Source organism: Mesorhizobium sp. M0862, assembly GCF_040319795.1.
In the GTDB taxonomy this organism is placed as follows: Bacteria; Pseudomonadota; Alphaproteobacteria; order Rhizobiales; family Rhizobiaceae; genus Mesorhizobium.
This window is the reverse complement of the sequence record NZ_JAMYOJ010000002.1, coordinates 338,146-395,469: the sequence shown is the minus strand read 5'-3', so window position 1 is coordinate 395,469 and position 57,324 is coordinate 338,146. Positions and strand designations below refer to the sequence as shown.

The 57,324-nt window shown below is 62.9% G+C and carries 50 protein-coding genes and 1 pseudogene (2 of these 51 cut by a window edge); 30 read left to right on the top strand and 21 right to left on the bottom strand.

From position 1 onward, the window contains the following. From NKI15_RS04525 to NKI15_RS04460, 14 genes are all read left to right on the top strand, one after another. On the top strand, positions 1-2,030 hold the 3' portion of the coding sequence (locus NKI15_RS04525) for a mechanosensitive ion channel family protein (protein WP_023733776.1). Its footprint begins 460 nt before the window's first position; only the last 2,030 of its 2,490 coding nucleotides appear in the window; its start codon lies off the left edge, out of view; its stop codon occupies positions 2,028-2,030. Positions 2,031-2,172: 142 nt separating this feature from the next. Next, positions 2,173-2,436, top strand: coding sequence for a hypothetical protein (locus NKI15_RS04520; protein ID WP_023670370.1), 264 nt, complete (start codon positions 2,173-2,175; stop codon positions 2,434-2,436). Between the two features lie 207 nt (positions 2,437-2,643). Beyond that, entirely contained in the window at positions 2,644-4,077 is a 1,434-nt protein-coding gene (locus NKI15_RS04515) for a UbiA family prenyltransferase (RefSeq protein ID WP_352514126.1), read from the top strand. Positions 4,078-4,080: 3 nt separating this feature from the next. Then, a complete protein-coding gene (locus NKI15_RS04510) occupies positions 4,081-5,433 on the top strand; it encodes an FAD-binding oxidoreductase (RefSeq protein WP_023706098.1) in 1,353 nt (450 codons plus the stop codon). A gap of 124 nt (positions 5,434-5,557) precedes the next feature. Beyond that, a complete protein-coding gene (locus tag NKI15_RS04505) occupies positions 5,558-6,001 on the top strand; it encodes an EamA family transporter (protein ID WP_023700340.1) in 444 nt (147 codons plus the stop codon). Next, the gene (locus NKI15_RS04500) at positions 5,998-7,005 is read left to right on the top strand and encodes an NAD-dependent epimerase/dehydratase family protein (RefSeq protein ID WP_023700339.1); all 1,008 of its coding nucleotides are present in this window, start codon (positions 5,998-6,000) and stop codon (positions 7,003-7,005) included. The genes NKI15_RS04505 and NKI15_RS04500 overlap by 4 nt, the downstream gene beginning before the upstream one ends. 67 nt (positions 7,006-7,072) lie before the next feature. Continuing rightward, positions 7,073-8,503 (top strand): aspartate aminotransferase family protein, encoded by a 1,431-nt coding sequence (locus NKI15_RS04495; RefSeq protein WP_031196357.1) that lies wholly within the window; start codon positions 7,073-7,075, stop codon positions 8,501-8,503. A 33-nt stretch (positions 8,504-8,536) separates the two neighbouring features. After that, positions 8,537-9,763, top strand: a complete 1,227-nt coding sequence (locus tag NKI15_RS04490; protein WP_023706096.1) for a glycosyltransferase 87 family protein — start codon at positions 8,537-8,539, stop codon at positions 9,761-9,763. After that, entirely contained in the window at positions 9,760-10,515 is a 756-nt protein-coding gene (locus NKI15_RS04485; protein WP_023750171.1) for an FkbM family methyltransferase, read from the top strand. Before NKI15_RS04490 ends, NKI15_RS04485 begins: the two co-directional genes overlap by 4 nt. 154 nt (positions 10,516-10,669) lie before the next feature. Beyond that, positions 10,670-13,231, top strand: a complete 2,562-nt coding sequence (locus NKI15_RS04480) for a GcvT family protein (RefSeq protein WP_023706094.1) — start codon at positions 10,670-10,672, stop codon at positions 13,229-13,231. A 90-nt stretch (positions 13,232-13,321) separates the two neighbouring features. Beyond that, positions 13,322-14,167, top strand: a complete 846-nt coding sequence (locus NKI15_RS04475; RefSeq protein ID WP_023691008.1) for a DUF1194 domain-containing protein — start codon at positions 13,322-13,324, stop codon at positions 14,165-14,167. Positions 14,168-14,266: 99 nt separating this feature from the next. Continuing rightward, on the top strand, positions 14,267-15,217 hold the full coding sequence (locus tag NKI15_RS04470) for an ABC transporter substrate-binding protein (RefSeq protein ID WP_023670382.1): 951 nt from the start codon (positions 14,267-14,269) through the stop codon (positions 15,215-15,217). Between the two features lie 105 nt (positions 15,218-15,322). After that, a complete protein-coding gene (locus tag NKI15_RS04465) occupies positions 15,323-16,096 on the top strand; it encodes an ABC transporter permease (protein ID WP_023670383.1) in 774 nt (257 codons plus the stop codon). Continuing rightward, a complete protein-coding gene (locus NKI15_RS04460) occupies positions 16,093-16,890 on the top strand; it encodes an ABC transporter ATP-binding protein (protein WP_352514125.1) in 798 nt (265 codons plus the stop codon). Before NKI15_RS04465 ends, NKI15_RS04460 begins: the two co-directional genes overlap by 4 nt. Before the next feature lie 13 nt (positions 16,891-16,903). Here the strand turns inward: NKI15_RS04460 and NKI15_RS04455 are convergent, their stop codons facing one another. The 3 genes from NKI15_RS04455 to NKI15_RS04445 form a co-directional block, all read right to left on the bottom strand. Further along, positions 16,904-17,842, bottom strand: a complete 939-nt coding sequence (locus NKI15_RS04455) for a GlxA family transcriptional regulator (protein WP_348524244.1) — start codon at positions 17,840-17,842, stop codon at positions 16,904-16,906. Positions 17,843-18,191: 349 nt separating this feature from the next. Then, on the bottom strand, positions 18,192-18,326 hold the full coding sequence (locus tag NKI15_RS04450) for a hypothetical protein (RefSeq protein WP_023681787.1): 135 nt from the start codon (positions 18,324-18,326) through the stop codon (positions 18,192-18,194). A gap of 362 nt (positions 18,327-18,688) precedes the next feature. After that, complete coding sequence (locus NKI15_RS04445; RefSeq protein ID WP_023700331.1) at positions 18,689-18,874, bottom strand: hypothetical protein; 186 nt, start codon at positions 18,872-18,874, stop codon at positions 18,689-18,691. A 202-nt stretch (positions 18,875-19,076) separates the two neighbouring features. Between NKI15_RS04445 and NKI15_RS04440 the strand changes: the two genes are divergently transcribed. Next, on the top strand, positions 19,077-19,976 hold the full coding sequence (locus tag NKI15_RS04440) for a LysR substrate-binding domain-containing protein (protein WP_023670389.1): 900 nt from the start codon (positions 19,077-19,079) through the stop codon (positions 19,974-19,976). A 124-nt stretch (positions 19,977-20,100) separates the two neighbouring features. Here NKI15_RS04440 and NKI15_RS04435 read toward each other — a convergent pair whose 3' ends face one another. The 10 genes from NKI15_RS04435 to NKI15_RS04390 all read right to left on the bottom strand — a co-directional run bounded on the left by NKI15_RS04435 (position 20,101) and on the right by NKI15_RS04390 (position 29,204). Beyond that, positions 20,101-21,066, bottom strand: coding sequence for an alpha/beta hydrolase (locus tag NKI15_RS04435; protein WP_023707852.1), 966 nt, complete (start codon positions 21,064-21,066; stop codon positions 20,101-20,103). 250 nt (positions 21,067-21,316) lie between these two features. Further along, complete coding sequence (locus tag NKI15_RS04430; protein WP_196813564.1) at positions 21,317-21,484, bottom strand: hypothetical protein; 168 nt, start codon at positions 21,482-21,484, stop codon at positions 21,317-21,319. A 186-nt stretch (positions 21,485-21,670) separates the two neighbouring features. Next, positions 21,671-23,800, bottom strand: coding sequence for an ASKHA domain-containing protein (locus tag NKI15_RS04425; RefSeq protein WP_032891376.1), 2,130 nt, complete (start codon positions 23,798-23,800; stop codon positions 21,671-21,673). Beyond that, positions 23,751-24,725 (bottom strand): methyltetrahydrofolate cobalamin methyltransferase, encoded by a 975-nt coding sequence (locus NKI15_RS04420; RefSeq protein WP_023670394.1) that lies wholly within the window; start codon positions 24,723-24,725, stop codon positions 23,751-23,753. The genes NKI15_RS04425 and NKI15_RS04420 overlap by 50 nt, the downstream gene beginning before the upstream one ends. Positions 24,726-24,805: 80 nt before the next feature. Beyond that, positions 24,806-25,897, bottom strand: a complete 1,092-nt coding sequence (locus tag NKI15_RS04415) for a methylenetetrahydrofolate reductase (protein WP_023706089.1) — start codon at positions 25,895-25,897, stop codon at positions 24,806-24,808. Next, positions 25,894-26,505 carry a methylenetetrahydrofolate reductase C-terminal domain-containing protein gene (locus NKI15_RS04410; RefSeq protein WP_023706088.1) on the bottom strand — a complete coding sequence of 204 codons (612 nt, stop codon included), beginning with the start codon at positions 26,503-26,505 and terminating at the stop codon, positions 25,894-25,896. Before NKI15_RS04410 ends, NKI15_RS04415 begins: the two co-directional genes overlap by 4 nt. Next, on the bottom strand, positions 26,498-26,800 hold the full coding sequence (locus tag NKI15_RS04405; RefSeq protein ID WP_023670397.1) for a virulence factor: 303 nt from the start codon (positions 26,798-26,800) through the stop codon (positions 26,498-26,500). The genes NKI15_RS04410 and NKI15_RS04405 overlap by 8 nt, the downstream gene beginning before the upstream one ends. Positions 26,801-26,988: 188 nt before the next feature. Further along, entirely contained in the window at positions 26,989-27,771 is a 783-nt protein-coding gene (locus NKI15_RS04400; RefSeq protein WP_352885792.1) for a formyl transferase, read from the bottom strand. A 110-nt stretch (positions 27,772-27,881) separates the two neighbouring features. Further along, positions 27,882-28,457, bottom strand: a complete 576-nt coding sequence (locus NKI15_RS04395; RefSeq protein WP_023706086.1) for a DUF4893 domain-containing protein — start codon at positions 28,455-28,457, stop codon at positions 27,882-27,884. Between the two features lie 117 nt (positions 28,458-28,574). Continuing rightward, complete coding sequence (locus NKI15_RS04390; RefSeq protein ID WP_023706085.1) at positions 28,575-29,204, bottom strand: DUF1638 domain-containing protein; 630 nt, start codon at positions 29,202-29,204, stop codon at positions 28,575-28,577. A gap of 65 nt (positions 29,205-29,269) precedes the next feature. Between NKI15_RS04390 and NKI15_RS04385 the strand changes: the two genes are divergently transcribed. Then, positions 29,270-29,410, top strand: coding sequence for an entericidin A/B family lipoprotein (locus NKI15_RS04385; protein WP_023670401.1), 141 nt, complete (start codon positions 29,270-29,272; stop codon positions 29,408-29,410). A gap of 89 nt (positions 29,411-29,499) precedes the next feature. On the opposite strand, the gene NKI15_RS04380 is transcribed toward NKI15_RS04385, so the two are convergent. Beyond that, the gene (locus NKI15_RS04380; RefSeq protein WP_023670402.1) at positions 29,500-30,198 is read right to left on the bottom strand and encodes a cobalamin B12-binding domain-containing protein; all 699 of its coding nucleotides are present in this window, start codon (positions 30,196-30,198) and stop codon (positions 29,500-29,502) included. Positions 30,199-30,458: 260 nt separating this feature from the next. Between NKI15_RS04380 and NKI15_RS04375 the strand changes: the two genes are divergently transcribed. The 7 genes and pseudogenes from NKI15_RS04375 to NKI15_RS04345 all read left to right on the top strand — a co-directional run bounded on the left by NKI15_RS04375 (position 30,459) and on the right by NKI15_RS04345 (position 38,307). Further along, positions 30,459-32,033 carry a trimethylamine methyltransferase family protein gene (locus tag NKI15_RS04375; protein WP_023670403.1) on the top strand — a complete coding sequence of 525 codons (1,575 nt, stop codon included), beginning with the start codon at positions 30,459-30,461 and terminating at the stop codon, positions 32,031-32,033. Between the two features lie 89 nt (positions 32,034-32,122). Continuing rightward, a pseudogene (locus NKI15_RS04370) lies at positions 32,123-32,808 on the top strand (hypothetical protein). 104 nt (positions 32,809-32,912) lie between these two features. Then, positions 32,913-33,650, top strand: coding sequence for a dienelactone hydrolase family protein (locus tag NKI15_RS04365; RefSeq protein WP_023706083.1), 738 nt, complete (start codon positions 32,913-32,915; stop codon positions 33,648-33,650). A gap of 95 nt (positions 33,651-33,745) precedes the next feature. After that, positions 33,746-34,924 (top strand): BaiN/RdsA family NAD(P)/FAD-dependent oxidoreductase, encoded by a 1,179-nt coding sequence (locus tag NKI15_RS04360; protein WP_023706082.1) that lies wholly within the window; start codon positions 33,746-33,748, stop codon positions 34,922-34,924. 215 nt (positions 34,925-35,139) lie between these two features. Beyond that, positions 35,140-35,700: an RNA polymerase sigma factor gene (locus NKI15_RS04355; RefSeq protein WP_023688122.1), complete on the top strand. Its 561-nt coding sequence runs from the start codon at positions 35,140-35,142 to the stop codon at positions 35,698-35,700. A 2-nt stretch (positions 35,701-35,702) separates the two neighbouring features. Beyond that, positions 35,703-37,799, top strand: a complete 2,097-nt coding sequence (locus tag NKI15_RS04350; RefSeq protein ID WP_023706081.1) for a vWA domain-containing protein — start codon at positions 35,703-35,705, stop codon at positions 37,797-37,799. 241 nt (positions 37,800-38,040) lie between these two features. Further along, positions 38,041-38,307, top strand: a complete 267-nt coding sequence (locus NKI15_RS04345) for a hypothetical protein (RefSeq protein WP_023724232.1) — start codon at positions 38,041-38,043, stop codon at positions 38,305-38,307. Between the two features lie 8 nt (positions 38,308-38,315). Here the strand turns inward: NKI15_RS04345 and bmt are convergent, their stop codons facing one another. After that, positions 38,316-39,338: a betaine--homocysteine S-methyltransferase gene (gene bmt, locus NKI15_RS04340; RefSeq protein ID WP_352885791.1), complete on the bottom strand. Its 1,023-nt coding sequence runs from the start codon at positions 39,336-39,338 to the stop codon at positions 38,316-38,318. Positions 39,339-39,452: 114 nt separating this feature from the next. Beyond that, on the bottom strand, positions 39,453-40,310 hold the full coding sequence (locus tag NKI15_RS04335; protein ID WP_023681768.1) for a helix-turn-helix domain-containing protein: 858 nt from the start codon (positions 40,308-40,310) through the stop codon (positions 39,453-39,455). A gap of 224 nt (positions 40,311-40,534) precedes the next feature. Here NKI15_RS04335 and NKI15_RS04330 point away from each other — a divergent pair, with 224 nt between their 5' ends. Together NKI15_RS04330 and NKI15_RS04325 are read left to right on the top strand one after the other, a co-directional pair. Continuing rightward, the gene (locus tag NKI15_RS04330) at positions 40,535-41,545 is read left to right on the top strand and encodes a fatty acid desaturase (RefSeq protein WP_031200512.1); all 1,011 of its coding nucleotides are present in this window, start codon (positions 40,535-40,537) and stop codon (positions 41,543-41,545) included. A 91-nt stretch (positions 41,546-41,636) separates the two neighbouring features. Further along, positions 41,637-42,464, top strand: a complete 828-nt coding sequence (locus NKI15_RS04325; protein WP_023706079.1) for a phosphate/phosphite/phosphonate ABC transporter substrate-binding protein — start codon at positions 41,637-41,639, stop codon at positions 42,462-42,464. Here NKI15_RS04325 and NKI15_RS04320 read toward each other — a convergent pair. The 4 genes from NKI15_RS04320 to NKI15_RS04305 all read right to left on the bottom strand — a co-directional run bounded on the left by NKI15_RS04320 (position 42,429) and on the right by NKI15_RS04305 (position 49,627). After that, positions 42,429-43,736, bottom strand: coding sequence for a M24 family metallopeptidase (locus NKI15_RS04320; protein WP_023706078.1), 1,308 nt, complete (start codon positions 43,734-43,736; stop codon positions 42,429-42,431). The genes NKI15_RS04325 and NKI15_RS04320 overlap by 36 nt on opposite strands. Before the next feature lie 55 nt (positions 43,737-43,791). Then, positions 43,792-45,321 (bottom strand): ArnT family glycosyltransferase, encoded by a 1,530-nt coding sequence (locus NKI15_RS04315; protein WP_352514124.1) that lies wholly within the window; start codon positions 45,319-45,321, stop codon positions 43,792-43,794. Between the two features lie 84 nt (positions 45,322-45,405). Next, positions 45,406-47,976: a GcvT family protein gene (locus NKI15_RS04310; protein WP_352595491.1), complete on the bottom strand. Its 2,571-nt coding sequence runs from the start codon at positions 47,974-47,976 to the stop codon at positions 45,406-45,408. Positions 47,977-48,049: 73 nt separating this feature from the next. Then, on the bottom strand, positions 48,050-49,627 hold the full coding sequence (locus tag NKI15_RS04305) for a trimethylamine methyltransferase family protein (protein WP_023688131.1): 1,578 nt from the start codon (positions 49,625-49,627) through the stop codon (positions 48,050-48,052). 271 nt (positions 49,628-49,898) lie between these two features. Here NKI15_RS04305 and NKI15_RS04300 point away from each other — a divergent pair, with 271 nt between their 5' ends. From NKI15_RS04300 to NKI15_RS04280, 5 genes are all read left to right on the top strand, one after another. Beyond that, positions 49,899-51,092 carry an MFS transporter gene (locus NKI15_RS04300; RefSeq protein ID WP_023696464.1) on the top strand — a complete coding sequence of 398 codons (1,194 nt, stop codon included), beginning with the start codon at positions 49,899-49,901 and terminating at the stop codon, positions 51,090-51,092. Between the two features lie 110 nt (positions 51,093-51,202). Then, positions 51,203-52,360: an MFS transporter gene (locus NKI15_RS04295; RefSeq protein WP_352885790.1), complete on the top strand. Its 1,158-nt coding sequence runs from the start codon at positions 51,203-51,205 to the stop codon at positions 52,358-52,360. Between the two features lie 97 nt (positions 52,361-52,457). Continuing rightward, positions 52,458-54,527: a prolyl oligopeptidase family serine peptidase gene (locus NKI15_RS04290; RefSeq protein WP_023823065.1), complete on the top strand. Its 2,070-nt coding sequence runs from the start codon at positions 52,458-52,460 to the stop codon at positions 54,525-54,527. 32 nt (positions 54,528-54,559) lie between these two features. Further along, complete coding sequence (locus NKI15_RS04285) at positions 54,560-54,682, top strand: hypothetical protein (protein WP_023670422.1); 123 nt, start codon at positions 54,560-54,562, stop codon at positions 54,680-54,682. A 52-nt stretch (positions 54,683-54,734) separates the two neighbouring features. Then, positions 54,735-56,114 (top strand): aspartate aminotransferase family protein, encoded by a 1,380-nt coding sequence (locus tag NKI15_RS04280; RefSeq protein WP_023706071.1) that lies wholly within the window; start codon positions 54,735-54,737, stop codon positions 56,112-56,114. Positions 56,115-56,538: 424 nt separating this feature from the next. On the opposite strand, the gene mmsB is transcribed toward NKI15_RS04280, so the two are convergent. Next, positions 56,539-57,324, bottom strand: the 3' portion of a protein-coding gene (mmsB, locus tag NKI15_RS04275; RefSeq protein ID WP_023688136.1) for a 3-hydroxyisobutyrate dehydrogenase. The gene runs 99 nt beyond the window's last position; 786 of the gene's 885 nt are visible here — the last part of the coding sequence; its start codon lies beyond the right edge, outside the window — the gene reads right to left on this strand; the stop codon is at positions 56,539-56,541.

The window sequence follows — 57,324 nt, the reverse complement described above, 5'->3', positions numbered from 1 at the left end:
GCAATATGCGCAGCGAGCTGTTTCGCAGCGGGCTGACCAAGCGCTATGTGCTGTCCGATGCACTGAGCCCGCAAGTGTTTTCCGACGCCAGGGACGAATACGCCAATTTTTACAGGGCGGTGTCGTCCTGGCTGAGCTTTGCCTTCAAGTTCAAGTTCCAGGCGATGCTCGCGGCGACCCTCATGGCGCTCGCGTTGGCCGTGGTGCTTCTGGTCGGTGGGCGCCGCCTGTTTGGGCGCATCTTCGAGGCCGACGCGTCGGTTGAAGATCCGACGTATCTCAGTCGCCTGTCGGTGGCGTTCTGGTCGACCTTGCTGCCGACGCTGGCGGTCAGCGCCTTCCTCGCCTCGACGGTGTTCCTGTACAATTATTACAATGTGCTGCGCGGCGACATAGGCGTGTTCCTCAACGCGCTGGCAGCCGTCATCGCCATAGTGTTCTGTGTCAACCGCCTGACCAATGCGGCGCTGTCGCCTAGCATGCCGAACTGGCGCCTGATCCAGGTCGAGACCGGCCCGGCGCGTTGGCTGGTGCGACTGACGACGGCCATGGCAGTCGTCATCGGCATCAACAATTTCCTGTCGATCGTCAACGACAAGATGGGCTCGCCTCTGTCGCTGACGGTGGCCAGGAGTTTTGTCGCCACCGTGATCGTCGGGGTCATCCTGATCCTGATGGCGCTGCTGAAGCCTTACAAGGACGTCGCTGGGCGCTGGCGCCGCTGGCCGGCCTGGCTGCGCTACACCTGTGTCGCGCTCGGCCTGTTCACGATTGCGGCGGCGCTGTTCGGCTATATCGGTCTTGCCATCTTCGTCTCGTTGCAGGTCGTGGTCACCGGCACCATCCTGCTTACCGCCTATATCGGCTTCCTGTCGGCGCGCGAGATCGGCGAGGAGGGTGGTTTCGCCGGCACCTCGATTGGGCGCTGGCTGAAGACCAACTCCAGCTATGAGGACACCGCGCTCGACCAGCTCGGCCTCGTCGTCAGCGTCGCCATCAACCTGATGATCGTGCTGGTGTTCCTGCCGCTGATCCTGTTGATGTGGGGCTTCCAGCCCGGCGATATCCAGGCCTGGGGCTATAAATTGGCGACAGGCGTCACCGTCGGTTCGGTGACGATTTCGGTCACCGGCATCCTCACCGGCATCGTCGTCTTCATCATCGGCTATTTCCTGACCCGCTGGTTCCAGGGCTGGCTCGACGGCTCGGTTATGGCGCGCGGCAAGGTCGATACCGGCGTGCGCAACTCGATCCGGCTGGCGGTCGGCTATGCCGGCGTCGCGCTCGCCGGCCTCGTCGGCATCTCGGCGGCGGGCATCGATCTTTCCAATTTGGCGCTCGTTGCCGGCGCACTCTCGCTGGGTATCGGCTTTGGCCTGCAGAATGTCGTGTCCAACTTCGTGTCCGGCCTGATCCTTCTCGCCGAGCGGCCGTTCAAGGTCGGCGACTGGATCGTCGCCGGCGACACATCAGGCACGGTCAAGAAGATCAGCGTGCGCGCCACCGAAATCGAGACCTTCCAGCGGCAGTCGGTGATCCTGCCCAATTCGAACCTCATCAACAACGCCGTCGGCAACTGGACGCACCGCAACAAGCTCGGACGCGTGGAGATCAAGGTCGGGGTCGCCTATGGCAGCGACGTCAAGCGGGTACACGCGGTCCTGCTTGAGATTGCGCGCGGCCATGCGCTGGTGCTGAAGAACCCGGAACCCTTCGTGCTGTTCACCAATTTCGGGCCGGCAGCACTCGAGTTCGAGATCCGCGTGTTCCTAGCCGATGTGCTGAACGGCGCCATCGTTCAGAACGATATCCGCTTTGCCGTGCTCGATGCTTTTGACGCCGAGCACATAGAAATCCCCTCGACGCCGCGCGCCGAGGTCAAGGTCAAGCAGACCGACGCATGGCCGATCGACGACGACAAGATCGAAGTCGAGTTCGCCGAGAAGGAGCAGGCGGAGGCCAGAGCCGCCGCCGAGGCGAAGCGGCTGGCCAAGACTGGTCGCAAGGCCCGCAAACCCGATCCCAGCTAGGGCCCCAAGCTCCTCCCAACCGATTGCGGCATGAATGCGGCATTCAGTTGCGGTTCAGCTTGCATCTCATATAAGCTCACATGCAAAGGCGAGAATGCCTTGCGAAATGCAACAGAGGCGGTGTGGAAACACCGATTGCAAAATGTGGAAGTCGCTCGTCGTCGCCATCGCTCTTACCGCAGCGAGTGGCTCGGCCTTTGCCGCCAGCGCGGTCAACAAGGATGCTGAGACCCGTACGCTGATCGTGACGGAAGGCGGCGGCAAGACGGAGCTGGCGCTGGCGGCCGGCGAAACCGTGGAATTCTGCCCGAACGGCTGTTTCGTCACCTTGCCCAATGGTGACCTCGAGGCCCTGACCGGCTCGGAAACGGTCGAAATCTCGGGTGGCGTTGCCCGCATCAAGTAAAGTCGGCAGGCAGCTCTTGCAGAGGCCGGGCAATGCCCGGCCTTTTCTCGTCTACGGCAACGGTTGCTTAACGATGACGAGGGAAATACCCCGGCGCATATCCGTTGCAACCAGACGTTTTAACGTTCGTTGCGCCGTTGCTCGCTATGCCGGATACCAAGCCGCCGAAACGTGGCGCGACGGGTTTTTGAGCTGAGCAGGAAAGATATGGATGCGCGGTCGGACAAGAACGCAATCCCGCTTGCGGTCGACCTCGACGGCACGCTGATTGCGACCGATCTTCTTTGGGAAGGCCTGTTCATCCTGCTCAAGAAGAATCCGCTCTATGTTTTCCTGGTTCCGTTCTGGCTGGCCGCCGGCCCGGCGCGGCTGAAACAAGCCATCGCCGACCGCATCGACATCGATCCGGCCTCGCTGCCCTATCGCGAAGCGCTGCTGCAGCGGCTGCTCGCCGACCATAGCGACGGACGCAAGATCGTGCTGGCGACCGGTACGCCACGCAAGTTCGCCGAGACGATCGCCGCGCATCTGGGCGTCTTCGACTATGTGCTGGCGACCGACGGTCCCCACAACATGACCTCGGGCCGCAAGCGCGACGCGCTCATCGCCGCCTATGGCGACGGCGGTTTCGACTATGCCGGCAACAGCCGGCACGACCTCAAGGTTTTCGGAGCCGCACGCAACGCCATCGTCGTGGCGCCCGACCGCCATGCGAAGCGCTGGCAGGCCGCGCATAGCGCCGAAAGGATGCCGGCGCCGAAAAGGACATTGAAGACATACGTCAAGATGCTGCGGGTGCATCAGTGGCTGAAGAATTCGCTGATCGCGGTGCCGATGGTGCTGTCGCATGAATACTTCAACATCAACATGATCTGGCAATGCCTGCTGGCGTTCGTCTCCTTCAGCGCCGTGGCTTCCGCCATCTACATTCTCAACGATTTCTTCGACCTTGCGCTCGACCGCAAGCATCCGACCAAACGCAACCGGCCTTTCGCCAGCGGCGCTTTGTCGATCCCGTTCGGTCTCGGCGCGATGGCGGTGCTGCTGGCGATCGGCATTGCCGCCGGGCTTCTGTTGCCGATCGAGTTCCTGGGCGTGCTCGCCGGCTATCTGGTGGTGACCACAGCCTATTCGCTGTCGTTCAAGCGCATGCTCCTGGCCGACGTACTGACGCTGGCGGGGCTCTACACAGTGCGTGTGCTGGCAGGTGCTGCGGCGACCGGGGTCGAAGTCTCGTTCTGGCTGCTCGCCTTCTCGATTTTCTTCTTCCTGTCGCTGGCGCTGGTGAAGCGCTATGTCGAACTGCGCACCACAGCCATTCCGGTGGGCGAGCGCATTGCCGGTCGCGGCTACCGCATCGAAGATCAGGAGATCGTCGCCCAGGCGGGCATGGCGTCGGCCTTCTCCTCGGCGCTGGTGCTGGCGCTCTACATGGACAGCGTCTCCGTGCGCGAACTCTATCCGCATCCCAGGCTGGTCTGGCCGCTGGCGCCGATCGTGCTGTATTTGACCATGCGGGTCTGGATCCTGGCGCGCCGCAACGAGATGAATGATGATCCGGTCATCTTCATCATTCGCGACTGGCGAAGCCAGATCGTCGTGGTGATCGGCGCCGCCCTTCTGGTCGCGGGAGGCTGGTAGGGCATGGCCGGCGAACGGTACCGGAGTTTTGGCCTCGCCACGCCGGCCGCAAAGCGAGCCATCGCGGCCGACGATGCCATCGCGCTGATGCGAAGCGGCAAGGCGACAAAGAACGCTCTGCTCGCCTATGGCAATGGCCGCTCCTACGGTGATTCCTGCCAGAACGGGCCAGGTGCGGTCGTGGACATGCGGCCGCTGAACCGCATCGGCGCCTTCAATGCCGAGACCGGCCTGCTCGAGGCGGAGGCCGGCGTGTTCCTCTCCGATATCATTGCGCACACTGCACCTTACGGTTTCTTTCCGACTGTCGTCCCAGGCACCCAGTTCGTCACCCTTGGCGGCGCGATCGCCAATGACGTCCATGGCAAGAACCATCACCGGCGCGGCACCTTTGGCTGCCATGTCGAGTCGTTCACGCTGCTGCGCTCGGACGGGCGGACCTACACCTGCTCGGCAACCGACAATGCAAGGCTGTTTGCGGCGACGATCGGCGGCATGGGGCTGACCGGCCTGATCCTGTCGGCCTCGATCCGGCTGATGCGGGTGCATTCGCTCGATATCGCCGAGAAGGTAACGCGGTTTGCCGATCTCGGCGAATTCTTCGAACTGGCCGAGGCCGCCGACCAGGCCAATGAATATGCCGTCGCCTGGATCGACCAGCTTGCCGGCGGCCATGGCCGCGGGCGCGGCCTGTTGTTGACAGGCAATCATGCCGAGTATGGCTCGCATGCGGCGTCTCGCGCCGGCTCCCGTTTTTCAGTGCCGTTCCAGCCGCCGTTCAATGTGCTCAACCGGCCGTTCCTCACCGCCTTCAACGCCGCCTATCGGTGGAAGAAGGGGCGCTCGCCGGGGCCGAGCCAAACCGGCTACCAGGGCTTTTTCTTTCCGCTTGATGGTGTCGGCGACTGGAATCGGCTGTATGGCCCGAAAGGTCTCTACCAGCACCAGAGCTTGGTGCCGGAAAATGTCGCGCGCCAGACCGTGCCGGCGCTGCTCGAGGCGGCGCGACGGGCCGGGCAGGGCTCTTTCCTCACCGTGTTGAAGCGCTTCGGCTCGATCCGCTCGCCGGGGCTGCTGTCTTTTCCGCGGCCAGGCTTCACGTTGACGCTGGATTTCCCCAATCGCGGCGACAGGACGCTGGCCCTGCTCAGCGAACTCGACGGCATCACGGTCGCGGCCGGCGGCGCGGTCAACCCGTACAAGGATGCGCGCATGGGCGCTGATACTTTCGCGGCCTCCTTCCCGAATTGGCAGCGGCTTGAAGCGCTGCGCGACCCGGCGTTCGTGTCCAGTTTCTGGCTGCGGACGGCGAAAAAGCTCAACGTCCGGCCAGGGCGTGTCGAGGCAGCTGAATAGGTACAATCCGAATAAGTCATGGTGAATAGATCGTAATTTCCGTGGTTTACTCAAAGCATTGTCGTGACTTCATGAAATGTTTGCAGGTTCGTAATACGACCGTTGCGAGTGGCGGGTGCAAAATATGAAATACATCGTCTTCATTCTGTTCACGGTCATGACCAATGCCGCCGCGCAGCTGATGCTGAAGCAAGGCATGATGTCACTCGGGCCGATTTCGTTCGAAGGCACCAATCCGCTGTTGAGGCTGTTGCAGGTCGTTTTCAGCCCATGGGTGTTTCTCGGCCTGTGCACCTTCGTCATCTCGATGGCTTCGCATCTCTATGTGCTGTCCAAGGTCGAGCTCAGCTTTGCGTATCCGTTCCTCAGCCTTGCCTATGTCGCGGTTGCGATCTTCGCCTATTTCATCTTCCGCGAGGACCTCAATGCCTGGCGCATTGCCGGCATCGCCTTCATCTGCGTCGGCACCGTGCTGATCGCGCAAAGCGGTCGAGACTTGGGCGGGCGCGGGCATGACGACCAAACCGCTTCCATCATCCCCAACAAGACCAGCGAGATCGTTCGATGAGACATGTTATTTTCGGCGGCGACGGCTTCGTCGGCCGTCATCTTGCCCCGAAGCTTGTGGCCGATGGTGAAGAGGTTGTCGTTGCCGACATCGTCAAGAGCGACCTGGCGCACTATCGCAACGTTCGCTTCGTCACCTGCGATGTCACGGATACGGCCTCGGTGGCCAACATCGGATTGAAGGCCGACGACATGGTCTACAACCTGTCGGCCAAAATGCTGTCGCCGATCCAGGTGCGGGCCAAGCGTCACGACTTCTTCTTTCCGGTGAATCTCCACGGCACCGAACACATCATGCAGGCGATGGACAAGGCCGGCGCGTCCAAGCTCGTCCACTACACCACGGACATGATCTACGGCCACACGGTCACCCAGCCGATGACCGAGGAGCACCCGGTCGCGCCGCTCGGCGAATATGGCTGGTCGAAGCAGAAGACCGAGGAGCTCGCCGCGCAATGGCGCAAGCGCGGCATGTCGATCTCGCTTTTTCGACCGCGGCTGATCATCGGTCCCGGCCGGCTCGGGATCCTGGAAAAGCTGTTCAAACTGATCGACTGGAATTTTCCTGTGCCGATGATCGGCTCGGGCAAGAACCCCTATCAGTTCATCTCGGTGTTCGATTGCGCGGAAGCTGCCCGCGCGGCCTGGAAGGCAGGCGTGCCCAACCAGGCCTATAATCTGGGCTCCCTCAATCCGCCGCCGGTGAAGAAATTGCTGGGCGACCTGATCAAGCATGCCGGCTCGAAATCGCTGCTGATCCCGACGCCGGGCTGGGCGGTCAAGCGCACCCTCGACCTGCTCGATCTCATGAACATGCCGATCATGGATCCCGAACAATATCTGATCGCCGATGAGGAGTGCGTGCTCGACGTATCCAAGGCCGAGCGCCAGCTCGGCTGGGTGCCGCAATATCGCGACGAGGACATGCTGATCGCCGCCTACAGCGAATACCGCGCCAAGAAAGACGGGCTTGCCGTCACCGCAAATCATGTCCCCGCCGAATAGGTGGGACGACCAGGAGAACTCCGAAATGACCGTCATGGCCAAGCCTGAGCAGACGAACGCGCGCACCATGCTCGGCGCGCCGGCGTTGTCGCCTACCGCCATCGCCAAGCCCGACCTGATCAGCGTCGAGCAGGCGAAGGCGATGGATGTTGCGCGCATGACCGACTTGTTCAAGGCGCATCTCAATCCGGGCCAGCTGCATTTCATGAAGCTGCTCGGCTTCCACAAGATCAAGATCGAGCGTGCCGAAGGCATGTTCTACATCGACCAGAACGGCCGCAAGATTCTCGACTTCTTCGGCGGCTTCGGTTCGCTGGCCTTCGGCCACAACCATCCGCGCATCCTGGAGGCCCGGCGCAAATTCCAGGAGGAGAAGCGCCAGGAAATCGCCATCGCCTTCATGTCGCAATATGCATCGGCCCTTGCGCACAACATCGCCAAATGCTCGCCCGGCGATCTCGACATGGTGTTTCTGGGCTCGTCGGGTTCGGAAGCGATGGAAGCGGCGGTGAAGCTCGCCGAGCGCGCCGCCGGGCCTAAGAGGCCAAAAATCGTCTATGCCGAGAATTCCTTCCACGGCAAGACCAAGGGCGTGCTCGGCATTACCGATGGCCAGCTCTACCGCGCGGACTTCAAGATGGCTGAGAACACCGTTCGCATTCCGTTCGCCGATATCGAAGCGGTCGAGCGGCTGTTCCGCTCCGACCCGGAGGTCGGCGTCATCGTGCTTGAGACAATCCAGGGCGGCGGCGGCATCATCCAGGCGCCGGCCAAATACTGGCAGAAATTGCGCGTGCTCTGCGACCAGTATGGCGTGCTGTGGGTGGCGGACGAAGTGCAGTGCGGCTATGGCCGTTCGGGACGCTTCTATGCCTTCGAGCATTATGGCGTCGTGCCCGATGTGACGGCGCTGGCGAAATCGCTCGGCGCCGGCAAGGCGGCGGTCGGCGCGATGATCGCCCGGCGCGAGGTCTATATGAAGGCCTATGGCACGCCGAAGACGGCGATGATCCATGCCATGGCCACCTTTGGCGGCATGGGCGAGGCCTGCGTCACCGCGATCGAGGGCATCAACGTGCTCTATGATGAGGGGCTGATCGACAACGCCGCCACTACCGGCGACTATCTGCTGCAGCGCCTGCAGGCGCTGAAGGAGAAGTACCCGAAGATCATCAAGGATGTGCGCGGCAAAGGCTTTATGGTCGGGCTCGAGTTCCACGACTTCTCGCAGACCTTGCCGATGGTGCTGCGTCCGATCGTCAGCGTCCTCGACGACAAGCTGAAGGGCTCGCTGTCGGGCTTCGTCGGCGCGCTGTTGCTGCGCGACTATGACGTGCTCGTCGCCTTCACCGAATACAACCGCAACGTCATCCGTCTCGAGCCGCCGCTGATCTGCCAGCGCGAGCATGTCGACCATTTCGTCGATGCCTTCGATAGCCTGCTGTCGCGCGGCATCGTGGGGATCGTGAAGGATTTCGTCAAAAGCCAGGTCCGTTAAAGAAGTCCGTTGAGCGAAGTCCCGAGTCCGACAATGCTGAGCAAGTCTCCCGCCCCGCAAAACACACTCGACCGGCTGACCGCGGCCGCTCTGGCGTGGGGCGAGGGGACTTATGCGCGATGGGCCGCGCCAATCGGCGCGATCGCGTTTTCGCTCTATATCCTGCTGACGGCGTTTACCGCCTGGACGATGCCCGATGCCAATTGGGACATGCTGCCTTATCTCACAATCGCCGAGGAGGGCGCTTACCCAGATGCCCAGGCGCTGCATGACTATGCCTACAGGACGGTCCAGGCCGGCGTTTCGGCCGCCGACTACAAGGCGCTGACAGACGATGGCGGCGGCTTCCGCAGCCATATGGCGCAAAATGCCGCCGACTTTCACTCGCTGCTTGGCATGTACCGGATCAAGTTTCTCTATGCCGAGATGCTGTCGACGATGAGTTCGGTGATGTCGCCGGTCGAGGCGATGCGGGTGCTGCAGGTGGTCTCGGTGCTGCTGTTCGGGATGATCACGCTGCTGTGGCTGCGAACCGAAGGCGCGCTTGCGCTGGCGCCTGTGGTCGGCGCGGTGCTGATCATGGCCGATTTCGGCGATGCCGCACGCGCCTCGACCCCGGATCTGTTGTGCTCGGCGCTGTTCCTCGGCGGGCTGCTTGCCTATGTGCGCGGCCGCGAGGCAGCGACCGCTGTCCTGCTTTTCCTGGCCTTCATGGCGCGGCCGGACAACATCGTGTTCCTGGCCATTTTCGCCGTGCTGCTGCTGGTCTTCCGGCAGCGGGCGTGGGGCGCGCTGGCCGGCTTTGCCGCGTCCTTCGTCGCCTATTTCGCGATTTCGCACTGGGCCCAGCATCCCGGCTGGTGGCCGCATCTGTGGTTCTCCAGCATCGAGCAGCACTACAATATGGATGGCTTCGAGCCGCCGTTCTCGGTTGGCGCCTATCTCAAGGCGTTTGCCGCATCCTTCATTCGCGCTATCAGCATCAACAGCTGGGTCGGGGTCTCGGTTCTGGCGCTGGCCGCGTGGTTTGCGCTCGGCCGCGCCGGCTTCCGGCTCGATCGCCGCGCCGGCATCCTGCTTGCAGCACTGGTGCTCGGCGTGCTGGCGAAATTCACCGTCTTTCCGATCCACGACACCCGCATCTACTTCCCGAACCTTCTGCCGCCCTACCTTTTGCTTGTCGGCCCGATCATGGCGCTGTGGGCGTCGGCAAGCCTGAATGGAAGGCGGCCCATCGCCATACCTGGAGGTAAGCCATGAGTTCCATTTCCGGGCTGGCGCGCATCGCCCTTTCGCTCGGCCTGCCCGCCGGCCTGCTCGATCGCGGGCCGGCGTTGCGTGGCACGAAATTCCTGGCCAAGGCGGCGCTGAAGGCGCGGTTTGGCGGTGGGCAAGCCTTCCAGATGGTCAATGTCGGCGCTTGCGACGGCGCGCTGTTCGACGACGTCACGCCGTGGCTGCACCGCATTCCGCGGGCGCGGGCCGTGCTGGTCGAGCCGATCCCGTACAATCAGAAGCGGTTGCGCGCCAACTATCCCGACACGGAACGCTTCGTCATCGAACCGGTCGCGGTGACGAAGACCAAGGGCACGATCACCGTCCACACTTTCGATGCCGCGGCACTCGAGGCCGGCACGCTGCCGATCGAGTTCATCGGCTGCTCGTCGGTCACCGACACCAATCTGATGTCGGGCAAGAATGCCTGGGGCGAGGACGACGCCAATTTCAACAAGTTCGCGCCGCACGTGAGGGATATCGAGGTGACGTCGGAAACGCTGCAGACGCTGCTCGACCGCAACGGCATCACGCATATCGACGCCTTCCTGGTCGATTGCGAGGGCGCCGACTGGATCGTCTTCGAACAGCTCGACCTCAAGCGCTACCGCCCCGGCATGATCAAGGTCGAGGTCGGCGCGCTGCCGGCGGCTGAAATCGGCGAGGTCGTGGTCAAGCTCAAGACATCAGGCTATCAGGTCGGCTTCCAGGCCGAGGACATCTGGGCCTTCGCCTGAGATAGATCGCCACTGGCGGCACGCCGGCGCGCCGGGTCGCGTCGCATCTGCGACGTGTCGCAAACAGGCGGTAGCTCCATCCACGTCCTCTGCATATTGTGCGCCATTCGAACGGGCGCGGACACGCCCGCTTTATCCCCTTGGAGTCGCGGCAATGGCAGAGTTTCCGAAACAGGCGAAGGTCGTCATCGTCGGCCTGGGTGGCATTGTCGGCGCGTCGATCGCCCATCATCTGATCGAACGCGGCTGGACCGACATTGTCGGCATCGACAAATCGGGCATCCCGACCGACATCGGCTCGACGGCGCATGCCTCGGACTTCTGCTACACCACCAGCCACGACTTCTTGTCCTGCTGGACGACGCTCTACTCGATCGATTTCTACGAAAAGATGGGCCATTATGCCCGCATCGGCGGCCTCGAAGTGGCGCGCGTCGGCGACGACAGCCGCATGGACGAGATCAAGCGCAAGATCGCCTCGGCCAAATCCTTCGGCACCCGCGCCCGGCTGATCGAACCGGCCGAGATCAAGGAAAAATTCCCGCTGATCGAAGAGTCCATGGTGCAGGGCGGCCTGTGGGATCCGGACGCCGGCCTGGTCATCCCGCGCTCGCAGACCGTCGCCGGCAAGCTGGTCGACCAGGCGGAAGCTACGGGGAAACTCAAATCCTTCGCCAACACGCCCGCCAAATCTCTCATCGTCGAGGAAGGCCGCATCAAGGGCGTCGTTACCGACCGCGGCACGATCATGGCCGATTATGTCATCGTCTGCGCCGGCATCTGGGGCCGGCTGATCGCCGAGATGGTCGGCGAGGACCTGCCGGTCATGCCGATCGACCATCCGCTGACCTTCTTCGGTCCCTACAATGAGTTTGCCGGCACGGGCAAGGAGATCGGCTGGCCGCTGCTGCGCGACCAGGGTAATTCGGCCTATATGCGCGACACCGGCGACCCCAGGACCGCCGAGGGTGGGCAGATCGAATGGGGTTATTACGAAGAGACCAATCCGCGCCTCTGCCATCCGCGCGATTTGCTGGAAAAGGATCAGGCGCGGCTGTCACCGTCGCAGCGCGATCTCGACATGGAGCAGATCCTGGCGCCGCTTGAGCGCGCCATGGAGCTGACGCCGATCCTGGGCGAACTCGGCTACAATGAAAGCCATTCCTTCAACGGCCTGTTGCAGGTGACCCCCGATGGCGGCCCGTCCATGGGCGAGAGCCAGAAGGTGAGGGGCCTCTGGTACGCCGTCGCCATCTGGGTCAAGGACGGCCCCGGCATGGGCAAGCTGATCGCCGACTGGATGACGGACGGCCGCACGGAAATCGACCATCACGCCATCGACTATGCGCGCTTCTATCCGCACCAGACGAAAGAGCAGTTCATCTGGGATCGTTGCACCGAGACGGCGATGAAGGTCTACAATCCGGCGGTGCATCCGCGCGAGCCGTTCTCCAAAGGTCGCAACATCCGCCGCTCGCCGTTCTGGGAGCGCGAGAAGGAGCTTGGCGGTTACTTCATGGAGCTGGGCGGTTGGGAGCGCGCGCATGGCTATGCCGCCAACGAGCATCTGCTGGAGAAGTATGGCAACCGGGTTCCCGTACGTGAGAACGAATGGGACAACCGCCATTTCTGGCGGGTGTCCAATGCCGAGCACCTGGCGATGAGCGAGGATTGCGGCATCGTCAACCTCTCGCATTTCTCGATGTACGACATCGAAGGGCCGGACCATGTCGCGCTGCTGGAGTGGCTGTGCGCGGCCAAGATTGGTGGCGACAACAATATCGGCAAGGGTATCTACACCCACTTCCTCGACGAGGAAGGCATGGTGCGCGCCGACTTCACCGTCATCCGCATGGCCGACCGCTGCCGTCTGATCGACGGCGCCGACGCCGGTCCGCGCGACTTCCGCTACATGCAGCGCACCGCGCAGGACAAAGGCTTTGACGTCACCATCACCGACGTGACGGAAAAATACGTCACCATCGGCATCTGGGGACCGAACGCGCGGGCGACGCTGCAGAAAGTGGTCGAAAATCCGGATGGTCTCTCGCTCGAGAACTTCCCCTTCGCGGCGATCAAGCCGGTCAGGATCGGCGGCAAGGACGTCACCGCCTTCCGCATCTCTTATGTCGGCGAGCAGGGCTGGGAACTGCATATGCGTTACGAAGACGGCCTGGCCGTTTGGGACGCGCTGCGCTCGACCGGGGTCATGCCGTTCGGCGTCGAGACCTATGCCAACACCCGGCGCATGGAAAAGAGCCTGCGCCTGCAGAACGCCGACCTGTTGACCGAGTACAATCTGCTCGAGGCCGACCTTGCTCGACCGAAGGTCAAGGAGAACGATTTCTGCGGCAAGGCAAAACATGTCGAATACCGCGCCCGCGAGCACCAGCCGGCGATCCTGTGCACGCTGGTGATGACGGAAAACGTCGATTCGAAGGGTGTTGCCCGCTATCCCGTCGGCACCATGCCGGTGATGGATCCGAAGACCGGCGAGACGCTGGTCGACGAACTCGGCCGCCGCTCCTTCACCACATCGATGGCCTACGGCCCGACCATCGGCAAGAACATCGGCCTCGCCTATCTGCCCTGGGCCCATGCCCAGGAGGGCCGCAAGTTTGCCATCGAATATTTCGGCGAGACCTACCCGGTCGAGGTGGCTGCCGTCGGCTACAAGCCGCTCTACGATCCAGAGAATCTGAAGCCGAGGAGTTGAGCTTCATCGGTTCCAACCAACATATCGAAAAGCCGGCACCTCGCCGGGCTTTTTGCTTTGTCAGCAGCCGGTTTTCGCTTACCTTCGGGTATGTCTGCTTTTTCTTGCGCACGACATTTCCTTTCAGGCAGCGCCGCGCTGGCGCTGGGGCTCTGGCTGGTGCCGCCGGTTCAAGCCGCCGAGCCGGTCGACGTCGAGCTGGTGCTGGCCGTCGACGTGTCGCTGTCGATGTCGCCGGGCGAACTTGAAATCCAGCGTCACGGCTATGCTGCTGCGCTGACGCACGACAATGTTCTGCAGGCCATCGCCGATGGCGCCTACGGCAAGGTCGCCGTCACCTATGTCGAATGGGCGGGAGCGACCACGCAGCAGGTCGTCGTGCCGTGGACGGTGATCGCCAGCCGGGCCGATGCCGAGCGGGTGGCCGCGCAGCTTTCCGCCCATCCGCCGGCCAGCGCCCGGCGCACCTCGATTTCCGGCGCGCTGGAATTCGGCAGCGATCTGTTCGCCGAAAGCGGTTTTCAGGGGACAAAGCGCGTCATCGATATTTCCGGCGACGGGCCCAACAACCAGGGCGCGCCCGTCGACATCACCCGCGACGCGGTGGTCAAGCAAGGCATCATCATCAACGGCCTGCCGCTGATGACGCGCGGCGGGTTCGGCGGCGCCTATGACGTCAACAATCTCGACCGCTACTACAGCGACTGCGTCATCGGCGGTCCCGGATCCTTCATGATCCCGGTCAATGACTGGACGCAGTTTCCCGAAGCCATCCGCCGCAAGCTGGTGCTGGAGCTGGCCGGCGCCGCTTCGCCGCAACGGGCGCGCGAGGAGGCCGGGCATCCGCCGGTGGTGCTGGCGCAGGACCGGCCGACCGACTGCCAGGTCGGCGAAAAGATGTGGCGCGACCGCAGCTGGATGTTCGATGCCCGTTAGCGTTCGCATCATCACGCTGCCGTGAAGGGCCGGTTTCATTGACAAGCCCATGGGCGTCTGTGACACAATTCGGCATCCGAAAAAACAAGGGGAACCGACATGAACAAGACCATCGTCGCTGCCGCGGTATTGGCGCTTGCGGCTGCAATATCCGTGCCGGCCGAGGCTGCCACATCGGTCACCATCGGCATCAGCGGATGGACCGGCTTTGCGCCGCTGACGCTCGCCAAGCAGGCCGGCATCTTCGAGAAGCATGGCCTCGACGTGACCCTGAAGAAGGTGCCGCAGGCCAGCCGGCCGCTCGCCATCGCCAGCGGCGATCTGCAATGCGCCGCCACCACGGTCGAGACCTGGCTGGTGTGGAACGCCAGCGGCGTCACCACCAAGCAGATCTTCCAGCTCGACAAATCCTATGGCGCCGACGGCATTGTCGTGCGCAACGACATCAAGACCGTCGCCGACCTCAAGGGCAAGAATGTCGCGTCCTCGGCGCCGGGCACGTCGCCCTATTTCATGCTGGCCTGGGTGCTGAACAAGAACGGCCTGTCGACCAAGGATGTGACCGTCGTCAACCTGGAACCGGATGCGGCGGCGCAAGCCTTCCTCGCCGGCCAGAACGATGCGGCGGTCACCTATGAGCCGTTCATCTCGGCGGTGCGCGACAAGTCCGATCAGGGCCACATATTGGCGACCACGCTCGACTACCCGATGGTGCTCGACACGGTCGGCTGCACGCCTGAATTCCTCACCGCCAATCCCGACGCCGCCAAGGCGCTGGCCGACAGCTATTTCGAAGCGCTCGACCTGATCAAGAGCGATCCGCAGAGATCCTACGAGATCATGGGCGCCGACGTGAAGCAGTCTGCGAAAGAATTCGAGGATTCGGCGAAATACCTGAAATGGGCCGACAAGGCGGAGAACAAGCAGTTCTTCACCAAGGAATTCCAGGACTTTTCCAAGACCGCCGGCGAGCTTCTGCTGCAGATGGGGTTGATCAAGGAAGCGCCAGATGTTGCAGCGCTTGCCGATACCAGCGCGGTGGCGAACTGATAGTCCGGCCTTTGACCATCATGCGGCGGTGCCAGCGCGCCGCCGCTTTCTACCGGGCAACGCGACTGAGCATGGGGACGATCTGACGATGCGGACGATCTGAAGATGCGCCCCTTGCATCCGGTGTCGCCGGGCATTCGAACCGTGCTTGGCATTTCCTTCTTCGTGCTGTTCGTCGCCTTCTGGGCGTGGATCACGCTTGGCGGCCACGTCAACCGCATCTTCCTCGCCGATCCGCTGTCAATGCTGCGGGATGGCTGGCGGCTGCTGGTCGAGGATCGCTTCTGGCTCGACATATTGATCACCATCTGGCGGGTCTTCGGCGGGTTCCTGCTGGCGTCGATCGTCGCCGTGCCGATCGGCATCGCCATGGGCGCCTGGAAGCCAATAGAGGCGTTTCTGGAGCCGTTCGTCTCCTTCGCCCGCTACCTCCCGGCTTCGGCCTTCATTCCGCTGCTCATCCTGTGGGCCGGCATTGGCGAGCTGGAAAAGCTGCTGGTCATCTTCGTCGGCTCGGTGTTCCAGATCATCCTGATCGTCGCGGTCAAGGTGGGCTCGACGCGGCGCGATCTGGTCGAGGCGGCCTATACGCTGGGCTCGACCAACAACGGTATCGTCAAACGGGTCATCATGCCGGCCAATGCGCCCGAGATTGCCGAAACGCTGCGGCTGGTGCTCGGCTGGGCCTGGACCTATGTTATCGTCGCCGAGCTGATCGGTTCGTCCTCAGGCATCGGCTACATGATCATCAACAGCCAGTCGCGGCTGGCGACAGGGCAGATCATCTTCGGCATCATCGTCATCGGGCTGATCGGACTGTTGTCCGACTTCGCCTTCAAAGCGTTCAATCGCTGGCTCTTCCCCTGGAGCCTGGCATGAGCAAGTTGCTTATCGAAGGCGTCTCGCGAACCTTCGCCGGCGTGCGCGGCGGGCAGCCGGTCAAGGCGCTGATGCCGGTCGACCTTGCGGTCGCGGCCAACGACTTCATCACCATTCTGGGGCCGTCCGGCTGCGGGAAGTCGACGCTGCTCAGGATCGTTGCCGGCCTGGAAGCGCCGAGCGAAGGCCGTGTGCTGCTTGACGGCAAGGAGGTGACGCGGCCGGGACCGGATCGCGGCATGGTGTTCCAGTCCTACACGCTGTTTCCGTGGCTAACGGTGGCGCAGAATATCGCCTTCGGCCTGCGCGAACGTGGCATGGCCGAAAAGGAGCGAGACGGGATCGTCGCTTCCTATGTCGACCTCGTCGGGCTGAAGGGCTTCGAGAACCATTGGCCAAAGCAGCTGTCCGGCGGCATGCAGCAGCGCACGGCGATCGCCCGGGCGCTGGCCAACGACCCCGAAATCCTGTTGCTGGACGAGCCGTTCGGTGCGCTCGACAACCAGACGCGCGGACTGATGCAGGAACTGCTGCTCGGCATCTGGGAGCGGCGCAAGAAGACAGTGCTGTTCGTCACCCACGACATCGAGGAGGCGATCTTCATGGCCTCGCGGGTGATCGTGATTAGCGCGCGGCCAGGCCGCATCAAGTCGGATGTCGCCATCGACCTGCCGCATCCACGCCACTACACGCTGAAGACCAGCCCGGAATTCTCGGCGCTCAAGGCGCGGCTGACCGAGGATATCCGCGTCGAGGCGATGCGGACGGCGCAGGCGCAGCCCGCCGAAGCCTGAGTGCGTTTTCGGATCAGGCCGCCAGCAATTGCTTGCGGTCGACGCGCTCCTGCTGCGGCGAGCGGGCATAGAGTTCGCGGTAGCATTTGGAGAAATGCGACGCCGAGACGAAGCCGCAGGCGACCGCTACCTCGACCACCGGCATCGATGACTGGATCAGCAGATGCCGGGCACGGTCGAGGCGAATCTCGAGATAGTAGCGGGCAGGGGAGCGGCCCATCTCGGTGCGGAACAGCCGCTCGATCTGGCGGCGCGACAGGTCGACATGGTCGGCGATCTCGATCAGCGACAGCGGTTCGGAGAGATTGCCTTCCATCAGTTCGATGATGGTCAGCACCTTGGAATTCTGGACGCCCAGGCGCGCGCGCAGCGGCAGGCGCTGGCGGTCGGTCGGGCTGCGCACGCGGTCGGTCAACACCTGCTCGCAGACGCGGTTGACCAGATTGTCGTCGAAATCGTCGCCGATCAGCTTGAGCATCATGTCGAGGGCGGCGGTGCCGCCGGCGCAGGTGTAGATGTTCTGGTCGATCTCGAAGAGGTCGGCAAAGACGTTGGCCTTGGGAAAGGCCTCGGAAAAGCCCGGCAGGTTTTCCCAATGGATGGCGCAGCGCTTGTTGGAGAGCAGGCCGGCGGCGGCAAGGATATGCGCGCCGGTGCACAGGCCGCCGACGGCGACGCCTCTGTTGTATTCCTCGCGCAGCCAGGCGAAGGCCGACCTGTTCTGGTAGCGCTCGACATTCATGCCGCTGCAGACGATGGCCATGTTCGGCCGATCCGGCCCGGCCATCTTCTTGCGCTCTTCCTCGAGCGAGGTGTTGACGGCGCATTCGACGCCATTGGAGGCGCGCACCGGCTTGCCGTCGATGCTGGCGAGGCGCCAGCGATAGGCCTCATAGCCAAGCATGCGGTTGGCCGAGCGCAGCGGGTCGAGCGCCGTCGCAAAGGCGATCATGGTGAAGTCCGGGACAAGGAAGAATACAAACGATCGCTTGATCGGATGCTTTACGGCGTTCAAGGGAACCTCACGCAGCCATGGCGCGAACAGGATGTCGCGAACAGCACAGCGACATCAGGAAAAACCATTCCTGTCAATTGGCTAGGGGGCTAAGCGGAAACTATATTTGCGACATGGGTCGCAAATGGGCAATCGTCCGGGATGACAGGAACGGGCTGCCGACGGATTGGGCATGGTGGTGGCGGCATAGGTGCCAAAAACGAGAAACGCCGCTTCGGTCAAACCGAAGCGGCGCTGTTATCGACTGTCGGCAGCGGCAGGGAAGCGCTGAGCGCTAGCCGTTATCTCAGGCAACGAAACCGAGGCGCACCGCATTCATGGCGCCGGTCTGGCCGGGCATGGTGTTGGCAAGGCGCTGGCGCTCGAGAGCGGTCGTCAGGTTCATTTCGCGGCGGGCAAAGAGGCGGGCAAAAAGCTTCATCATCATCTCCTATCGGTTGCTCAGACGGGTCGCCTTCGCTTGATGGAGTGGGGCAGCTCGTTTGCTGGCGTTGATATAGGCCTGCGTGAGCAGAAACTAAATCGCAAATGCGAAGCGCTTGAATGGAAATGCGACATCGGTTGCGACATTATTGGGTATGGTGCCCAAAATTTGCGATTACTTACAGCGTGTTATCGGCGACATTGAGGCGCCATGCAAGTGACGCATATGCGCCATGCAGCGGCGACACGGCTCTGAAAATCATTTGAATGCAAATAAGTTGGAGAAGCCTGCGGGGCAAATAGAGAAGGCCTGCCGGGCTGGTCTGCGCGGCAGGCCTTCAGCACATGGTACACAATGGTTTACTTTGCTCCAGCCCAGGATCCGACGCCGTGGCGTGCACCGGTCTTGGTGTCGGCAGCTTCAGGCCAGCCGATATCCTTCTGCAGTTCGATCGGCAGCGAGCGGATCGCACGTTCGGTCTGGAAGCGGGCGCGGGCCGCGCTGAACTCGGTCGCAAGCCGACCGATGGATGACAGGATAGACATTTCATTCTCCTTTGGTTGTGGCACGTCCCGCATGAACGCGTTCCGTCGCCTGGATATTCCGCATCGAGTGCAATTCCGTGTCAGGAGCGTTGGAGCCATGGCACGTCCTGCCTTCGATGGAGTTGACTATCATCCCAATCTGATGTTCAATCAAACGAAATGGAATGATGCTTCACATCAGAAAAATTGAAGGTCGATCCCGATGAACGCCCCACTCAATCATCCGCTGCCGCTGCTCGATCTCGACGTTTTGCGCACCTTCGTGGCCATTGCAGAGACCGGCAGTTTCACCACGGCGGCCAATGCGGTGTTCCGCACGCCGTCGGCGGTCTCCATGCAGATCAAGAAGCTCGAGGACATTCTCGGGCGCTCTGTTTTCGCGCGGGATGCGCGCTCGGTGACGCTGACCACGGATGGCGAGATGCTGCTCGGTTATGCCCGCCGGCTGTTGTCGATCAACCGCGAGGTGGTGTCGAAGTTCATCATCCCCGAGATCGTCGGCGTGGTGCGGTTGGGATCGCCGGACGATTATGGCGAGCGCGTGCTGCCGCATGTGCTGAAGCGGTTCGCGCAATCGCATCCGTCGATCGCCGTCGACGTCACCATCGACCAGAGCAGCAATCTGCGCCGCCGGATGGACGACCGCGCGCTCGACATCACGCTGCTGACCAATTCCTACAAGACCAGCGCGCTTGGCGCCGAGGTGTTGCTCACCGAGCCGATCGTCTGGGCCGGCGCCAAGGGTGGCAGCGCGCATCTGCGCGAGCCTTTGCCGGTGTCGCTGTGGGAAGAGGGCTGCGCCTGGCGGGCCGGCGCGCTCGATGCGCTGAGCCGTGAAGGCCGCAACTACCGCATCGCCTATATGAGCGCCCACACGGCAGGCCAGCGCGCCGCCATCATGTCGGATCTCGCGGTTGCACCGTTGCCGAAGTCGTTCCTGGGCAACGACATGGTCGAGCTTTGCCCGAAGGACGGCATGCCCGATATCGGCACCTACAATCTGGCGATGGTGGTGTCGCCGGACGCCAGCGCGCCGGTCAAGGCCGTCGCCGACCATATCCGCGCGACGTTCGAGCTTTTCCGCGAAACCGGCAAGTTCTAGAGCGGTTCACCGTTTCACGGAAACGGCGAGCCGCTCTAACTCCTTGTTTGATGCAATTCCCAAGGGAAAGCGCTACACGCTTTTCCCGGGAAAACCGTTTTACACTTTTCCTGGAATTGCTCTGCTATTCCGCTGCTTGGGCGGGGCGCGCCGCGAGAGCGGGTCGCGCCGTGCGCCGCGCAGTTGCGCGCCGCTTGGTGGGCTCACCTTCAAGGAAGGCGACGATGCTGTCCCTGGCGCGACGCGCCTCCGGCATCTCGATCAGCGGCCAGACGTGGAACATGCCTTCCTCGTAGACGACCTGGACGTCGACGCCGGCAGCGCGCGCCTTTTTGGCGAAGATCAGATTGTCGGGGCTGAGCAGGTCGTGCGAGCCGGTCAGAAGCAGGGTCTTCGGCAGCACCGAGAGGTCGCCATAGAGCGGGCTGATGTGCCAGTCGCTGCGATCGATGCCGGCACTGTACATGCGGATCGCTTCCAGCCCGCCGGAAATGCCGAGCCACGGATCGTTGCGTTCCGCCTCGAACACTTCGGGGTTGGACAGCGACATGTCGAGGCCGGGTGAAATCAGCACGTGGCGCGACGGCAAGGGCAGGCCTTCCTCAGCCGCCATCATGGTCAGCACGACGGCCATGTTGCCGCCCGCGGAATCGCCCATGAAGACGATATCTTCAGCGTCGGTCTCATCCAGCATCTGCCGGTAGACGTCGCCGACCATGCCGAACATGGCGTGGAAATCATGTTCCGGTGCGATCGGGTAAATCGGCACGGTGATGCCGAAACCCAACCGCTCGGCCATCTCGGCGATCAACCCCCAATGATAGGATGTGATCTGGAAGACATAGGCGCCGCCATGCATGTAGAGGATTCGCCTGCGTTCGCCCGCCTTCGGCGCGATCTCGTAGACGGGAAAGCCATCGACGCTGCGCTCGGTGATATCGAGCCGCTCCCGCAGCAATGCCGGGGGATGATGATCCTCGGTCTTGCGCGCATAAGCGATCCAGCGCTGCAGGTTTTCCGGGCTGGCAAATGCCTTCTTGCGGCTGTGCCGGAGGATGAAGGAAACGAGGTGGCTTTTGAAACTGGGCATTCGCGTACACAAGCTCGGCAGCAGCCGACTAAGAGAATTCCCCACTATCCCGAAAATCGTACCTCCAGCCGAAATGTCAAGATTCTGGCCCAAGCCAACACGGTTGTTTGATCAGCCACGTCCGCGGCTCTGCGCAGGGCGGCTCAGCGCCGGGGCAGCAGCGCGGCGCGCAGCTTGATGTCGGTCGCAGCCGGGACCATGCGGCGGCCTCGGCGCTTAGTCAGCAATTTGCACTTGTCGGCGAAGGTCATCAGCGGCCCGAGCCCAGGATCAGGCGCGACAGGTTGGTCTGGGCGTCGATGCGCGGCGACACGGGCCAGCCGATGTCCTTCTGGATTTCGGGTGGCAGGTTGTTCATGGCGCGCACGGCCTGTGCATTCTTCATGGCCGCACGAAAACGGCCCAGGGTCTCGAACATCTCTATTCTCCTTTGGAGCGTTGTGGCGGCGGAATAGTCCGGTCCGCCATTCGATGTCCGTTAAATGCTTCACATCTGTATCGGACGTATTGCGCCAAAACAGCGTTTCGGTTTCCAGATCGGTGCGATCTGGAAACATTTGCATACAAATGAAATTGGTCGAATTGGCGGCCTTCGTAAGGCGGCTTATTCCCGGCTGCGCCTGGCGGCATGGCCTTCACGCGAACGCCGGCGTGGGGCGGCGTCGCCGGCGACGCCATCCTCGCTGACGGTCGTGCGTGGCGGCAATTTCACCGCCGCCGACAGTTTCGGGAACGGATCGACCTTGTTGGGAAGCGCCATCGCGTAGACGAAATGCTCCTGGAATTTCGGCTCCAGAGCGGTCTCGATCTTCTCGATGTGGCTGACCGTGTCCTCGATCTCGCGGCGATAGCCACGATTGAGCAGCGCCATGCGCGCACCGGCGCCGGCGGCGTTGCCGACGGCCGAGACCTTGTCGAGGTCGCAATCCGGGATCAGGCCGAGCACCATGGCGTATTTCGGATCGATGAACGAGCCGAACGCGCCGGCGAAATGGATGCGGTCGACGTGTTCGGTGTTCTGCTTTTCCATCAGAAGCTTGGTGCCGGCATAGAGCGCCGCCTTGGCAAGCTGGATGGCGCGCACGTCGGTCTGGGTGATGGTGATCTTGGGTTCGCCTTCCTTCAAGACATAAGAGAAGGTGCGGCCGTTGACCGTGACGCGCGGCGACCGCTCGGCCAGCGACCCGTCGATCACTCCATCCTCGGAGATGATGCCGGCGAGGTACATTTCGGCCACGATCTCGATGATGCCGGAGCCGCAAATGCCGGTGACGCCGGTCGCCTGCACGCTGTCGAGGAAGCCGGGATCGTCGGACCAGAGTTCAGAGCCGATGACGCGGTATTTCGGCTCCAGCGTATCGGGGTCGATGCGCACGCGTTCGATGGCGCCGGGGGCAGCGCGTTGGCCGCCGGAGATTTCCGCGCCCTCGAAGGCGGGACCGGTGGGCGAGGAGGCTGCGACCACCCGCTTGCGGTTGCCAAGCACGATCTCGGCATTGGTGCCGACGTCGACGATCAGCATCATCTCGTCCTGGCGGTGCGGGCCTTCCGACAGCGTCACGGCTGCGGCGTCGGCGCCGACATGGCCGGCAATGCAAGGCAGCATATAGAGGCGGGCGCCCTGGTTGAGCTTCAGGCCGATATCGGAGGCTTTGATGCGCACCGCGCCCGAGACGGCGAGCGCGAAGGGCGCGCCGCCGAGTTCGGTCGGATCGATGCCGAGGAACAGATGGTGCATGATCGGATTGCCGACAAAGACGGAATCCAGGATGTCGTTGCGCTGGACATTGCCTTCCGCGCAGACCTTGTCGACCAGGCCCGAGATCGCCTCGCGCACGGCGACCGTCATGCCTTCGCGGCCGTCCGGGTTCATCATCACATAGGAGACGCGGCTCATCAGATCCTCGCCGAAGCGGATCTGCGGGTTGGAGGTGCCCGACGAAGCGGCGACGCGGCCCGACAGCAACGACACCAGATGCATGGCGATGGTGGTCGAGCCGATGTCGCAGGCCAGTCCATAGGCCTCGTTCTTGAGGCCGGGCCACAGTGCGATCACGCGGGCGATGTCGCTTTCGGCATCCTTGTGGATGGCGGCGGTCGCGGTCCAGTTACCTTTGCGCAGTATGCCTTGCACCTGCGGCATCAGGTAGAAATCGAATTCGAGGTTTTTAAAGCCCCAATCCTTCATCAAGGCGATCTTGAGGCGGTCGAGATCGCCCAGCGGCTTGTGCATGTCGGGCTCTTCGATCTCGACATAGCACATGCGGATTGCCGCATCGCGGGCGATGACGCGCGTGTCGGCATCCTTGCGGATGGTCTGGGCGTTGATGACCGTGTCCTGCGGCACGTCGATGACGAGGTCGCCGAGAATCTGCGCCGAGCAGGACAGGCGGCGCCGCTCGGGCAGGCCGCGGACGCGCTCATAGCGCTCTTCCTTGGCGCCCTTGGGCGAGATGTGGTCGTTAGACGAGACGATCTTGTGCTTGGCGAAATTGCCTTCCTGCACTTCGATCTGGCAGCGACCGCAGGTGGCGCGGCCACCGCAGACGCTCTCGACATAGACGCCGAGCTGACGTGCGGCATCGAGCACCGGTGTGCCGACGGGAAACCGCCCGCGCTTGCCTGACGGCATGAACAGCACGAGCGGATCAGTAATGTTTGCAGGCGAGTTCACGATTGCGCGCTTATCCCCTGGCCATGCGGGCTTCACGGCCGCCGCGCCGGCGACCGCCATTGCCGCCGCCTTCGCCCGGAGCGTTAACGGCGGTGGGCGCTGCGACCGCCTGGCCGCCTTCGGCCGGTTTGTAATCCTTGTAGGTGCGGATCCAGTTGGTGCAGTTCTCGTCGGTGCCGTTGAGCACATTGGCGCCGCGCACGGCTTCCATTTCCTGCGGGCGAACCGGGTTCATGATAGCGCTAGTCATGCCGGCGCCGATCACCATCGGGATGAAGGCGGCGTTGATGCCGTGGCGGTGCGGCAGGCCGAACGAAATGTTGGACAGGCCGCAAGTGGTGTTGACCTTGAGCTCTTCGCGCAGACGGCGCAGCAACGCGAAGACCTGGCGGCCGGCATCGCCGAGCGCGCCGATCGGCATCACCAGCGGGTCGACGACGACGTCATGCGCCGGAATGCCGAAATCGGCGCAGCGCTGCACGATCTTCTTGGCGACGGCGAAGCGCACATCCGGATCCATCGAAATGCCGGTCTCGTCGTTGGAGATCGCGACGACCGGAACATTGTACTTCTTGACCAGCGGCAGGATGGCTTCGAGCTTTTCCTCTTCGCCGGTCACGGAGTTGACCAGCGGGCGGCCCTTGGCGACCTTGAGCGCTGCCTCGATGGCGGCGGTGACCGACGAGTCTATCGACAGCGGCAGGTCGACCAGGCCCTGGACGATCTCCAGCGTCTGCACCAGCAGGCCGGGTTCGGTTTCGTTCGGATTAACGGAGGTGACGCCGGCATTGACGTCGAGCATGGTGGCGCCGCAGGCGGCCTGTTCCAGCGCATCCTTGATGACTGTCTCGAAATTGCCGGCGATCATCTCGGCGGCCAGCTTCTTGCGGCCGGTCGGGTTGATGCGCTCGCCGATGACGCAGAAAGGCTGGTCGAAGCCGATGATGATCTCTCGTGTCGCCGAGGCGACGATGGTCCGGGTCATGAAGTCTCTCCGCCTGATATAAAGATTTCTTTATATCGTTGTCTGGTTTCATTCAAGCGAATGGCTGGCCGTCCGCGCTGTCAGTGCGCGGTCTTCACCATGTCCACCTGCGTTTCGGTAATGTCGTCGTGCAGTATGCTCTCGAGCCGGTCGGCGACCATCTGATCGTCGTGGCGGATCTCGCGTTTCCATGGCTGGCGGCCTTTCAGCACGCCCGATTCATCGACGATCTCGGCGACATATTCCTCCTGGCGGTAGGCCATCACATGGATGCCGGAGACACCAGGAATTTCCTTCACCTCGTTGATGATGTCGGTGCAGAGCTGCTTGCCTTCCTTCTTCTGGTCCTGGGCGCCTTCCAGCCGCTTGATGATGGCATCGGGAATATGGATCCCGGGCACGTTGGAGCGGATCCATTTGGCCGTCTTGGCCGAAGCCAGCGGGCCGACGCCGCACAGGATGAAAACTTTTTCCGTATGCCCCAAGTCCCGCGCCCTCTGCATGAAGGTTCTGAACATCGGCACGTCGAAGCAGTATTGCGTCTGCACGAATTGCGCGCCGGCGGCGATCTTTTTGCCGAGATGGATCGGGCGGAAATCGAAGGGTGGCGCGAAGGGGTTGACGGCGGCGCCGAGGAAAATTTGCGGCGGCGTCGTCAACTTGCGGCCGGACAGGAACTTGCCGTTGTCGCGCATGATGCGGCAGGTTTCCAGCAACGACATGGAATCGAGGTCGAAGACAGGCTTGGCGCCGGGCTGGTCGCCGGCCTGGACGCCGTCGCCGGTGAGGCACAGCATGTTGGCGACGCCCATCGCCGCACCGCCCAGCACGTCGCCCTGGATGGCGATCCGGTTCCTGTCACGGCAGGCAATCTGCATGATCGGGGCATAGCCCATGCGGGTCAAAAGCGCGCAGATGCCGACCGACGACATGTGGCAGTTGGCGCCGGAGGCATCGACGGCATTGATGGCGTCGACCCAGCCGTCGAAGATTTTCGCCCTGTTGTAGACGTCTTCGGGATCGGCGCTGTCGGGCGGGTTGAGCTCGGTGGTGACGGCGAATTCGCCGCGTCGCAGCACGCGCTCCAGTCGGCCACGCGAGGAGTGGCCGGGCAGGGGATCTAGCGGCAGATGGATGCCGGACGGGTTTTCATCGCGCTGACGGCCGATCACGCGCCCGCTCCGGTATTGGCTTTGGCAGCGGCTTCACGGGCCGCTGCCGACTGCGCCGTCACCCGCAGCCAGGCCGAGGTTTCGCGCAGCGACTGGTCGACCGGCTTCTGAACGGTCAGGATCCTGTCGCCATGCTCCATGTTCCGCGAACCTTCCCAGGCCTTGACCCAGACGCAAGGCATGTCGGGCTCGACCTCGCAATTGCCGTTGGCGCGCACGCCGCCACACGGGCCGTTGCGCAGCTGCTTGGGGCAGTTCATCGGGCACGACATGCCGGTCGAGGACAATATGCACTGACCGCACATGCGGCAGTCGAACATGAAGCCTTTTACGCGTTTTTCAACGAACTTGATCGGCGCTTCGACGCGGCCGTAGCCAAGGCCTTTCCACAGCGGATGGAGCAGCAGGAACATGTCTGCGAATCTGGAGTAGAACCATTCGAGCAATCGCGAATGGCGGATCGACCACAGCCTGATCGCAAACGAGCGCTGCACGCGCCGCTGCGGCGATACGTCGGCCGGCTTGTAGTCGGATTTCGGCGCTGCCTTCTTGACCTGCGTGGCCTGGGTCACCGCCGGGCCCCCTTTGCCGGGAGTCGTGTCAGACATTTTCTTTCCCGCCCGCCTTGACCAGAGCGACCAGCCGCTCGCGGTCGTATTTCGCGTCGATGTCGCTGAATGCCTTCTCGACCTCGGCTTCGAGGTCGTCGCCGACCGGGATCGGATCGGCCTTGCGCCATTCGGCGAGGTAATCGTCGGTGCCGCCGGCGCCGGTGCGCATGGCGCACATATCGATCGCCTCGGTGAAGCGCAGCGGCAGTTCGCGCTTGGCGTTCTGCCGGCCCTTCTTGACGATGACCTGGGCGGGGATGTCGCGCCAATAGACGACGATCAGATCGGCCATGAATTCTCTCACTCCCTGTAGAGCGCCGTGCGTCCATGAGGGAAACGACGCTCCACCACTTTGTCCAGCAGGTGCGAGCATTGCCGGATGCGCAGTGGGGCTGCTTGTTATGGGACGACGCGCGCGCATTCAAAAGCGACGCTATTGGACGTCGCAAAAAGAAAGGCGAGATTCCGAGGGAAGGCTGGCTACCAAACCCGCTTGGTCAGGCCGGTCCAGAGATAGAACCAGATCGTCGGATGGTACCATTGTTTCGACGGCAGGCCGGGGTCGATCGTGACAAGCTTGCCGTCCAAGGCACCGCGGACCGCCTCGACGCAGATGTCACGCGAGAACGCCGCCTGGCGCAACGCATAGCTCGAAATAGTGTCGCCGGGCTCCGGCTTGCCGCGCGCCTGTTTCAACACGCCGCCGGTGTCCCCGCCGGCGTCGACCAGATGCACGGTGGTGCCGAAATTCTGGAGATCGCCGCAGGCCAGCGCCCAGTAGCCGCCATTCATGCCGCGGTATTTCGGCGCGATGCCGGCGTGGTAGTTGAGCACCGGGCAGGGCATTTGCGCCAGCGTCTGCCGGGACAAGAGCCGGCAGCCGGCGAGCAGCACCACGCCCGGGCGGATGTCGGCGATCGCCTGCAGGCAATCGGCTGCGTTGGCGGAGGAGACGTGGATGATCTTTTGTCCCGGCTTCGGCTCGGTCTCAAGCTTCTGATCGGCGATGAGCCGCTCTGCGTGGCCAGCGAAGAAGCGCTTGCCGAGCCTCGTCAACACCATCGTGCCGAGTTGACCGATGGCCGAAAACCAGCCCTGGCGGCGCGCCCGGCCGAGCAGCAATTGTTTTTTGGATTCAGGGCTTTCGAGGATGACGCTGATAGGGTCGAGCTGGTCGGCGATGGCGTTGACGATGGCCCAGATGTGCGGCCCGCCTTCGGTGACGATGACGATCGCAGCACTTTTTTCAACCGCTGATGCCATGGCGCGCTTTCTTGCCGGCGCGCAACCATTTGCCGTGCGCTGCCCGGCTCAATTCTGTGCCGGGCGAGGTTAAATCTTGATGACCGCCCGGCCAGCGAGAGACCAACGGATCAGCGCTTGAACTCGATGATGTCGAGTTTCGATTCGTAGTAGGGCGCCGGGAATTCGATGCGCCATTCGTTGGCGCTGGTGCGGAAGGCATAGCCGACCTGGTCGCTTTCCGGGCCGCTGCCATAGGGTTTTGGCTTGTTGTCATTGACATAGCCGGAGCCGAGATAGATCGCGCGTTTTTCGCTATCGTCGAAGAAACGGCCCTTGGTGCGTTGCGAGCCGCTGACCTTTTCCAGCTGCCAGCCGGAGCCATCGTCCGTGACCTTGCACTTGAACCAGCCATAGATGACCAGCGGGCCGGTCAGGCCCACCTTGATGGTTCGGCATTGCCAGTTGCCGCTCAGGTCCTTGTCGGAAAAGGCCACTATCGGCTTTGCCAGCAGCGCGTAGAGTTGGCTGACCTCAGCCGGGTCTCCCGCTTTTGCCTCGGCCAGCGCCGCCTTGCGGGTCTCGCCATATTTGTCGAGGCGAACCTTGTCGGCAGGCGTGATGATCTTCTGCACCTCGCCGTCGGCGCGAGCGGGCAAGACGAGGCAGAGGAGGCCAAGGGCGGCGAGCAGGAGGCGAGGGGTCATCGGGACGTTCCGTGTTCGGATGGCTGCTGAATCAGCCTGTTTGCTTGTGGCTCACAACTTAAGCATCCGCGGCGGCCTGTCATCTGTTCTCGACAGCATCCCGGCTCAAGAACCGCTTCAGGCGTGGGCGGCGGCCTGCGCCAGCCCGGCCGTCAGGTCGCCATAGCCCGTCGGGCGCCGTTCATAGGCGAGGCCAAGTAGTTTCGCGGCCTTCTCGGCGACCTTGTCGAGTTCCGGATCGTCGGTCTGGGCGATGTAGATCAGCTTTTGGTAGTTGCCGAAATAATCCTTGATCAGTTCCGGGTGCTTGTCGAGGCCGAGCGGCTTCATGAAGAAGGCGTCGAACTGGCGGCACAGGAAGTCTGTCATGTAGAACGACATCATGTCGTCGTCGGCGACCTTCGCATAGGCGTCCATGCCCTGGTAGAAGGCAAAGCAGTGCGGCCCGGCCATGCGCTCGACGCCGTGCTTCTCCAGGACCCGGTCGAGCATGCCGCCGGTACCGCAATCGGCATAGCCGACGAAGATGTTGCTATAGCCTTCCGCCTTGGCCTTTTCGATCGCCTTGTCCATCGCCGGTGCGATGCGGTCGGGGTAGAAATGGAACTCCGCCGGCAGGCAGGTCAGGTCGAGATGGACGAGCTTGAGCTGCTCCTTGACGGCCAAAACTTCGCGCGCAATCATTCCACAGGCGATGACCAGCAGCCTGTCGTCTTGATTCGGTTTCGTTTTTTGCATTCTGGCCATGGAACCCGGTCGAAGCGGCCTTCGTTGCTGTGGGGCGAATCTATCGAGAGAGGGATAAACCGTCCATGAAACTGTTACGCGTTGCGCCGATTGCAATCCTTGCCTGCGTCCTGGCGCTTACGGCCTGTGCCAACACCGTCCGTGGTGTCGGCCGGGATATCAAATCGACTGCCAAAGCCGTCGACGACACCGTCACCAAACCCTGACGCAGCCATCCGTTCCAATAGCTGGGAACAAAAAAGCCGCGCTGCAAGGCGCGGCTTTCGATTGTGGGCCAGACGCCTTGCAGAACAGATCAGGCTGAAGCGCGCATATTATGCTTGCGCTTCATGAAGTCCTTGGCGGTCTCGACCGCCACAGCCGCGTCGCGGCAATAGGCATCGGCGCCGACGGCCTTGCCGAATTCCTCGTTGAGCGGCGCGCCGCCGACCAGGACGACATAGTCGTCGCGGATGCCCTTTTCCTTCATCGTGTCGATGACGACCTTCATGTAGGGCATGGTCGTGGTCAAAAGCGCCGACATGCCGATAATGTCGGGCTGGTGCTGCTCGATGGCGTCGAGGTATTTTTCCACCGCATTGTTGATGCCGAGATCGATGACGTCGAAGCCGGCACCTTCCATCATCATGCCGACGAGGTTCTTGCCGATGTCGTGGATGTCGCCCTTGACGGTGCCGATCACCATCTTGCCCTGCTTCGGCGCGCCGGTGGCGGCCAGCAGCGGGCGCAGGATGAACATGCCGGCCTTCATGGCGTTGGCCGACAGCAGCACCTCGGGAACGAACAGGATGCCGTCGCGAAAGTCCTCGCCGACGATGCGCATGCCTTCGACCAGAGCTTCGGTCAGCACCTTGTAGGGCACCCAGCCGCGCTCGAGCAGGATGTTGGTGCCTTCCTCGATCTCTTCCTTCAGCCCGTCATAGAGATCGTCGTGCATCTGCTGCACCAACTCGTCGTCGGAAAGCTCGGAGAGGATGATCTCGTCGTCGGCCATTTTTCTCGGGCTCCTTGCCGCGCGGATGCGATCACGGCGGCTTAAAATAATCGCGTCAATACCTAACCCGGCGGGGGCAGGTATCCATAGCTGATTTGCGACTTCCCGCAAAAGGAAAGCGACCGCAAATCTATTGGAATTCTTGTCGATTTTGCGACAGGCGTTGGCGCTGGCGGGCCGTTTCGAATAGGGTGCATGGCTACGATCCGGGCGAGAAGCCGCCATACGCGGCCGCAAACGGTTTTTAGGGAAAAACGATCATGAGTGAAAACGCGTCAGTCGACCAGGAAGCGTCCAATGCGCGACGTGGACGTGCTGCCAGCGGCGGCGCGGCTGCAAGGCGGGCGGCGCGCTCGGGCGGCGGACCGGGCACCCAGCTCACCTATATCAAGCGCAAGATCAACATCTATGAGGTCCTCAACGAGGAAGGCCTGGCGATTATCGAAAACAACACCGATACGGTGCTGGAAGAGATCGGCATCATCTTTCGCGACGACGCCGAGGCGCTGCAGCTTTGGAAAGAGGCGGGCGCCGACGTCAAGGGCGAGCGCGTGCATTTTCCCAAGGGCCTCTGCCGCTCGCTGCTGAAGACCGCGCCGCCCATCTACACCCAGCATGCGCGCAACGCCGAACGTTCGGTGCAGATCGGCGGCAACGCCACGGTCTTCGCGCCGGTCTATGGTCCGCCCTTCGTGCGCGATCTCGACGGTGTCAGGCGCTACGCGACGATCGAGGATTTCCGGAATTTCGTGAAGCTCGCCTATATGGCGCCGTCGATTCACCATTCGGGCGGCACGGTTTGCGAGCCGGTCGACGTGCCGGTCAACAAACGCCATCTCGACATGATCTACAGCCACATCAAATATTCGGACAAACCGTTCATGGGTTCGGTGACGGCGCCAGAGCGGGCCGAAGACACCGTCGCCATGGCCAAGATCGTGTTCGGCGACGATTTCGTCGAAAACAACACCGTGCTGACCAGCCTGATCAACGCCAATTCGCCGATGGTGTTCGACGAAACCATGCTGGGCGCGCTGAAGGTTTATTCGCGTCACAACCAGGCTTGCATCGTCACGCCGTTCATCCTTGCCGGCGCGATGAGCCCGGTCACGGTGGCCGGCACGCTGACGCAGGTTCTGGCAGAGGTGCTGGCCGGCGCCTCTTTCACGCAGTTGATCCGTCCCGGCGCGCCGGTGCTGTTCGGCACCTTCGCCTCGTCGATCTCCATGCAGTCTGGTGCGCCGACCTTCGGCACACCGGAGCCGTCGCTGGTTTCCTACGGCGCCGCACAGCTTGCCCGCCGGCTCGGTCTGCCGTTCCGCACCGGCGGCTCGCTCTGCGCCTCCAAGGTTCCGGACGCGCAGGCCGCCTATGAGAGCGCCAACACGCTCAACTCGACCATTCTTGCCGGCACCAATTTCGTCCTGCATTCGGCCGGCTGGCTCGAGGGCGGACTGGCCTCCTGCTACGAAAAATTCATGATGGACATCGACCAGCTCGGCATGACGCAAAAGTTTTCCGAAGGCGTCGACCTCTCGGAAAACGGCCAGGCGATGGACGCCATCCGCCAGGTCGGCCCGGGCAGCCACTATCTCGGCTGCGACCACACGCAGGCGAATTTCCAGACCGCCTTCTATCGCTCCAGCATCGCCGATAACAATTCCTACGAGCAGTGGCTGGCCGAGGGGGAGAAAACAGCGCCGCAGCGCGCCAACGAACTCGCCCGCCGCTGGCTGGAGACCTACGAGGCGCCGTATCTCGATCCGGGCATCGACGACGGGCTGAAGGACTACATCGCGACGAAGAAGGCGTCGATGGCTGACGCCTTCACCTGAAAGGAGCCCGAGTCAGGCGGGGCTAAAGTCGCCAACATCATCCACAAGGAAGTCTGGCGGAGCGCTTTCTCCGACCCGGACAAGAAGGGATGATTGCGCGGCGCCGGGCTGACGAGATAGCGGCCGCGCTTTCCGCCGACGGCCTCATCCTGCGCGGCGGCTTCAATTTCGCAACAAGCGAAACGCCGCCGCATGGCCCTTCAGCCGCCCCTGCCAAATCCGTGCTATTGGTCGGGCAGGCGGGAGCGGCACCCTGGCCGCATTTCCTGCGCTGGCGCGACCGGCAACCGCAAACCATTGCTAATCCGCTCGACACATGGTCGCGCGAAGTGATCGGTGCGGTGGCGGAGAAATTCGGCGCGCGCGCCGTTTCGCCTTCGGACAGACCTTATCTGCGTTCCAGCAATGGGCGATGCGAGCGGAGGGGCTGAGACCGTCGCCGCTGGGCATCCTGATGCATCCGCAGTACGGGCTCTGGCATGCCTATCGCGGCGCGTTGCTGTTCGAGGATGAGATCGCGCTTCCTGAACGTCGCGAAGCGATTCACCTTTGCGACGCCTGTGTCGCAAAACCTTGCCTGAAATCCTGTCCGGTTGATGCCTATTCGGTCGATGGTTTCGCCTATGAGTCCTGCCTGGCGCATGTGCGCGGGCAAAACGGCGAACCATGCCGCGGCGGCGGCTGCCTCGACCGCAACGCTTGTCCGTATGGCACGGCCCATCGCTATCCGCTTGAGGTTCAGGCCTTTCACATGACGGCGTTTGCTGGCCTGTAGCGGCGTTGAACGCCTGCACAAAGTGTTGAACGGGATTGTCAGGGACCGGCTTGCCCTGACAATGCCTGCTTATATGTATCGCACGACAATCAATGGGGCGAGCCATGGCGAAGCAGGACATTGAGATAGAGACCGGGGACGGCGTGGCGAAGGCGGGATTGTTCCGTTCGGCGACTGTTTCCCCGGTCAAGGCCGGTACCATTCTCTACATGGACGCCTTCGGTCCGCGACCGGCGCTCGACGCAATGGCGGAGCGGCTGGCGGGTGAGGGCTATGCGGTGCTGGTGCCGGATCTTTTCTATCGCAAAGCACCCTACGGGCCGTTCGAGCCCAAGACCGCTTTCGTCGTGGAGGAGACCAAGGTCGCGCTGACGGCGTTGGTCCACGGCACGACACAGGACATGACCATCCGCGACAGCAGGGCGTTCCTCGACACGCTTACCGCTGAAGGTGTCACCGGACCGGTCGGTGTCGTCGGTTACTGCATGGGCGGGGCGCGGGCCTTGAATGCGGCTGCAACCTATCCCGATCGCATCGTGGCGGCGGCAAGCTTCCATGGCGGCAATCTGGCCAGCGATGCCGCCGACAGGCCGCACCGCAAGGCTGCAATGATCAAGGCGCGGGTCTATGTCGGAACGTCTGGGGTGGACCGCAGCTTTCCGCCGGAGCAGTCGGCGCGACTGGCCGAGGCGCTGCGCGTGGCGGAAGTCGACCACGTCATCGAAAACTATGCCGGCATGGCGCATGGCTGGTGCGTGTCGGACCACAGCGTGTTCAACGCGGCCGGCGCCGAGCGCCACTGGAAGCGACTGACGACGCTGTTCGCCGAGACGCTGATCTAACGAGGCGTTGCCTGAAGTCGCAACGAACGGGTAGAGACTGCACGATTGGCGCGGCCTGTTAAAACAGCGCCAGTCGAGCGGGAACGAACAGCCTGATGCAATCCTATGATGTCGTGGTGATCGGCGCCGGTGCGGCCGGAATGATGTGCGCCATCGAGGCGGGCAAGCGCGGCCGCTCGGTCCTGGTGCTCGATCACGCGGCAAAGCCCGGCGAGAAGATCCGCATCTCCGGCGGCGGCCGCTGCAACTTCACCAACATCCATGCGAGCCCGAAGAATTTCATCTCGGGCAATCCGCATTTCTGCATTTCGGCGCTCAGCCGCTACACGCAGCGCGATTTCATCGGGCTCGTCGAACGCCACGGCGTCGCCTATCACGAGAAGACGTTGGGACAGCTGTTTTGCGATGGCTCGGCGCGGCTGATCATCGACATGCTGGTCTCCGAAATGCAGGATGGGGGCGTGGAACTTGCGCTGTCGACCGAGGTGAGGAACGTCAGCAAGGCCGCGGACGGTTTTGTGCTGACGCTCTCCACTGGCAGCGTCGCCTGCAATTCGCTGGTCGTTGCCTGTGGTGGCAAGTCGATCCCCAAAATGGGCGCGTCCGGTTTCGGCTACGAGCTTGCGGCGCAGTTCGGCCTGGCGGTGGTGGAAACACGGCCGGCGCTGGTGCCGCTTACCTTCGACGCAAGAACGCTGGAGCGGCTGGCGCCCTTGGCCGGCAATGCCGTCGATGCCGAAGTCGCCTGCGGCAAGACGCGGTTTTCAGAAGCGATGCTGTTTACGCATCGCGGCTTGAGCGGGCCTTCCATCCTGCAGATCTCGTCCTATTGGCGCGAGGGCGACGAGATCCGCATCGCCATTCTGCCGGGGAGGGATGTGGCGGAACTGCTGCGCGCCGCCCGGCGCGTCAACGGCAGGCAAGCGGTGCAGACGGTGCTTGCAAACCATTTGCCGAAGCGCCTTGCGCAAGCAGTCGCCGAGCGCAGTGGGATCGATGGCAATCTCGCTGATTTGACAGACCTGCAAATGAAAACCGTCGAAGCCGCCGTCAACGACTGGCGCATCAAGCCGGCCGGCTCCGAGGGTTACCGCACGGCGGAAGTGACGCTTGGCGGTGTCGATACCAACGGGCTCGATCAGAAGACGATGCAGGCGAAATCCGTGCCGGGGCTGTTTTTCATCGGCGAAGTCGTCGATGTCACGGGCTGGCTGGGCGGCTATAATTTTCAGTGGGCTTGGTCGTCCGGCTGGGCCTCGGGCCAGGTGTGCTGATATTCAGGTGAGGCCGGCCTGCAAACGACGGCTTTCTGTGCTTCCGGTGCTCGCGTACCAAAAGTACGCTCCGCTCCGGTTCTCGAAATCCATCGTTTTCGGCTCGGCCTGACCTGAATCTCAGCGCACCTGTTGCGCGTGCATCCGTCGCCTCGGAAAAAAATCTTTCCATAACCCCAAGGATTGGCCATTAGCCTTCGTCCAACAGGCAAATGATGGCGATGATGCTGGATGAAAGCGAAGCCTCCGACGCCGAATTGATCGGGCGGGCGAAGGGCGGAGACAGGGGTGCCTTCGGCAAATTGCTGGAGCGGCACTACGACTTCGTCTATCGCGCCGCCTATCGCTGGTGCGGAAAGAAGGCCGATGCCGAAGACATCGCCCAGGAGGTCTGTGTCCGTCTCGGCAAGGCGATCCGCGACTACCGCGGCGGCGGCGCGTTCACGACATGGCTCTATTCCGTGACGTTGAACGCGGCGCGCGACATGATGCGCAAGACCACGCGCGAAAACGTCAAGACCGAGGCTTTCGGCGCCTACAGCATGATATCGGGAGAGGCCTCGGCGGAACCTGAAGATCCCACTGAGGCGCTCTGGGCAGCGGTGCGGCAATTGCCGGACAAGCAGCGCGATGCAGTACTTCTGGTCTATGGCGAAGGTTTGAGCCATGCGGCCGCCGCCGAGGCGATGGCAATCTCGGAGACGACGGTTTCCTGGCACATCCATGAAGCGAAGAAACGGCTGAAGACGTTGATTCGTTCAGCCGGGGAAGTGTGACCATGGTCGACGACAACGAACTCAACAGGCTGCGCGACGCAGCAGTACCGGCGCCAGGCGAAAGCGCGAAGGCACGCGCCTTCGAAGCCGCCATGAGCGCCTATGATCAGGAAAATATTTCTGCCGTCACCCAAGGATCGGTCGGCGGGCTTCGTCTCACAGAGCGAGCACAAAAGCTCTGGAGCGAGATCATGCAAAAGAAACTCATCGCCACGCCAGCCATTGCCGGGCTCGTCGCCCTGCCGATCGCCGGATACGCCACCTTCCACATGCTGAGGGAACAGCCGTTGCCGTTCGGCGGCGACGAGAAGATCACCGAAACGCTGGCCGACAAACCGGCAACCAACGCGCCGGTAAAAGAAAAGCAGGCGCCTGAAGGCGACAAGAAGGCCGACGCCGATGTGCGAAGCCGCGACACCACTACGACGCTTACGCCGCCCGCGCCGCCGAAGCCCGAATCGACCGTTGCTGTCGCCCCGGCGCAGCAGGATGCGCTCGGACGCGGCGTGTTGGCCGAGCCTGCGCCAGTTGAGAGCCGCGAGTTTTCGCTTGACGGCACCGCTGCCCCGGCCGGCGGCGCGCGGGTCGACCGCATGGCCGGCACGACCGAATCCAAGTACCTGGCACAGCCTTCGACGATGCCGGCCGACCAGATTGCGCCGCAGGAGCCAAACCGCGACCGCGTCGAGGATTTCAAGACCAATCCGGTGCATGCAGCGCTTCAGGATCCGGTCTCGACCTTCTCGATCGACGTCGACACCGCTTCCTATTCCTTCGTCCGCGGCTCGCTGAAGCAGGGCTACCTGCCGCAGGCCGACACGGTGCGCGTCGAGGAGATGGTCAATTACTTCCCCTATGACTGGAAGGGGCCGGACTCGGCTTCGACGCCGTTCAATTCGACCGTCAGCGTGATGCCGACGCCGTGGAACGGGCACACCAAGCTGATGCACGTCGCCATCAAGGGCTTCGACATCAAGCCGGTCGAGCAGCCGAAGGCCAATCTGGTGTTCCTGATCGACGTCTCGGGTTCGATGGACGAGCCTGACAAGCTGCCGCTGCTCAAGTCGGCTTTCCGGCTGCTGGTCAGCAAGCTCAAGGCGGACGACACCATCACAATCGTCACCTATGCCGGTGACGCCGGCACCGTGCTGATGCCGACCAAGGTTACCGAGAAGGACAAGATCCTCAACGCCATCGACAATCTGTCGCCCGGCGGCTCGACGGCCGGCGAGGCGGGCATCAAGGAAGCCTACAGGCTTGCCCAGCAGTCCTTCATCAAGGATGGCATCAACCGTGTGATGCTGGCCACGGACGGCGACTTCAATGTCGGCCAGACCGATGACGACGATCTGAAGCGGCTGATCGAGCAGGAGCGCAAGACCGGCGTCTTCCTGTCGGTGTTCGGCTTTGGACGCGGCAATCTGAACGACCAGATGATGCAGACCATCGCCCAGAACGGCAACGGCACCGCCGCCTATATCGACACGCTGGCCGAGGCCGAGAAGGTTCTGGTCGAGGATGCCTCCTCGACGCTGTTCACCATCGCCAAGGACGTCAAGATCCAGGTCGAGTTCAATCCGGACAAGGTCTCGGAGTACCGGCTGATCGGCTATGAAACCCGCGCCTTGAACCGCGAGGACTTCAACAATGATCGCGTCGATGCCGGCGATATCGGCTCGGGCCACTCGGTCACCGCCATCTACGAGATCACGCCGAAGGGCAGCGGCGGCGAGCAGATGGATCCGCTGCGCTACGGCCAGGCAACGGTCAACAATGGCGGCGTCGCCAATGCCGACGAATATGCCTTTGTGAAAATCCGCTACAAGCTGCCGAACGAAGACGTCTCGAAGCTGATCACCACGCCGGTGACCTCGGCCAACGAGGTCGCGTCCTTCGACCAGGCCAGCACCGACCAGCGTTTCTCCGTCGCTGTCGCCGCCTTCGGCCAGAAGCTGCGCGACGAGGATGCGACCGCGAAGTTCGGCTACGACAAGATCATGGAGATTGCCACCGCCGCCCGAGGAGCCGACCCGTTTGGGTACAGGTCCGAGTTCCTTTCGCTTGTGCGCCTTGCCTCGGCGCTGGGCGGTAACCGGTAGTGGCAATACAGCCGGTTCCTTTCAGACGGGGGTCGTTCTGATACGGGGAACCGACTACGGGCGGGTGAGGCAGGCCGGCGGGGGAAACCCTGCCGGCCTTTTTTTCGGATCGATTGATCCGAAGCGCACAGATGATCCGCCTGATCGTTAAATTGCGCGGCTTTTCCGGAACGTCATCGCAATGCCCTGCTATTATTGCATGGGGTCGGGACTGGGCTTGGGGAGCCGGGAATTGCAGATCATGAACATTGGAAACACGACGCCGGCGGTGAGACACACGCAGGCGTCGGGAACGCTGTCGCCAGAATCCAGGCGCATCATGGATGACGTCGACGCAGCCCGGAATACCGCAAAGTCGGCGCTGACCAATGACCGCTTTCGCGTCATGCTGGAGCAGATCGGCAATCCGCAGTCGTCGGGTGACCTGGTGACGATGAATGAAAGCGCCGACAGCACCGCCCTGGATTTCACGACGGCGCTATCGCGTTACGCTGAAAACAGCGAATAAGTTCGATATCAGGCCCGGCTGCGGCGGCGTTCGCGGCGGGCTTCGCTGGTCTCGGCGGTGTTTTCCGTCGCCACCTTGTTGCGCATCGGACCGATGCGCTCGATGATCCCCGCGACGGTCGGGCGTTCGGATTTGGTGTGCGCGTCGAGCGCCTTGCGCATGGCGGCAAGGTGCTGGAACGAGGTGCCGCAGCAGCCGCCGATGATCTTCGCGCCGCCATCCACCGCCAGCCGGACATAGTCGGCCATCAGCTCCGGCGTGCCGGAATAATGGATCTCGGTGCCACGAAATTCGGGAATGCCGGAATTGCCCTTGACGATCACCGTCGCTTCCGGCTTCGCCTCGGTCATGTCGAGCAGCGAGGCCAGGATGTCGGAGGCGCCGACACCGCAATTGGCGCCGACACCGAGCGGCGTCTCTGAAAGTCCGTCGGCGACGCCGTGGATATCCCTGGGCAGCAGGCCCATCATGGTGCGGCCGGCAGTGTCGAAGGAGCCGGTATAGGTGTAGGGCAGGCCGACGCGGATAGCGGCTTGCGCCGCGGCGCGGATCTCGTCCGGCGCCGACATGGTCTCGATCCAGGCGACTTCGGCGCCGCCTTCCTTCAAGCCTTCGATCTGTTCGGCGAAGGCCTCGACCGCCTCGTCATAGGTCATGGCGCCGAGCGGCACCAGCAACTCGCCGGTCGGCCCGACCGAGCCGGCGACGATGACTTTCCTGCCGGCCTTGTCGGCGACCGCCCGGGCAATCTCTGCGGCGCGCTTGTTCAGCGCATGCACGCGGTCCTGCGCATGGTGCAGCTTCAGCCGGTGGCGCGTGCCGCCGAACGAGTTGGTGAGAATGATATCGGCGCCAGCGTCGACGAAATTCTGGTGCAGGCTGGTGATGGTATCGGGCGCTGTCTCGTTCAGCAACTCCGGCGCTTCGCCGGCCTCCAGACCCATGGCGAACAAATTGGTGCCGGTGGCGCCATCGGCGAGCAGCACGCCCTTTTCGGCCAGCAGAGCATCGATGGGATTGTTCGCGGTCATCGGATCGACTTTCAGATATTTGAATGGAATAAGGATATAAAGAAGTCTTTATGTCCAGTCAATGTGTTTGCAACCTGCAATGCCGCGCGGCGCACCTTTCCGGGGCGTTGGCGATCAGGCAGAACCCGATGGAAATGACGCGCCGGCCAGATTGCGCGCGTAGGCGGCGGCCTCATGCGGGTTGATGTCGGCGGCCCGGATCAGATTGTCGAAATGCTGGGTCAGCGCCTGTACCGGCTGGGTGGCATTCAGCACGACATACATGTCGCCGACATAGATGGCGGCGCGGTAGGGACCGAAGATTGTCAGCGGGATCGAATAGCGCATGCGGCCGTCATAGAGGAACAGGCGGAAGGTGGGGTAGAGATCGTCAAGCAGCGTCGCCATATGGGCAAGCTGCTGCCGGCGATCAGCCTCGGGAAAGCGGTCCCAGACGCCCAGGCCGCGGGCGAAAATCTCCAGCGTGTGGCGCGGCATGCAGACTTCCATATCGGTCTCAGGGCGCCGGTTGTACTCGATGCGGTACTGCGTCTCGCTGGCCTGCGCCAGACGGCTGCGGTTGGTGATGTTGGCTTCGTAGTCGACCAGCTGGCGTGTGCGCAGGAGATCGGGAATGCCGGCCGGCACATAGCGGATCTTGGTGCCTGCGGCCTCGGCGAACCATTTGGCGAGCAGCGTGCGGTCGAAGCCGTCGGGCGCCTCTTCGATCTCCAGGCTTTCGCGGATTTCGCCGGTGACGCCTTCGTCCTGGGAGAGGCCGAGCAGCCAGTCCAGCGAGATCTTGAATTCGGCGGCGATGTTGAGCAGCGTTTCGGCGCGTGGCAGGCGCGTCGAGGCGCCGGACATCAGTTGCGACAGAGCCGACCGGTCGATGCCGACTGCTGAGGCGAAAGCCGACTGGTTGAGATCGGACCTTGTCAGGAGCAGCTTCAAGCGCTCCCGGAAGATTGCCGAAAGGTCCCGTTTGTCCACTGTTCGTTCTCCGCGCTCTCTTAGGAAAAATTTGCGCCCGATCCGTCGGATCAGCACTTCCAGCGTAAATGAATCCGTAGGGTTGTTTACAATGTATAACATCTGCGGTCGAAAATGCGCAATCGCAACATTTTGTACACTTTGTCTCGTTGAGCGGAATCGCTTCTCCTGACACTATGCTGTCAGGAACCAATTCCGGCGACTGAGGGACAGTGGTCGATAGCATGACAGGCAAGCGCATCAAGCGACGCGACGCAGCGGCCATCGAGTGGCCGACCGTGCTCCTCGCTTTCTTCTGTTACGGAATGTGGCTCGCTGCCGGGCTCCTGCTCTGGCCCTCTTATCCGATCCCGGCACTTCTTCTCCTCGGCTTCATCCTGGCCTTGCAGTCGTCGATCATGCACGAAGTGCTGCATGGCCATCCGACGCGCAGCGCGCTCATCAACGAAGCCTTCGTCTTCCTGCCGATCGGCCTGGTCTGGCCGTTCCGTCGCTTCAAGACGCTTCATTTGCGCCACCACGCCGACGAGCGCCTGACCGATCCCCTCGACGATCCCGAGAGCTATTACCAGGCGTTGTGGATGCATGACGATCTGCCGCCGACAATGAAATTCCTGCTCAAGATCAACAACACCATGGCCGGCCGTTTCTTCCTCGGCCCCTGGCTGTCCTGCATCGGTTTCTTCGTCGACGATGCCAAGCATGTGATTGCCGGCGACAAGGTGATCGGCAAGGCATGGCTGCTGCATGCGATCGGCCTCGCCATCGTAGTGCCGATCGTGCAGTTCGGCTTCGGCATTCCCGTATGGCTCTACATTCTGGTGCCGGTCTGGCTCGGCCAGTCGCTGATCGCGGTCCGGACTTTCGCCGAACATCAGTGGTCCGAGCACCCTGAAGGACGCACGGTGATCATCGAGCGCTCGCCGCTGTCGTTCCTGTTCCTCAACAACAATCTGCACTTCGTCCACCACAAGACGCCGACGGTTGCCTGGTACAGACTTCCAAAACTGTTTGCGGACCGCCGCGACGAGTGGCTGCGGATGAACAATGGCTACGCCTATCCGAACTATTTCGCACTGATCAAAGCCTACGCATTCAAGGCCAAGGAGCCGATCGTGCACCCGGTGCTGCGCCGCCAGGCGGAGCCGGGCAGGGCGTTCAAGCCGCGCATCAGGGCGCGCAGCATCAGCGGGCTTGGCAGCGCGCCAGTTCCGGCCGAGCCGCCGAAGGAATAATCCCCGGACTTCCCGAACCCGTGTCGGCCAATTCTGATTGGACGCCGCGTTTTTGCGATCCTTTCCCGAGCCATGATGATTGAGTGTCGGCATGAGTGATTTGGTTGCGGCATTGCCGATGTACGACTGGCCCGAAGTGCGCGGCGAGGTCGACGCGCAATGGGCAGCGTTGCGCGAGGCTTTTCGGCACAAGGGCGTCGATGCGCCGCAGACAATCGTGCGCCGCAATGGCGACCTGCCGCCGGTGCCGGGGGGTATCCAGGACGCCGAGGGCAGACTGATCGCGCCCAATCCGGCGACACTGCCGCCGAACGAACTCGACCATCATCAGCTTTGGCTCCATCCGGCGCTGCTGTTCGCGCAGACCTGCTGGGGGCCGATGGAACTTGGCCTGAACAAGCATGTGCAGGTGGTCGGCCAGCCGAGCTACGACGCTTACGAAGGCGGCCAGGGCGAACTCTATTCCAGCGCGCTGGTGATGCGCACGGCCGAGGGACCGGAAGTTCGCTCGCCCGCGGATGGCAAAGCCTTGCTGCCGCTCGATCTGATGCGTGGCAAGCGTTTTACCTACAACAGCCTCGATTCGATGTCGGGCATCATCGCGCTGACGCGCGACCTGCAGGCCGCCGGCGAAAGCCTGGATATCTTTTCCTCACGCAGCGAAAGCGGTGGCCATCGCCGCTCGATCATCGCGGTCGCCGAGGGCAAGGCGGATATAGCTGCCATCGACTGTGAGAGCTGGGCGCTGGCGCAGCGTTTCGAGCCTGCGGCAAACGCCGTGAAGGTCGTCGGCTGGACGGCAAGGCGCAAAGGCCTGCCCTACATCACCGCCAGGACGACGCCGGAAAAGACGCTCAAGGCTCTGCGCGAGGCGCTTGCCGGATCAGCCGAGCAGCCTCGCATCCAACGGGTAGGTTGAAAGCTGCTCGTTACCGGTCTCGGTGATCAGGATCTGTTCCTCGATCTTGACGCCCTCATGGCCGCCGAGACGACCGATATAGCTTTCCACGCACAGCACCATTCCCGGCTCCAGCACGCCATCGGGCGTGTCCGGCGTCCAGTCGCTGGCATGTGGCAGGGTTGGATACTCGTCGGCGAGGCCGACGCCGTGATAGAGCACGCCGTAGCGCGCCGGGAAGCAATCTCCCGGCGGCACCACGGAGCGTTCGACCAGGTCGCGGAAGGATATGCCGGGCTGCATCAATTGCGTGTTGTGGGCGATCTGGTCGGCGGCGATGTGGAAGAGGTCCCGTTGCTCGTTCGATGGTCTCGCATCGCCGCAAAGCCAGGTGCGGGAGAGATCGGCGCAGAAGCCGTAGGGACCGATCAGGTCGGTATCGAAGGCGACGAGGTCGCCTTCCTCGATCACACGCGATGAGCATTCCTGGAACCACGGATTGGTGCGCGGCCCCGAGGCAAGCAGCCGGGTTTCGATCCATTCGCCGCCGCGCGCAATGTTGCCGCGGTGGAGTTCGGCCCACAATTCGTTTTCGGAAATGCCCGGCGTCAGCGCCTTCTCCATTTCACCCATCGCCGCTTCGCAAGCGACGATTGCGCGGCGCATGGCGAGGATCTCGTCCGGCGATTTGATCAGCCGCGCATTTTCCATCACCGCTTCGCCATTGCCGATCGAAATGCCGAGCCGGGCGAGTTCCTCGACGCCTTCCGGGTTGATGTGGTCGACCGCAATGCGGCTGTTGCCGCCGCCATGCTCCTTGACCAGATCGGCGATGCCGGCCGCCCAGCGGCGGACTTTGTGCTCGGTCAGCTCGCCGCCATAGAGATACATCCACGACACTGCCGGCCGCACCTCGTCGACGACGCCGGAATGATCGGACAGATGCTCGCAGGAGAAATAGTCGAACAGCACCACGGGTCCCTCAGTGGCGACGAAGCAGTGGCGGGTCGGATTGTGCGCGACCCACAGCTGCATGTTGGTCGAATCGGTGGCGTAGCGGATGTTGACGGGGTCGTAGAGCAGCGCGCCGGCGTAGTTTCGGCGCCTCAGTTCGGCGCGGAGGCGCTCGAGCCGGTATTTGCGCATCGCGGCAAGATCGGGCGCGGCGATGCCTGCCGCTTGCCATTCGGCTTCAGCCAGCGCGCCATAGCCCAGCACATGCTGGTTCAGCGACGCCGCCTTCTGGCGCGATGTTTCGCGCAAGGCTTCGACGGAGCCGGGCTCGAACGGCATGATCTTGCGATGACGACCGAACCCTTGTTTCTCCACCCGACGCCTCCCTGCCGACTTACTGTGGCGCTGCGCCCGCGGCCGCTTTCTTCAGCCGCGTGACCGTCAGCGTGCGGGTGGGCGGCTCGCTGTCGAACAGCATCGGAACGACCAACTGCTGCGGCGAGCCGTCAGCGACATAGCCGGCCTCGCTCAAGGCCCGCAGGATGCCCTCGGGAGGTTCCTTGTCATTGGCCATCACGAGCACCGCCGGCTCGATCAGCAAATGGCCGAAGTCCGGCATCTCGTCGTCGAGCACGACCAGATCGGGATCGACAAGACGCAGATTTCCCACCCAGTGCCAGCTCGATATCGCCGTGCGAACCGGACCGTTTGCCGTCAGCTGGCCATAGAGCGACTGGTAGTCGACACGCACGATGCTGCCGCGGCTGTCGCCGCCATTGAGGTGCGTGTACCAGGTCACCGGCAGCACGAGGATGGCAAGCGTTGCGCCGACAAAGACGACGACGTCCTGCACCTTCATTCCCTTGTCGCCTCTGGCATCCATCCGCAAGGCCAGCGCGACCGGCAGCAACACAAGAATGGGAAGCATCCAGCGATCGCGAAATTGCGTCGTCCCGCTCGCCAGGACGAGCACGATGGTCATCGCCAGGGCAAAAGCGATGGTGCGCCACACCAGTTTCTCGGTCCATGGCGCCGGTTGCAGAGCCGGCGCCGGCTTTTTCCATGCGATGAGCAAAGCCGCGACGAATATGCCGGCCGGCAACACGGCGAAATACAGGATAGCCTTGCCCAGTCCGCGCATTCCGTAGAATGCGGTTTGTATGGCGCTTTCTCCTCTGCCCATGCCGAAGCCGCCGCTGTGCGACAGCAACTGGTCGGTGTAGGTCAGGTTCCAGTAGAGCGTCGGCAGGCAAAGCAGCACCGCCACGACAAGGCTGATCGAAAACCGGCGGTTGAGGATGACGCCGCGCGTTTCGCGCAGCGACAGGGTGGACAGCATCAGCGCGCCGAGAAAGATCGCGTTGTTGTATTTCGACAGGATGGCGGCGGCCATCGCCACGCCAAACAGCACATAGGTGGCCAGCGAACGCCGCTGCACCAGTTCAACGAGCGCAAGAAACAGCACCACTGAAAAACAGAAAGCGGCGATCGAGTGGGTGAGGGCGTGCTGCATCTCCCACACCATCTGCGGAAACAACAGCAGGCCGAACAATGCGGCGGCGCCAGCGCGGCTGGAATAGCCCAGGCGGCGGACAGCGATGAAAACCGACGCCAGCGCCGCTCCGATCAGCAGGTACTTCACGATCTTGAGCGCCAGGATGTTCGTTCCGACCACGACGGCGACGAGGCGGGCAAGCCAGGTGTAGAGCGGCGGCTGCGAGCCGCCATAGCCAGCCCAGAGGTAGTGCATGTACATCAGCTGTTCGGAATCGTCTACGCCGACACCGGTTCCTACGACATGGGACAGCAGCGCCATCACCACGATCTGGACGACGCAATAGACCGCGACGCAGACCAGTGCGGCGTTGAAGGGACCGACCTTGCCTTCGCCGAGCCAGTCCGTCCATTTCTCTAGATACTGCAAGGGGATCGTCTTCTCATCGAGGGAAAATGCCTGCGGCCAACTGCCGAAGGCCCCTTACACGATCTCACGCTCCCTGTCGCCTTTTCAGGTCCGCATCTTCTCGCCGCTGGGGTCGAAGGGCGCCTCGACATTGATGCGCGCCGGACGCCGGTGGCCGAGGATCTCGATCTCGAACAGTCCGGCACTTTCATCCTCGGCGAGTGCCGCCGGCACATAGCCCTGCGCCATCGACTTCTGCACATAGTGCGCATAACCGCCCGAGGTGACCCAGCCGACCACGCGCCAGTCGCCGTCGACGATGCCGCGCACGGCGGAAGCGCCTTCGGCAGCCTTCGAGCCACGCACGTCCTTGCCTGCCGTATCGAAGCGTGGCGCGCCATAGCCATGCGGCTTTTCCACCGTGCCATAGTCCTTGCCGACCTTGGCCCAGATCGGCTCGTCGCCCATGACATCGGCGTCGGCCGCATCGACGATGAAGGAGACACGGCGCAGTTTCGGCCCTTCCGCCTGTTCCTTGGCGGCGGCTTCGCGGCCGATGAAGTCGTTCTTCTCCAGCTTGATGAAACGGTCCATCGCGCCTTCGAACGGGCCGTAGATCGGGCGCAACTCGCGGTACCAGGTCGGGAAGTTCTTCTCCAGGCGCATGGAGAGCAAAGCGCGCATGCCGAAATCGACGAGACCGAACTCCTCGCCGGCGTCCTTGATCGCCTTGTAGACCAGACGCTCATAGGCCGGCGCCATCCAGATTTCATAGCCGAGATCGCCGGTATAGGTGATGCGGTTGACCATGCAGGGCGCGCCGCCGACCGCCATTTCGCGGAAATCCATGAAGCGAAACGCCTTGGTCGAGATGTCGACATCGACCAGCTTCTGCAAGAGGTCGCGCGATTTCGGACCGGCGATCGACAGGCCGACGAGCGTCTGATCGAAGCGGTGGATGCGCACCGAACCATCCTTCGGCAGATGCTTCTCGAACCAGCGCATGTGGTACTTCTGCGCGGCGGACGAACCCCAGATCATAAATCTGTCTTCGCCTGCCTTGGCGATGGTGAAGTCGCCGATCAGCTTGCCGAATTCGTTGATCATCGGCGTCAGCACGATGCGGCCGATCTTCGGCATGCGGTTGGTCATCAGCCGGTTGAGGAAATCCTCAGCCGCAGGTCCCGACACTTCGTATTTGGCGAAGTTGGCGATTTCGGTGACGCCGACGCGTTCGCGCGTGGCGCGCACTTCCTCGCCGATAGGACCGAAATCGTTTGAGCGGTGGAAGGAGACGACGTCCTTCGGCTCCTTGCCCTTCGGCGCGAACCACAGCGGGGTCTCCAGGCCCCAGCTATCGCCCATGACGGCGTTGTTGGCGAGCATCGTGTCATAGAGCGGGGTGGTTTGTGCAGGGCGCGCAGCCGGCAGCTCTTCATTGGGGAAGCGGATGGAGAAGCGGCGCGAATAGTTTTCGCGCACCTTTGCGTTGGTGTAGCGCAGGCCGGCCCACTCGCCGAAGCGGGCGACATCCATGCCCCAGACGTCGAAGCCGGGATCGCCATGCACCATCCAGTTGGACAGCGCGAGGCCGACGCCGCCGCCCTGGCTGAAGCCGGCCATGACGGCGCAGGCGCACCAGAAATTGGTCAGGCCCTGCACCGGCCCGACCAGCGGATTTCCGTCGAGCGCGAAGGTGAAGGGGCCGTTGATGATCTGCTTGATGCCGGCTTTCTCGATGCCGGGGAAATGCTTGAAGCCGATCTCCAGCGACGGCGCGATGCGGTCGAGGTCGGGCGGCAGCAGTTCATGGCCGAAATCCCACGGCGTGTTGACCGGCGACCATGGCTTGCAGGCCTTTTCATAGGTGCCGAGCAGGATGCCGTTGCGCTCTTGTCGGGTGTAGATCTCGCCCTTGAAGTCAAGCACGCCGATCATCTCGCGGCCGGTCGATTTGTTGAACTCTTCGACCTCGGGCATCGGCTCGGTGAGCAGGTACATGTGCTCCATGGCCAGCACCGGCAGTTCGACGCCGACCATGCGGCCGATCTCGCGCGCCCACAGGCCGCCGCAGTTGACGACATGCTCGGCGTGGACGGTGCCCTGTTCGGTGACGACGTTCCAGGTGCCGTCAACTTCCTGCGTCAGTTCGACGACGCGGTTGCGCAGCACGATCTCGGCGCCCAGCTTCTTGGCCGCTTTGGAGTAGGCGATCGTCGTGCCGGAGGGATCGAGATGGCCTTCGACCGGATCCCACATGGCGCCGACGAAATTGGTCTCGTCCATCAGCGGGAACATCGCCTTGGCTTCGGAGGGCGTGATCAGTTCGGTGTCCATGCCGAGATAGCGGCCCTTGGCGTGGGCCAGGCGCAGAAAATCCATGCGCTCGGGCGTATCGGCCATCATCACGCCGCCGGTCAGATGCAGCGAGCAGGACTGGCCGGAGATTTCCTCGATCTCCTTGTAGAGCTGCACCGTATAGGCCTGCAGCTTGGCGACGTTGGGATCGCCGTTCAGCGTGTGGAAGCCGCCGGCTGCGTGCCAGGACGAGCCGGAGGTGAGCTCGGAACGCTCGATCAGCATGATGTCGGTCCAGCCGGCCTTGGCCAGGTGATAGAGCACCGAGCAGCCAACGACGCCGCCGCCAATGACAACCGCTTTTACATGAGATTTCATGAGAGATAGGTCCGTTTTTGCGTAAATTGAATCAGGTGTGTCGGTTGGCAGGATGCCGCCAGTTGCTTGCCGATCAAAAATCGGTCGGCGCGCCGCCTTCGGCCGTGCGCTTTTCGACGAAGTCGTTGAGCTCTTCGCGGATCGCCGGGTCCATATAAGGTTCCTCGTAGGATGCCAGCCGCTCCTTCCAGACCTTGTTGGCCTTTTCCAGCGCGGTCGGCGATCCGGCTTCGGCCCAGGTCTCGAAATTGCGCCAGTCGGAGAGGATGGGCGAGTAGAAGGCTGTCTTGTAGCGGTCCTGCGTGTGCTGGGTGCCGAAGAAATGGCCGCCGGGGCCGACCGACTGGATGGCGTCGAAGCCGAGCGCTTCGTCGGACAGGTCGAGCGGGGTGAGGAACTCGGCCACCATCTGCAACAGGTCGATGTCCAGGATGGTCTTCTCGTAGGAACAGCGCAGGCCACCTTCGAGCCAGCCGGCGCCGTGCATCATCAGATTGCCGCCGCCCTGGATGGCGCCCCACAGCGAGAACACGCTTTCATAGGCTGCCTGCGCGTCGACCGTGTTGGCGGCGCAGGTATTGGAGGTGCGGTAGGGGATCTTGTAACGGCGGGCAAGCTGGCCGCCGACAAGCTGCGCCTTCATATATTCAGGCGTGCCGAAGGCCGGCGAGCCTGACTTCATGTCGACATTCGAGGTGAAGCCGCCATAGCCAACCGGCGCGCCCTTTCTCACCATCTGGGCAAAGGCGATGCCGGACAGCGCCTCGGCATTTTGCTGCACCAGCGCACCGGCGATGGTCACCGGCGCCATCGCGCCGGACAGGGTGAAGGGCGTGATGACGACGACCTGACCCTTGCTCGACATCTGGATGATGCCTTCCATCATCGGCACATCCAGTTTCAGCGGCGAATTGGTGTTGATGATGGTGAAGACGGACGGCTCTTCGAGCATCTGCTCATGGCTGATGCCGCGGGCGATCCTGGCGATCTCGATGCCGTCGACATTGCGCTCCTTGCCGAGCGAATAGATGTGGAACACCTTGTCGGTCAGCGTGGCGAGGTCGCGGATGCATTCGAGGTGGCGCACGGAAGGATGGATGTCGGTCGGCTCGACCGGATAACCGCCGGTGCAGTTCAGGATGTTGTGCATCTGCGCCAGACGCAGGAAGTTGCGGTAGTCCTGCTGGTTGCCCGGACGGCGGCCGCGATCGAGGTCGGAGCAGTTCGGTGCCGACGCCATCATCGACAGGATCACATTGTTGCCGCCGAAGCGCACATTGTGCGCCGGGTTGCGGGCATGGAGCGTGAATTCCGGCGGGCAGTTGGAGATGAGATCGAGGATCATGTCGCTGTCGAAGCGCACGCGCTCGCTGCCCTCGCGGACATCGGCGCCGTTTTCCTTCATCATGCGGCGCGCTTCGTCATGCAGCACGTCGACGCCTATTTCCCTCAAGACGCGCAGCGAGGCGAGGTGGATCGATTCCAGCTCGTCGTCAGAGACCAGCTTGGTCGGCGTTAGCGGATTTCTCAGTTGCCGAAAAGCCGGCTGTTCGAAGGCGGCCGAGCCGCCGGCGCGCTTGCCCGCACGGCCACCGCGACGGGCCCGGTCGGTTGCCAAAGGCGGTTCGGCTGGATGCAGGGCGGCGGTCATGATGGTCCTCGTACGATGCTGGTAGCGGGCGGCATAATGGACCGGCGGCTGTCCGACCATTGCGGAGGCGGCGACCACTAGGACGAGGGAAGCGACATGCCCGAACGGCAGTCCGATAGTTGACAACCTTGCCGGGGATTAGCGGACAGGACGCGCCCACTGCGGCTCTTGGCGCAAGGGGATTTCAGGCGCGGCCCTTCCTTTCCCTAAATCGAACCGCTAGCTCAGTGGTTTGCCGCTGGATGGGCCGGCAATTCATGTGGAAGGCATCATGGCTGCGACCGGTTCGAGCGATGGCGAAGCGGGGACGCAATGGGCGGCGCTTGCCGGCGTAACTGCCGCCCTCGCGATGTTCGGTGCGGCGCAAGGGCTGAGCTCGCCGCTGTTTACGCTGCTGATGCAGAAGCAAGGCATGTCGCCGGCGCTGATCGGCTTGTCGGCAGCGATGATGCCGCTTGGCCTGATCCTTTCGGCCTCGTTCGTGCCGGCAGCCATTCGGCTGGTCGGCGCGCGCAACCTGGCTGTGGGTTGCTCATTGATTGGGGCGCTGTGCTTCCTCGGCATCGGCTACCTGCAGGACTGGGTGGGCTGGTTCGTCATCCGCTTCATCATCGGTATCGTCATCAACCCGCTCTATATACTGGGCGAAGTATGGGCGCTGTCGCTGGCGCCGCCGTCGCGCCGCGGCAGGGTGATGGGGGCATTCAACACCGTGCTGGGCGCTGGCTATGCTGTGGGGCCTTTGGTCCTGACCGCGGTAGGGATATCGGGCTGGGTTCCTTTCCTGGTCGGCATGGCCGGCTTCATCCTGTGCGCCGCGATCCTTCGTGCTGTTTCCTCAAGCCTCGCCGGCTTCGAGGATGACGGCCAATTGCCCGGCGGCTTTTTCGGTTTCGCCAGGCTGGCGCCGGCGCTGTTGTTTGCCGTGCTGGTTTCGGCGGCGGTCCAGCAGGGCACCTACGCATTGATGCCGGTCTTCGGTGCTGCCTATGGCCTGCCCGAAAGGACGCTGGCGGCCCTGGTGATGGCACTGTCGCTGGGAAACATCTTCCTGCAAATCCCGCTCGGCCTGCTTGCCGAGCGTTTCGGCGGGCGGGCGATGATCATCTTCTGTGCGTTGGCGACAACGGCCTGCGCGGTTTTGCTGCCGTTGTTGATCACGACGCCGGCGATCTGGCTCGTCCTTCTCGTCATGGGAGCGGTCGGCTATGGCGTCTACACCATGGCGCTGGTGGAGCTCGGCAGCCGCTTCAAGGGAACCGTGCTGGTCGCCGGTAACGCCGCCTTTGCCTTGATGTGGGGCGCCGGCGGCATTGTCGGCCCGCCCGGCGCCGGTGCGCTGATGCAGGTCATCGGTCCGCTCGGCCTGCCGGTGGTGATCGCCGGACTCGACGCGCTGCTGGTGAGCTTCGCGCTTTACCGATCGTTCAAGCGCCAAACTCCTGACAGGCCCAAAAACTCCTGACAGGCCCAAACTCATGACAGGCCTTGTCTGGAGCAAACGGTTTTTACCGGGGCGGGGCTTACCCGCGTCGGACAGAAAAGCTAGTCCTGAGCCTGGTTTAGGTGCCAATGATGAACCTGGCGGAAGCTGACAACGAGAAGATGCAGTGGGCGGCGATCAGCGGCGTGATCGCGACCGTCTCGGTGTTCGCCATCGCGCAAGGCCTGTCCTATCCGCTGCTGAGCTTCATTCTGCAACGCCAAGGCGTTTCGCCGGCCATCATCGGGCTCTCGGCGGCAATGACGCCGATCGGCTTCATTGTCTCGTCGCCGCTGATCCCGGCACTGGCGCGCCGGTTCGGGGCAGGGCGCACCGCGCTTACCTGCGCGGCGCTTTCGGCTATTGTGCTTGCGCTGATCGGCTGGACCCAGAATGTCTATCTGTGGTTTCCGCTGCGCTTCTTGATCGGGGTGGTGACCAACCCGCTCTATGTCTTGAGCGAAATCTGGGTCATTGCACTGGCGCCGCCATCGCGCCGCGGTCGCGTCATGGGTGTCTATTCAACCATCATCTCGGCCGGCTTCGCTGCCGGGCCGCTCTGCCTGCTCGTTGTCGGCACCGTGGGATGGCCGCCATTCCTGGTGGGGATCGCCGCCTTCATCTTCTGCGGCGCCTGCCTGGGGCTGGTGCTGCCGCAACTGCCGAAGGTCGACGAAGCCGGGCGCAGGGTTTCGGTCATGGGCTTCATGCCACTGGCATGGCTATTGCTGTCGGCGGTGGTCGTTGCCGCCGGTTTCGAACAGGGCGTGCTGGCGCTGCTGCCGGTCTACGGCACGCACTATGGCATCGCGGAAGCGCGCATGTCGGCGCTGCTGTCGGTGATGATCGCAGGCAACATCGCCATGCAGGTGCCGCTCGGCTTGCTGGCGGAACGGCTGACGGCGCGTCTGGTGCGATTCATCTGCGTCGTGGTGACGGTGCTGGGCTGCGCCCTGTTGCCGCTGCTCATCGAGACGCCGCTGATCTGGCCTTGCGTCTTTATCTGGGGCGCGGTCTCCTATGGCATCTACACCATGTCGATCATCGAGCTCGGCGAGCGCTTTACCGGCTCGGCGCTGGTCGCCGGCAATGCCGCCTTCTCCCTGATGTGGGGCATCGGCGGCATCGTGGTGCCGCCGCTGGCGGGTGGCGTCATGGATGTGATCGGCGCCTCCGGTCTGCCGATCACGCTGGGCGCGATTTGTCTGGCACTGGCTGTGGCCACGGTCCTGCGCCGGCGGATGGTTTGAGGCCGCATTCCCCCGATGACCTGACGTACCATCTTGAATAAAACCGCTTGCAACGCGATGTAGGCAGGGCTGCCCGCCACTAGCCTGGAGACCATGCGTGACCCAATCGACGACAAAACGCCAGACGGATGCCACCGCGGAGGACAAGTTCCTCTGGCTGGAGGACCGGACCAGCAAGGAATCGCTCGACTGGGTGCATCGCCAGAACCAGATCACCGTGGCCGAACTACAGGGCGATCCGTCCTACCAGGCGGCCTTCGAGACGGCGCTCGACCTGATGACGGCCGAGGACAACATTGCGGTCGGTGCCGCGCTCAACGGCCAAGTCTATAATTTCTGGCAGGACAAGACCAATGTGCTCGGCCTCTGGCGCCGCACGACGGTTGCTTCCTACAAGACCGAGAAGCCTGTGTGGGAGACGATCATCGACTTCGACGTGCTGTCGGCCAAGGAGGGGGTGAAGTGGGTGTTCAGCGGCGCCAGCCGCCTTTACCCCGATTTCAACCTTTGCCTGGTGGCGATGTCGCCGGATGGCGGCGATGCGAGCGAGATGCGCGAATTCGACATCGAGACCAAATCATTCATCGAGGGCGGCTTCCGCGCTCCCGCCTCGAAATCCGGCTTTTCCTGGCTGGACAGGGACACGGTCATTGTCTCGGCTGCCTTCGATGAAGACGACAAGACCCAGTCCGGTTATCCGCGCGTCGTCAAGCTGTGGAAGCGCGGCACCCGGTTGGAGGAGGCGACGCCGATCTTCGAGGCCGAGAAGCAGGATCTCGCGGCCGGCGCGGGGGTCGAGCATGATGGCGACAGGCAGTATTTGTTTCTGGCCCGCACGATCGCCTTCTTCTCCTCGCACAGTTTTCTGCGCCTGCCGTCGGGCGAAAACCGGCGCATCCCGCTGCCGGACGATGTCACCGACACCGCGCTGTTCAAGGGCCGGTTCGTGTTCGGGGTGCGCAGCCCATGGACGGCGCCGGGCGGCACTGAGTGCTTGCCGGACGGCCTCTATTCCTTCGATTTCGAACACTGGATGGACACCGGCGACCTGGGCCCTGTTGAAACCATGCTCGCGCCAGCGCACCGTGTTTCGGTCGCCGGCATTGCCCGCACTCAGGACCGGCTGTTCATCAATCTGATGGACAATGTGCGCGGCAAGGTCGTTGTCGCCGAGCGCAGCGGCGACCGCTGGTCGCTGAAGCCGGTGGCGCTGCCCGAGAACGGCAATGTCGGCATCGCGCATGCCGAGCATTTCGGTTCCAGCGTCTCCTTCTCCTTCACCGATTTCCTGACGCCGAGTTCGATCATCTGGTCGGACGATGACGGGGTGACGCTGGCCACCGTGAAATCGCAGCCGGCGCGGTTCGACGCCGCGCCGCTGGTCTCGGAACAGTTCGAGGCGCGCTCGAAGGACGGCACCATGATCCCGTATTTCGTCGTCAGGCGGCGCGACCAGAAGGGTCCGGTACCGACGCTTCTCTATGGTTATGGCGGCTTCGAAATACCGCTGCTGCCCGGCTATGCCGGCGTGCGCGGCAGGCTGTGGCTGGAGAAGGGCAATGCCTATGTGCAGGCCTGCATTCGCGGCGGCGGCGAGTTTGGGCCGGCCTGGCATCAGGCGGCGCTGAAGGGCAATCGCCAGACTGCCTTCGACGATTTCGCCGCGGTGGCGCAGGACGTCGTCAGGCGCGGCATAGCCACGGCTGCTTCCCTCGGCATCCAGGGCGGCTCGAATGGCGGCCTGCTTACCGGCGTTTCCCTGACGCAGCATCCCGAACTGTTCGGCGCCGTCATCATCGAGGTGCCGCTGCTCGACATGCTGCGCTACACCGAACTGCCGCCAGGCGCCTCGTGGATCGGCGAATATGGCGATCCGGCAAAACCGGAAGAAGCCAAGTGGCTCGCCGCCTATTCGCCGTACCATCATGTCTCGGCCGATGCCGTCTATCCCCCGGTGCTGCTCACGACATCGACCGCCGACGACCGCGTCCATCCCGGCCACGCCCGCAAGATGGCGGCGAAGCTGCAGGAAGCAGGTCACGGCAAGACGTTGTTCTTCGAGGAGACGGAAGGCGGCCATGGCGGTCGCGGCGACCGCCGGCCGCAAGCGGCGCAAACCGCCATGAAATACGTGTTCCTGCAAAGGGTATTGAGCGGCACCGCTTGAATTCCGGGCCTCGGGCGGCATAGACTGCCGCCATGGTCTACATGAGCACATCCGGCGCCTTCGGGGTCGCGGTGACACCGTCGCCGCGCACGCTGCGCGCCGAACTGCTCAGGCTGTGCGCCCGCATCGGCTATTCGCCGCCCGCCGTCCTCTGACGAAGTCGCCCCGGCAGCTTGCCGGTTTGATTCCAGAGGAAAGAGCAAACCCATGACTTACCAGAATTATTCGCTGAAGCAGCTTCAGCAGATTGACGCCGCGCATCATCTGCATCCCTTCACCGACCACAAGGAATTGCGCGAGACCGGCTCGCGCATCATCACCCACGCCAACGGCCCGTTCATCTACGATGCCGACGGCACCGAAATACTCGACGGCATGGCCGGGCTGTGGTGCGTCAATGTCGGCTATGGCCGCGACGAGCTGGCCGACGCCGCTTACGCGCAGATGAAGGAATTGCCCTACTATAATTCCTTCTTCAAATGCTCGACGCCGACGCCCGTGCTGCTGTCGAAGAAGCTGGCCGAGCTGGCGCCCAAGGGCATCGCCCAGGTGTTTTACGGCTCCTCCGGCTCGGAGGCCAACGACACGGCGCTGCGGCTCGTGCGCCACTATTGGGTGCTGGAAGGCAAACCGGAGAAGAACCGCATCATCTCGCGCAAGTCGGCCTATCACGGCTCGACCGTCGCCGGCACGTCGCTCGGCGGCATGGATTTGATGCACAAGCAGCTCGGCGGGGCGGTTCCCAACATCGTCCATGTGATGATGCCCTATGCCTATGAGTTGGCGCTGCCTGGCGAAAGCGACCATGATTTCGGCCTGCGCGCGGCCAAGGCGGTCGAGGATGCCATTCTGGAGGCCGGCGCCGACAAGGTGGCTGCCTTCATCGGCGAGCCGGTGATGGGAGCGGGCGGGGTGAAAATACCGCCGATGAGCTATTGGCCGGAAGTGCAGCGCATCTGCCGCAAATACGATGTGCTTTTGATGCTGGACGAGGTCATCACCGGCTATGGCCGCACCGGCGAATGGTTTGCGGCGCAGACCTTCGGCATCGAGCCCGACACCATCACCACGGCCAAGGCACTGACCTCGGGCTATCAGCCGCTGTCGGCGCTGCTGGTCGGCGACCGTATCGCGGCGACGCTGGTCGAAAAGGGCGGCGAATTCTACCACGGCTATACCTATTCGGGTCACCCGGTGGCCTGCGCGGTGGCGCTGAAGAATCTCGAGATCATGGAGCGAGAAGGCCTGGTCGACAGGGTCAGGAACGACACTGGACCTTACTTCGCCCAGGCGCTGCAGGAGCGCATTGCCGGCCACGAACTGGTCGGCGAGGTGCGATCGATCGGGCTGATGGGCGCGGTCGAGATCGTCAAGGACAAGGCGACCAAGGAGCGCTTCCTGCCGGCGGGCAGTGCCGCCGTCACCGTCCGCGACCACGCCATCGCGCAAGGCCTGATGCTGCGCGCCACCGGCGACACGATGATCCTGTCGCCGCCGCTGATCTGGACCCGCGCGACGATCGACATGGCTTGCGATCGCATCGCCAAAGCGCTGGATCTGGCGCAAGCGGATTTGCGCAAGAAGTAGATGGAACGACAGCCGGACGCCTTGCAATCAGGGCGCCCGGACTGTGCGCCTGCTTATCGTCAGGGTCGAAGGGGTCAGCGCACCGATCGTGCTGGTCAATGAAGACCATCAGGCAATTCCGAACGCTGCAATCGGAATATAATTCAGATCGAACAGTATAGGACTGCAAAACGCAAAAACCGCGCTCCATCGGAACGCGGCTTTGCCAGATACGCATGGCATTTCGCCAACAATACACTTGCGAAACTTACGGGCTCCGGTACGCGAGACCTGATCCGGAGCGCCGGGCGGATGCGATATGTCCGCCTCGCTATCCGTTATATAGGCACATCGTTACCGCCGGGTTATCGAGAGCTTAAGCAAATCTAAATTTGCAATTTTTCCGCGCAATAAAAATCGAGAAAAGCGCTGCCAAATTCGAAACTTATAGAGAACTGCCGCGAAGGAAATTTATGATGCCGGAAAAATCCGATCCGCCATTTCCCTGGGCGTTGAACAGCGCATAAAGCTGGGCCGCTTCGGCCCCCATTGGCGTCACCGCGCCGGCGCTTTGGGCCGCCTCCTGCGCCAGTTTCAGGTCCTTCAGCATGAGTGCCGCGGCAAAGCCCGGTTTGTAGTCGCGGTTGGCGGGTGAGGCCGGCACGGGACCCGGCACCGGGCAATAGGTGGTCAGCGACCAGCACTGGCCCGACGAAGTCGAGGCAACGTCGAACAGGGCCTGATGCGAGAGGCCGAGCTTTTCGGCCAGCACGAAGGCCTCTGCGACGCCGATCATCGAAATGCCGAGCATCATGTTGTTGCAGATTTTGGCTGCCTGACCGGCGCCGTCGTCACCGCAATGGACGATGCGGCCTGCCATCGGCTTCAGGACCGGTTCGGCCTTGGCGAAGGCATCCTTGGCGCCGCCGGCCATGAAGGTCAGCGTTCCCGCAGCAGCACCGCCGGTGCCGCCGGAGACGGGGGCGTCGATCGAATGCAGCCCGTGCTTCCTTGCTACGGCATGCGCCTTGCGGGCCGACTCGACATCGATGGTCGAGGAATCAATGAACAGGGCGCCTGGTTTGGCCTTGGGTGCGATGTCCTCGTAGACCGAGAGCACGTGCTTGCCGGCGGGAAGCATGGTGATCACGACATCGACGTCCTTCACCGCGGCAACAGCATTAGCCATGACGGTGACACCATGCTCGCGCGCGACGGTCAGGTTCTCCGG

Bases quoted from the DNA above. Each gene is read 5' to 3' on its own strand.
- NKI15_RS04520 (WP_023670370.1), top strand. From the start codon at position 2,173: ATGTGGAAGTCGCTCGTCGTCGCCATCGCTCTTACCGCAGCGAGTGGC.
- NKI15_RS04515 (WP_352514126.1), top strand. From the start codon at position 2,644: ATGGATGCGCGGTCGGACAAGAACGCAATCCCGCTTGCGGTCGACCTC.
- NKI15_RS04510 (WP_023706098.1), top strand. From the start codon at position 4,081: ATGGCCGGCGAACGGTACCGGAGTTTTGGCCTCGCCACGCCGGCCGCA.
- NKI15_RS04505 (WP_023700340.1), top strand. From the start codon at position 5,558: ATGAAATACATCGTCTTCATTCTGTTCACGGTCATGACCAATGCCGCC.
- NKI15_RS04500 (WP_023700339.1), top strand. From the start codon at position 5,998: ATGAGACATGTTATTTTCGGCGGCGACGGCTTCGTCGGCCGTCATCTT.
- NKI15_RS04495 (WP_031196357.1), top strand. From the start codon at position 7,073: ATGCTCGGCGCGCCGGCGTTGTCGCCTACCGCCATCGCCAAGCCCGAC.
- NKI15_RS04490 (WP_023706096.1), top strand. From the start codon at position 8,537: ATGCTGAGCAAGTCTCCCGCCCCGCAAAACACACTCGACCGGCTGACC.
- NKI15_RS04485 (WP_023750171.1), top strand. From the start codon at position 9,760: ATGAGTTCCATTTCCGGGCTGGCGCGCATCGCCCTTTCGCTCGGCCTG.
- NKI15_RS04480 (WP_023706094.1), top strand. From the start codon at position 10,670: ATGGCAGAGTTTCCGAAACAGGCGAAGGTCGTCATCGTCGGCCTGGGT.
- NKI15_RS04475 (WP_023691008.1), top strand. From the start codon at position 13,322: ATGTCTGCTTTTTCTTGCGCACGACATTTCCTTTCAGGCAGCGCCGCG.
- NKI15_RS04470 (WP_023670382.1), top strand. From the start codon at position 14,267: ATGAACAAGACCATCGTCGCTGCCGCGGTATTGGCGCTTGCGGCTGCA.
- NKI15_RS04465 (WP_023670383.1), top strand. From the start codon at position 15,323: ATGCGCCCCTTGCATCCGGTGTCGCCGGGCATTCGAACCGTGCTTGGC.
- NKI15_RS04460 (WP_352514125.1), top strand. From the start codon at position 16,093: ATGAGCAAGTTGCTTATCGAAGGCGTCTCGCGAACCTTCGCCGGCGTG.
- NKI15_RS04455 (WP_348524244.1), bottom strand. From the start codon at position 17,842: ATGATCGCCTTTGCGACGGCGCTCGACCCGCTGCGCTCGGCCAACCGC.
- NKI15_RS04450 (WP_023681787.1), bottom strand. From the start codon at position 18,326: ATGAAGCTTTTTGCCCGCCTCTTTGCCCGCCGCGAAATGAACCTGACG.
- NKI15_RS04445 (WP_023700331.1), bottom strand. From the start codon at position 18,874: ATGTCTATCCTGTCATCCATCGGTCGGCTTGCGACCGAGTTCAGCGCG.
- NKI15_RS04440 (WP_023670389.1), top strand. From the start codon at position 19,077: ATGAACGCCCCACTCAATCATCCGCTGCCGCTGCTCGATCTCGACGTT.
- NKI15_RS04435 (WP_023707852.1), bottom strand. From the start codon at position 21,066: ATGCCCAGTTTCAAAAGCCACCTCGTTTCCTTCATCCTCCGGCACAGC.
- NKI15_RS04430 (WP_196813564.1), bottom strand. From the start codon at position 21,484: ATGTTCGAGACCCTGGGCCGTTTTCGTGCGGCCATGAAGAATGCACAG.
- NKI15_RS04425 (WP_032891376.1), bottom strand. From the start codon at position 23,800: ATGGCGGTCGCCGGCGCGGCGGCCGTGAAGCCCGCATGGCCAGGGGAT.
- NKI15_RS04420 (WP_023670394.1), bottom strand. From the start codon at position 24,725: ATGACCCGGACCATCGTCGCCTCGGCGACACGAGAGATCATCATCGGC.
- NKI15_RS04410 (WP_023706088.1), bottom strand. From the start codon at position 26,505: ATGTCTGACACGACTCCCGGCAAAGGGGGCCCGGCGGTGACCCAGGCC.
- NKI15_RS04405 (WP_023670397.1), bottom strand. From the start codon at position 26,800: ATGGCCGATCTGATCGTCGTCTATTGGCGCGACATCCCCGCCCAGGTC.
- NKI15_RS04400 (WP_352885792.1), bottom strand. From the start codon at position 27,771: ATGGCATCAGCGGTTGAAAAAAGTGCTGCGATCGTCATCGTCACCGAA.
- NKI15_RS04395 (WP_023706086.1), bottom strand. From the start codon at position 28,457: ATGACCCCTCGCCTCCTGCTCGCCGCCCTTGGCCTCCTCTGCCTCGTC.
- NKI15_RS04390 (WP_023706085.1), bottom strand. From the start codon at position 29,204: ATGGCCAGAATGCAAAAAACGAAACCGAATCAAGACGACAGGCTGCTG.
- NKI15_RS04385 (WP_023670401.1), top strand. From the start codon at position 29,270: ATGAAACTGTTACGCGTTGCGCCGATTGCAATCCTTGCCTGCGTCCTG.
- NKI15_RS04380 (WP_023670402.1), bottom strand. From the start codon at position 30,198: ATGGCCGACGACGAGATCATCCTCTCCGAGCTTTCCGACGACGAGTTG.
- NKI15_RS04375 (WP_023670403.1), top strand. From the start codon at position 30,459: ATGAGTGAAAACGCGTCAGTCGACCAGGAAGCGTCCAATGCGCGACGT.
- NKI15_RS04365 (WP_023706083.1), top strand. From the start codon at position 32,913: ATGGCGAAGCAGGACATTGAGATAGAGACCGGGGACGGCGTGGCGAAG.
- NKI15_RS04360 (WP_023706082.1), top strand. From the start codon at position 33,746: ATGCAATCCTATGATGTCGTGGTGATCGGCGCCGGTGCGGCCGGAATG.
- NKI15_RS04355 (WP_023688122.1), top strand. From the start codon at position 35,140: ATGGCGATGATGCTGGATGAAAGCGAAGCCTCCGACGCCGAATTGATC.
- NKI15_RS04350 (WP_023706081.1), top strand. From the start codon at position 35,703: ATGGTCGACGACAACGAACTCAACAGGCTGCGCGACGCAGCAGTACCG.
- NKI15_RS04345 (WP_023724232.1), top strand. From the start codon at position 38,041: ATGAACATTGGAAACACGACGCCGGCGGTGAGACACACGCAGGCGTCG.
- bmt (WP_352885791.1), bottom strand. From the start codon at position 39,338: ATGACCGCGAACAATCCCATCGATGCTCTGCTGGCCGAAAAGGGCGTG.
- NKI15_RS04330 (WP_031200512.1), top strand. From the start codon at position 40,535: ATGACAGGCAAGCGCATCAAGCGACGCGACGCAGCGGCCATCGAGTGG.
- NKI15_RS04325 (WP_023706079.1), top strand. From the start codon at position 41,637: ATGAGTGATTTGGTTGCGGCATTGCCGATGTACGACTGGCCCGAAGTG.
- NKI15_RS04320 (WP_023706078.1), bottom strand. From the start codon at position 43,736: ATGCCGTTCGAGCCCGGCTCCGTCGAAGCCTTGCGCGAAACATCGCGC.
- NKI15_RS04310 (WP_352595491.1), bottom strand. From the start codon at position 47,976: ATGAAATCTCATGTAAAAGCGGTTGTCATTGGCGGCGGCGTCGTTGGC.
- NKI15_RS04305 (WP_023688131.1), bottom strand. From the start codon at position 49,627: ATGACCGCCGCCCTGCATCCAGCCGAACCGCCTTTGGCAACCGACCGG.
- NKI15_RS04300 (WP_023696464.1), top strand. From the start codon at position 49,899: ATGGCTGCGACCGGTTCGAGCGATGGCGAAGCGGGGACGCAATGGGCG.
- NKI15_RS04295 (WP_352885790.1), top strand. From the start codon at position 51,203: ATGAACCTGGCGGAAGCTGACAACGAGAAGATGCAGTGGGCGGCGATC.
- NKI15_RS04285 (WP_023670422.1), top strand. From the start codon at position 54,560: ATGGTCTACATGAGCACATCCGGCGCCTTCGGGGTCGCGGTGACACCG.
- NKI15_RS04280 (WP_023706071.1), top strand. From the start codon at position 54,735: ATGACTTACCAGAATTATTCGCTGAAGCAGCTTCAGCAGATTGACGCC.